At 40.6% G+C, this 57,245-nt stretch carries 65 protein-coding genes and 2 riboswitches (1 of these 67 running past the window's edge); of the genes, 48 read left to right on the top strand and 17 right to left on the bottom strand.

The genetic code is table 11. The features are described from left to right. Positions 1 to 186 precede the first annotated feature (186 nt). From GN217_RS12685 to norA, 5 genes are all read right to left on the bottom strand, one after another. On the bottom strand, positions 187 to 966 hold the full coding sequence (locus GN217_RS12685) for an energy-coupling factor transporter transmembrane component T family protein (RefSeq protein WP_156857047.1): 780 nt from the start codon (positions 964 to 966) through the stop codon (positions 187 to 189). Further along, positions 950 to 2,542, bottom strand: a complete 1,593-nt coding sequence (locus tag GN217_RS12690; RefSeq protein ID WP_156857048.1) for an ABC transporter ATP-binding protein — start codon at positions 2,540 to 2,542, stop codon at positions 950 to 952. The genes GN217_RS12685 and GN217_RS12690 overlap by 17 nt, the downstream gene beginning before the upstream one ends. After that, on the bottom strand, positions 2,523 to 3,128 hold the full coding sequence (locus tag GN217_RS12695) for an ECF transporter S component (protein WP_156857049.1): 606 nt from the start codon (positions 3,126 to 3,128) through the stop codon (positions 2,523 to 2,525). The genes GN217_RS12690 and GN217_RS12695 overlap by 20 nt, the downstream gene beginning before the upstream one ends. A 17-nt stretch (positions 3,129 to 3,145) precedes the next feature. Then, a complete protein-coding gene (locus GN217_RS12700) occupies positions 3,146 to 3,730 on the bottom strand; it encodes a YkoF family thiamine/hydroxymethylpyrimidine-binding protein (protein WP_156857050.1) in 585 nt (194 codons plus the stop codon). Between the two features lie 79 nt (positions 3,731 to 3,809). Next, positions 3,810 to 3,911, bottom strand: a riboswitch (TPP riboswitch). Positions 3,912 to 3,972: 61 nt separating this feature from the next. Then, positions 3,973 to 5,145: a multidrug efflux MFS transporter NorA gene (gene norA, locus GN217_RS12705; protein WP_156857051.1), complete on the bottom strand. Its 1,173-nt coding sequence runs from the start codon at positions 5,143 to 5,145 to the stop codon at positions 3,973 to 3,975. A 430-nt stretch (positions 5,146 to 5,575) separates the two neighbouring features. Between norA and crcB (GN217_RS12710) the strand changes: the two genes are divergently transcribed. The 3 genes from crcB (GN217_RS12710) to GN217_RS12720 are packed head-to-tail and all read left to right on the top strand — an operon-like array spanning position 5,576 to position 7,398. After that, a complete protein-coding gene (gene crcB / locus GN217_RS12710) occupies positions 5,576 to 5,950 on the top strand; it encodes a fluoride efflux transporter CrcB (RefSeq protein ID WP_156857052.1) in 375 nt (124 codons plus the stop codon). Beyond that, positions 5,947 to 6,330: a fluoride efflux transporter CrcB gene (gene crcB / locus GN217_RS12715; protein WP_156857053.1), complete on the top strand. Its 384-nt coding sequence runs from the start codon at positions 5,947 to 5,949 to the stop codon at positions 6,328 to 6,330. Before crcB (GN217_RS12710) ends, crcB (GN217_RS12715) begins: the two co-directional genes overlap by 4 nt. A 48-nt stretch (positions 6,331 to 6,378) precedes the next feature. After that, positions 6,379 to 7,398, top strand: coding sequence for a S66 family peptidase (locus tag GN217_RS12720; RefSeq protein ID WP_156857054.1), 1,020 nt, complete (start codon positions 6,379 to 6,381; stop codon positions 7,396 to 7,398). 52 nt (positions 7,399 to 7,450) lie between these two features. On the opposite strand, the gene GN217_RS12725 is transcribed toward GN217_RS12720, so the two are convergent. The 4 genes from GN217_RS12725 to GN217_RS12740 all read right to left on the bottom strand — a co-directional run bounded on the left by GN217_RS12725 (position 7,451) and on the right by GN217_RS12740 (position 11,067). Further along, positions 7,451 to 8,401, bottom strand: a complete 951-nt coding sequence (locus GN217_RS12725; protein ID WP_156857055.1) for an ABC transporter permease — start codon at positions 8,399 to 8,401, stop codon at positions 7,451 to 7,453. Continuing rightward, a complete protein-coding gene (locus GN217_RS12730) occupies positions 8,394 to 9,314 on the bottom strand; it encodes an ABC transporter ATP-binding protein (RefSeq protein WP_156857056.1) in 921 nt (306 codons plus the stop codon). Before GN217_RS12730 ends, GN217_RS12725 begins: the two co-directional genes overlap by 8 nt. A gap of 283 nt (positions 9,315 to 9,597) precedes the next feature. Then, complete coding sequence (locus GN217_RS12735; RefSeq protein ID WP_232334436.1) at positions 9,598 to 10,350, bottom strand: cyclase family protein; 753 nt, start codon at positions 10,348 to 10,350, stop codon at positions 9,598 to 9,600. A gap of 75 nt (positions 10,351 to 10,425) precedes the next feature. Further along, positions 10,426 to 10,529: riboswitch (SAM riboswitch) on the bottom strand. Between the two features lie 97 nt (positions 10,530 to 10,626). Further along, entirely contained in the window at positions 10,627 to 11,067 is a 441-nt protein-coding gene (locus GN217_RS12740) for a hypothetical protein (RefSeq protein WP_156857110.1), read from the bottom strand. A gap of 298 nt (positions 11,068 to 11,365) precedes the next feature. Between GN217_RS12740 and GN217_RS12745 the strand changes: the two genes are divergently transcribed. Continuing rightward, a complete protein-coding gene (locus GN217_RS12745) occupies positions 11,366 to 12,283 on the top strand; it encodes a LysR family transcriptional regulator (protein ID WP_156857058.1) in 918 nt (305 codons plus the stop codon). A 173-nt stretch (positions 12,284 to 12,456) separates the two neighbouring features. On the opposite strand, the gene GN217_RS12750 is transcribed toward GN217_RS12745, so the two are convergent. Continuing rightward, complete coding sequence (locus tag GN217_RS12750) at positions 12,457 to 12,696, bottom strand: thioredoxin family protein (protein WP_156857059.1); 240 nt, start codon at positions 12,694 to 12,696, stop codon at positions 12,457 to 12,459. A 156-nt stretch (positions 12,697 to 12,852) separates the two neighbouring features. Between GN217_RS12750 and GN217_RS12755 the strand changes: the two genes are divergently transcribed. The 25 genes from GN217_RS12755 (at position 12,853) to GN217_RS12870 (ending at position 31,791) form a co-directional block, all read left to right on the top strand. Beyond that, a complete protein-coding gene (locus GN217_RS12755; RefSeq protein WP_156857060.1) occupies positions 12,853 to 13,521 on the top strand; it encodes a response regulator transcription factor in 669 nt (222 codons plus the stop codon). Between the two features lie 20 nt (positions 13,522 to 13,541). Further along, a complete protein-coding gene (locus tag GN217_RS12760; RefSeq protein WP_336253054.1) occupies positions 13,542 to 14,882 on the top strand; it encodes a sensor histidine kinase in 1,341 nt (446 codons plus the stop codon). Between the two features lie 123 nt (positions 14,883 to 15,005). Continuing rightward, on the top strand, positions 15,006 to 15,917 hold the full coding sequence (locus GN217_RS12765; protein ID WP_156857062.1) for an ABC transporter ATP-binding protein: 912 nt from the start codon (positions 15,006 to 15,008) through the stop codon (positions 15,915 to 15,917). Beyond that, positions 15,914 to 16,621, top strand: a complete 708-nt coding sequence (locus GN217_RS12770; protein WP_156857063.1) for an ABC transporter permease — start codon at positions 15,914 to 15,916, stop codon at positions 16,619 to 16,621. The genes GN217_RS12765 and GN217_RS12770 overlap by 4 nt, the downstream gene beginning before the upstream one ends. Next, positions 16,622 to 17,353: an ABC transporter permease gene (locus tag GN217_RS12775; RefSeq protein WP_156857064.1), complete on the top strand. Its 732-nt coding sequence runs from the start codon at positions 16,622 to 16,624 to the stop codon at positions 17,351 to 17,353. It abuts the gene before it with no gap. A 231-nt stretch (positions 17,354 to 17,584) separates the two neighbouring features. Continuing rightward, positions 17,585 to 18,007 carry a FosM family fosfomycin resistance protein gene (gene fosM / locus GN217_RS12780; protein WP_156857065.1) on the top strand — a complete coding sequence of 141 codons (423 nt, stop codon included), beginning with the start codon at positions 17,585 to 17,587 and terminating at the stop codon, positions 18,005 to 18,007. A 21-nt stretch (positions 18,008 to 18,028) separates the two neighbouring features. Then, positions 18,029 to 18,481, top strand: coding sequence for a signal peptidase II (lspA, locus tag GN217_RS12785; RefSeq protein ID WP_156857066.1), 453 nt, complete (start codon positions 18,029 to 18,031; stop codon positions 18,479 to 18,481). A 96-nt stretch (positions 18,482 to 18,577) separates the two neighbouring features. After that, positions 18,578 to 18,706: an SRPBCC family protein gene (locus GN217_RS19230; protein ID WP_255454396.1), complete on the top strand. Its 129-nt coding sequence runs from the start codon at positions 18,578 to 18,580 to the stop codon at positions 18,704 to 18,706. A 7-nt stretch (positions 18,707 to 18,713) separates the two neighbouring features. Beyond that, positions 18,714 to 19,052, top strand: a complete 339-nt coding sequence (locus GN217_RS12790; protein WP_156857067.1) for an SRPBCC domain-containing protein — start codon at positions 18,714 to 18,716, stop codon at positions 19,050 to 19,052. A gap of 356 nt (positions 19,053 to 19,408) precedes the next feature. Then, positions 19,409 to 19,612: a hypothetical protein gene (locus GN217_RS12795; RefSeq protein ID WP_156857068.1), complete on the top strand. Its 204-nt coding sequence runs from the start codon at positions 19,409 to 19,411 to the stop codon at positions 19,610 to 19,612. Between the two features lie 292 nt (positions 19,613 to 19,904). Then, positions 19,905 to 21,200 carry a DUF5068 domain-containing protein gene (locus tag GN217_RS12800; RefSeq protein WP_229782787.1) on the top strand — a complete coding sequence of 432 codons (1,296 nt, stop codon included), beginning with the start codon at positions 19,905 to 19,907 and terminating at the stop codon, positions 21,198 to 21,200. Positions 21,201 to 21,316: 116 nt separating this feature from the next. Beyond that, positions 21,317 to 21,664, top strand: coding sequence for a putative RNA methyltransferase (locus GN217_RS12805; protein WP_156857069.1), 348 nt, complete (start codon positions 21,317 to 21,319; stop codon positions 21,662 to 21,664). Positions 21,665 to 21,679: 15 nt separating this feature from the next. Continuing rightward, on the top strand, positions 21,680 to 22,123 hold the full coding sequence (locus tag GN217_RS12810) for a hypothetical protein (RefSeq protein ID WP_156857070.1): 444 nt from the start codon (positions 21,680 to 21,682) through the stop codon (positions 22,121 to 22,123). A 24-nt stretch (positions 22,124 to 22,147) separates the two neighbouring features. Next, positions 22,148 to 22,756 (top strand): hypothetical protein, encoded by a 609-nt coding sequence (locus GN217_RS12815; RefSeq protein WP_156857071.1) that lies wholly within the window; start codon positions 22,148 to 22,150, stop codon positions 22,754 to 22,756. 100 nt (positions 22,757 to 22,856) lie between these two features. After that, on the top strand, positions 22,857 to 23,336 hold the full coding sequence (locus GN217_RS12820) for a hypothetical protein (protein ID WP_156857072.1): 480 nt from the start codon (positions 22,857 to 22,859) through the stop codon (positions 23,334 to 23,336). Positions 23,337 to 23,424: 88 nt separating this feature from the next. Continuing rightward, positions 23,425 to 23,823, top strand: a complete 399-nt coding sequence (locus GN217_RS12825) for a hypothetical protein (protein ID WP_156857073.1) — start codon at positions 23,425 to 23,427, stop codon at positions 23,821 to 23,823. 301 nt (positions 23,824 to 24,124) lie between these two features. Beyond that, positions 24,125 to 24,670, top strand: a complete 546-nt coding sequence (locus GN217_RS12830) for a hypothetical protein (RefSeq protein ID WP_198042653.1) — start codon at positions 24,125 to 24,127, stop codon at positions 24,668 to 24,670. Between the two features lie 328 nt (positions 24,671 to 24,998). Beyond that, positions 24,999 to 25,157: a hypothetical protein gene (locus GN217_RS12835; protein WP_156857075.1), complete on the top strand. Its 159-nt coding sequence runs from the start codon at positions 24,999 to 25,001 to the stop codon at positions 25,155 to 25,157. Continuing rightward, a complete protein-coding gene (locus GN217_RS12840; RefSeq protein WP_156857076.1) occupies positions 25,157 to 25,801 on the top strand; it encodes a DsbA family oxidoreductase in 645 nt (214 codons plus the stop codon). The genes GN217_RS12835 and GN217_RS12840 overlap by 1 nt, the downstream gene beginning before the upstream one ends. Before the next feature lie 155 nt (positions 25,802 to 25,956). Beyond that, positions 25,957 to 26,820, top strand: coding sequence for an MBL fold metallo-hydrolase (locus GN217_RS12845; RefSeq protein ID WP_156857112.1), 864 nt, complete (start codon positions 25,957 to 25,959; stop codon positions 26,818 to 26,820). Positions 26,821 to 26,973: 153 nt separating this feature from the next. After that, complete coding sequence (locus GN217_RS12850; protein ID WP_156857077.1) at positions 26,974 to 27,837, top strand: putative RNA methyltransferase; 864 nt, start codon at positions 26,974 to 26,976, stop codon at positions 27,835 to 27,837. 20 nt (positions 27,838 to 27,857) lie between these two features. Beyond that, complete coding sequence (locus GN217_RS12855; RefSeq protein WP_156857113.1) at positions 27,858 to 28,289, top strand: VOC family protein; 432 nt, start codon at positions 27,858 to 27,860, stop codon at positions 28,287 to 28,289. Between the two features lie 171 nt (positions 28,290 to 28,460). Further along, positions 28,461 to 29,111: a B3/B4 domain-containing protein gene (locus tag GN217_RS12860; protein WP_156857078.1), complete on the top strand. Its 651-nt coding sequence runs from the start codon at positions 28,461 to 28,463 to the stop codon at positions 29,109 to 29,111. 360 nt (positions 29,112 to 29,471) lie between these two features. Then, positions 29,472 to 30,428, top strand: a complete 957-nt coding sequence (arcC, locus tag GN217_RS12865) for a carbamate kinase (protein ID WP_156857079.1) — start codon at positions 29,472 to 29,474, stop codon at positions 30,426 to 30,428. A gap of 343 nt (positions 30,429 to 30,771) precedes the next feature. Next, on the top strand, positions 30,772 to 31,791 hold the full coding sequence (locus GN217_RS12870) for a DUF1646 family protein (protein WP_156857080.1): 1,020 nt from the start codon (positions 30,772 to 30,774) through the stop codon (positions 31,789 to 31,791). 226 nt (positions 31,792 to 32,017) lie between these two features. Here GN217_RS12870 and GN217_RS12875 read toward each other — a convergent pair whose 3' ends face one another. Further along, on the bottom strand, positions 32,018 to 34,195 hold the full coding sequence (locus tag GN217_RS12875) for a DNA topoisomerase III (protein WP_156857081.1): 2,178 nt from the start codon (positions 34,193 to 34,195) through the stop codon (positions 32,018 to 32,020). A gap of 157 nt (positions 34,196 to 34,352) precedes the next feature. Here GN217_RS12875 and GN217_RS12880 point away from each other — a divergent pair, with 157 nt between their 5' ends. The 9 genes from GN217_RS12880 (at position 34,353) to GN217_RS12920 (ending at position 42,424) form a co-directional block, all read left to right on the top strand. Beyond that, complete coding sequence (locus GN217_RS12880) at positions 34,353 to 34,916, top strand: hypothetical protein (protein ID WP_156857082.1); 564 nt, start codon at positions 34,353 to 34,355, stop codon at positions 34,914 to 34,916. Between the two features lie 93 nt (positions 34,917 to 35,009). Beyond that, positions 35,010 to 36,290 (top strand): molybdopterin molybdotransferase MoeA, encoded by a 1,281-nt coding sequence (locus GN217_RS12885; protein ID WP_156857083.1) that lies wholly within the window; start codon positions 35,010 to 35,012, stop codon positions 36,288 to 36,290. A gap of 124 nt (positions 36,291 to 36,414) precedes the next feature. Then, the gene (locus GN217_RS12890; RefSeq protein ID WP_156857084.1) at positions 36,415 to 36,963 is read left to right on the top strand and encodes a DUF1648 domain-containing protein; all 549 of its coding nucleotides are present in this window, start codon (positions 36,415 to 36,417) and stop codon (positions 36,961 to 36,963) included. A 179-nt stretch (positions 36,964 to 37,142) separates the two neighbouring features. Beyond that, positions 37,143 to 38,021 carry a protease HtpX gene (gene htpX, locus GN217_RS12895; protein WP_156857085.1) on the top strand — a complete coding sequence of 293 codons (879 nt, stop codon included), beginning with the start codon at positions 37,143 to 37,145 and terminating at the stop codon, positions 38,019 to 38,021. Between the two features lie 307 nt (positions 38,022 to 38,328). Beyond that, a complete protein-coding gene (locus GN217_RS12900) occupies positions 38,329 to 38,646 on the top strand; it encodes a PadR family transcriptional regulator (protein WP_156857086.1) in 318 nt (105 codons plus the stop codon). Between the two features lie 3 nt (positions 38,647 to 38,649). Then, complete coding sequence (locus GN217_RS12905) at positions 38,650 to 39,210, top strand: HAAS signaling domain-containing protein (RefSeq protein WP_156857114.1); 561 nt, start codon at positions 38,650 to 38,652, stop codon at positions 39,208 to 39,210. Continuing rightward, entirely contained in the window at positions 39,203 to 40,003 is an 801-nt protein-coding gene (locus GN217_RS12910) for a DUF4097 family beta strand repeat-containing protein (protein ID WP_156857087.1), read from the top strand. The genes GN217_RS12905 and GN217_RS12910 overlap by 8 nt, the downstream gene beginning before the upstream one ends. Before the next feature lie 41 nt (positions 40,004 to 40,044). Beyond that, a complete protein-coding gene (locus GN217_RS12915; protein ID WP_156857088.1) occupies positions 40,045 to 41,781 on the top strand; it encodes an ABC transporter ATP-binding protein in 1,737 nt (578 codons plus the stop codon). A 157-nt stretch (positions 41,782 to 41,938) separates the two neighbouring features. Next, positions 41,939 to 42,424 carry a competence protein ComK gene (locus GN217_RS12920; protein WP_198042655.1) on the top strand — a complete coding sequence of 162 codons (486 nt, stop codon included), beginning with the start codon at positions 41,939 to 41,941 and terminating at the stop codon, positions 42,422 to 42,424. Positions 42,425 to 42,464: 40 nt separating this feature from the next. Here the strand turns inward: GN217_RS12920 and GN217_RS12925 are convergent, their stop codons facing one another. Beyond that, positions 42,465 to 43,541 (bottom strand): NAD(P)H-dependent flavin oxidoreductase, encoded by a 1,077-nt coding sequence (locus GN217_RS12925; protein ID WP_156857090.1) that lies wholly within the window; start codon positions 43,539 to 43,541, stop codon positions 42,465 to 42,467. A 191-nt stretch (positions 43,542 to 43,732) separates the two neighbouring features. On the opposite strand from GN217_RS12925, the gene GN217_RS12930 reads away from it, so the two are divergent. Both GN217_RS12930 and GN217_RS12935 read left to right on the top strand, forming a co-directional pair. Further along, entirely contained in the window at positions 43,733 to 43,879 is a 147-nt protein-coding gene (locus tag GN217_RS12930) for a hypothetical protein (RefSeq protein WP_156857091.1), read from the top strand. Positions 43,880 to 43,924: 45 nt separating this feature from the next. Next, complete coding sequence (locus tag GN217_RS12935) at positions 43,925 to 45,418, top strand: peptide MFS transporter (protein ID WP_156857092.1); 1,494 nt, start codon at positions 43,925 to 43,927, stop codon at positions 45,416 to 45,418. A 47-nt stretch (positions 45,419 to 45,465) separates the two neighbouring features. Here the strand turns inward: GN217_RS12935 and GN217_RS12940 are convergent, their stop codons facing one another. Then, positions 45,466 to 45,822 carry a DMT family transporter gene (locus tag GN217_RS12940; RefSeq protein ID WP_156857115.1) on the bottom strand — a complete coding sequence of 119 codons (357 nt, stop codon included), beginning with the start codon at positions 45,820 to 45,822 and terminating at the stop codon, positions 45,466 to 45,468. A 267-nt stretch (positions 45,823 to 46,089) separates the two neighbouring features. Beyond that, positions 46,090 to 46,401 (bottom strand): DMT family transporter, encoded by a 312-nt coding sequence (locus tag GN217_RS12945; RefSeq protein WP_156857093.1) that lies wholly within the window; start codon positions 46,399 to 46,401, stop codon positions 46,090 to 46,092. A 114-nt stretch (positions 46,402 to 46,515) separates the two neighbouring features. On the opposite strand from GN217_RS12945, the gene GN217_RS12950 reads away from it, so the two are divergent. From GN217_RS12950 to GN217_RS12975, 6 genes are all read left to right on the top strand, one after another. After that, entirely contained in the window at positions 46,516 to 47,217 is a 702-nt protein-coding gene (locus GN217_RS12950; protein ID WP_156857094.1) for an ABC transporter ATP-binding protein, read from the top strand. Beyond that, the gene (locus GN217_RS12955) at positions 47,207 to 48,349 is read left to right on the top strand and encodes an ABC transporter permease (RefSeq protein ID WP_156857095.1); all 1,143 of its coding nucleotides are present in this window, start codon (positions 47,207 to 47,209) and stop codon (positions 48,347 to 48,349) included. Before GN217_RS12950 ends, GN217_RS12955 begins: the two co-directional genes overlap by 11 nt. Before the next feature lie 88 nt (positions 48,350 to 48,437). Beyond that, a complete protein-coding gene (locus GN217_RS12960; protein ID WP_156857096.1) occupies positions 48,438 to 48,584 on the top strand; it encodes a hypothetical protein in 147 nt (48 codons plus the stop codon). Between the two features lie 14 nt (positions 48,585 to 48,598). Further along, positions 48,599 to 49,267, top strand: a complete 669-nt coding sequence (locus GN217_RS12965) for a uracil-DNA glycosylase (RefSeq protein WP_156857097.1) — start codon at positions 48,599 to 48,601, stop codon at positions 49,265 to 49,267. A gap of 138 nt (positions 49,268 to 49,405) precedes the next feature. Beyond that, a complete protein-coding gene (gene serC / locus GN217_RS12970; RefSeq protein ID WP_156857098.1) occupies positions 49,406 to 50,515 on the top strand; it encodes a 3-phosphoserine/phosphohydroxythreonine transaminase in 1,110 nt (369 codons plus the stop codon). Next, positions 50,515 to 51,123, top strand: coding sequence for a class I SAM-dependent methyltransferase (locus tag GN217_RS12975; protein WP_229782619.1), 609 nt, complete (start codon positions 50,515 to 50,517; stop codon positions 51,121 to 51,123). The genes serC and GN217_RS12975 overlap by 1 nt, the downstream gene beginning before the upstream one ends. 199 nt (positions 51,124 to 51,322) lie before the next feature. Here GN217_RS12975 and GN217_RS12980 read toward each other — a convergent pair whose 3' ends face one another. From GN217_RS12980 to pulA, 3 genes are all read right to left on the bottom strand, one after another. Next, on the bottom strand, positions 51,323 to 52,309 hold the full coding sequence (locus GN217_RS12980) for a diaminopimelate dehydrogenase (RefSeq protein WP_156857099.1): 987 nt from the start codon (positions 52,307 to 52,309) through the stop codon (positions 51,323 to 51,325). A gap of 101 nt (positions 52,310 to 52,410) precedes the next feature. Continuing rightward, a complete protein-coding gene (locus GN217_RS19235; RefSeq protein WP_255454397.1) occupies positions 52,411 to 52,545 on the bottom strand; it encodes a hypothetical protein in 135 nt (44 codons plus the stop codon). 70 nt (positions 52,546 to 52,615) lie between these two features. Continuing rightward, positions 52,616 to 54,712: a type I pullulanase gene (gene pulA / locus GN217_RS12985; RefSeq protein WP_156857100.1), complete on the bottom strand. Its 2,097-nt coding sequence runs from the start codon at positions 54,710 to 54,712 to the stop codon at positions 52,616 to 52,618. 523 nt (positions 54,713 to 55,235) lie between these two features. Here pulA and glgB point away from each other — a divergent pair. Beyond that, positions 55,236 to 57,128, top strand: coding sequence for a 1,4-alpha-glucan branching protein GlgB (gene glgB / locus GN217_RS12990; protein WP_232334437.1), 1,893 nt, complete (start codon positions 55,236 to 55,238; stop codon positions 57,126 to 57,128). Next, on the top strand, positions 57,125 to 57,245 hold the 5' portion of the coding sequence (locus tag GN217_RS12995) for a glucose-1-phosphate adenylyltransferase (protein WP_232334438.1). The gene runs 1,046 nt beyond the window's last position; only the first 121 of its 1,167 coding nucleotides appear in the window; it begins with the start codon at positions 57,125 to 57,127; the stop codon falls past the right edge of the window. Before glgB ends, GN217_RS12995 begins: the two co-directional genes overlap by 4 nt.

A 57,245-nucleotide genomic window follows, 5' to 3' on the forward strand; every position in this document is an offset into this window, starting at 1 on the left:
GATGCTTTGAATAAAACGAACAAGAAATTCAAAAAGTTAATCAAAAGTCAACTACAGTATTGGTTTGCGGGATTACCTAACTATATCAAGGTATACCTGCCTAGTTTGGGCTGCGAAAGTTGAGTAACTAATATGATTAGTCAAGTAGAAATAATCAAGTGATGGTATTTATAGAGCTTCTTAGAACTAGAACTGCTTGCCAAATATATTTAAGTACCCAAGGTAATACGAAAAAGCAAGGATGATAAAAAATGCGCCTACTATAAGAAAGAAAAACATCCAGTCTTTAGGAGAGACGTTCATTTCATGATAGTAGGTGCGGTCTGTATCACCTGTAAAACCTTTTGATTCCATCGCGATGGCAACTCGTTCAGCTTTTCGGATTCCATTTGCCAGCAGTGGAATAGAATATCTCCTGAATTGCTGCCATTTACCTTTTATCCCTTTCGTTCTGCCAAAGCCACGAATCCGGTGAGCTTGCCTTAAAATCTGCAGTTCGTCCCGAAACATAGGTAAGAAGCGATAGCCAGCCAGAATACCGTATGTGATTTTAGGGGAAACCTTGCATTGCTGCATTAAACTTAGCATGAATTTGGTCGAGTTTGTCGTTAAAGCAAATAGGATCGACAAGCATACAAAACAAAGAGATCGTAAGGCGAGACTAATCCCTGTTATAATACTTCCCCTTGTAATTTCGCTTCCGAAAAGGGTAAATAAAACTTCGCCATAGGAAAAGGTTTGATTTGTATACAGAATGGTCATCCAGGCAAAGCTGAGCGCCACAAGCAGAAATGGGCTAAAAATCTTGAGCCATTTAATGAAGGGGATATCGCTCATCGTGAATGTCACAATAAGGATAAATAAAAAATAAACGAGTGGAGTAAACACATCAAACGTAAAACTGAGCAAAATGCCAGGAATGAAGATGGCAAGTGCTTTGATTGTTGGATTAATGAACGAGATCAAGGCTTTCACCTTCTTTATGAAGTACTCGAGTCCGGTAAGGCGGACGTAATCGCGCTTTTTCCAATAGATCAGCTTGCCTCCAAAGACTTTCCGGCTCGCCATTGTAATGAATATGCTGCTGATATAATACAATCGTCCGATCAACTGTATCCACGATATCCATATCATGCGTGACGAAGACGATTGCCGTTCCATTTTGTCTCAAGCTATCAATCATGTACATCAGTTCTCTCGTAGTCTCTGCATCTTGACCAAATGTCGGTTCATCAAAAAATAAAATATCTGGTGTTTCATCCAGCATCGTTGCTACACTTAAGCGGCGCTTTTCTCCACCACTTAAGGAAAAAGGATTACTGTATTTATTTTTTTCTAAATGGAACTGCTTTAAAAGTGTGGTTGCAGCGGTATTTAATTCAGCTGTTGACCATCCATTCAATTTCATTCCAAATGTTAATTCATCGTATACGGTGTCCGTGATGAATTGATGCTCCGGGTTTTGAAAGACATATCCCATTCTTTTTCGCAGCTCTTTTTCCTCCCATTGCTCCACCGGTTTATCGTAAAAGTTTATAGTTCCTTTTTGAGGGGTTAATAACCCAGTCATTAATTGCAGTAAGGTAGATTTTCCAGCTCCATTCTCCCCAACAATGGCGACGAATTCTCCCCGATGAATTTTTAAGTTTATTTCTTGTAAAATGGGTTGTTTCTTATGATGGAAGCTCATCTGCTCTATCGTTATTAGGACATCTCTCTTGATAGAGGGAGGGGATTTCACAGGAATCGGGTAAGGATCGGCAGCGTTAGAAAACTGCTTTGGTAAAAATATTCCTTCTTTTTTTAATAAAGAATGATGATTTGCAAAGATGGATGCTGCATTGCCGTCTGCGATGATTGTACCCTGTTTTCCTAAAACAAGCATACGATCGGTAATATCCAGCCAGTCCTCGATTTGATGTTCAATGATAAACACAGCTAGCTTTTGTTTTTCTTGAATTTGTTTAATTAATTGGATAAATTCTATTCGAGAAACCGGGTCTAAATTTGCTGTAGGTTCATCTAAGATCAATAGTTCCGGTTCCAATAAAAGAACAGCTGCTAGAGCAAGTTTCTGCTTTTGTCCTCCAGATAACTCGTAGATTTTTCGATTTTGAAAACCATTCATTCCAACGGCAGACAACACCTCCGAAATGCGCTCAGGCATTTCGGAAGGGGCAATTTTTCTGTTTTCCAATGTAAAAGCAAGTTCATCCTCTACGGTAATCATGCAAAATTGACTTTCCGGATCTTGAAAGACAATCCCGATCTTCTGATTGAGCTCTCCTTTTTGATAGTCTTGTATATTTTTCCCCCGGTGAAAGATGTCGCCGGAAGAAATGCCTTCTACTGTATCGGGATATAACCCATTTAGGCATAGAGCTAGACTGCTTTTCCCTGAACCGCTTGCTCCAATAAGGAGGGTCGTCTCATGATCTCTTAAGGAAAAGTGCAGTTCATTGAGTAATGGTTTATCCGAATTTTCATAGCCGAATGAGAAATTGTCCACATAAAGTAATGGATTAGGCTGCGTCTTTTTCACGTTTTTTCTGTATCTCCTTTCCTAAGGCATAGCCGCGAAGGACCCCAGTTTTTGCTAATTTGTCACTCAACCATTTCCCTAGGACACCCGCGAGAAGGGCACCACTGATGATGCGAACAGCTAACATCGCTATAAGTAATGCAGGGGCTAACGCGATATTTCCGGATGAAAATAAATTCCAAGTGAAACTGAAAACGGCTGCAAAGACACCGGAAAGAATTAAAATGCGTAAACGATAATCCTTCCATTTTGTTATTGCGAAGGCAAACTCTGCTCCTAAGCCTTGAATTGCAGCTGCTAGAATAAGTCCGGGTCCCGCGGCAGTTCCCAATAATACTTCGGTAACTCCTGCGATAAGTTCAGCTGTAAAGGCAACCCCCGGCTTCCGAATGATATAAGCTGCAACGATGGAAACAATGAACCAAATGCCAAAAATAATTTCATACCCAAACGGTGCGAGACCAAATGGAGCAAGAATATTACGAATACCTTGACCAACAAGAAAGAATGCTAAGTAAATGATCCCGAAGACGACACCTAATATCGACATGAGAACAATTTCTTTTAATTTCCAATGCTTTGTCATTTCACTTCTCCCTAGGTTTATTTTGTAGGACTGTTGGCGGAAAGGCTAAATGTCATGGTGACATGAGAGACTTTTTCTTGGACGAGTTCAAAGGATTCATGTAATGCATTGAAGATATCATGAACGTCTCCGTCTAATCTTGTTGCATAATGTGTAGAAGTAACCGTGACATTACGATGCTTTGATAGATTGATTTGTTCATAGATTTTATCCATGTAATCTTCATGCCCCATTGGATAAAGGGAAAATTTACAACCGGCGATTTGGAGGATCGCTTTCGCTTTTTCTTCGTTCAATGGTATGTCTGTTTCATCCATATACGCGTCAGCTTCCGTGTCACCAGGACAGCCGATGGAGAACGTACCATTCATAGCAACATGCTCCCCAGTATTCGCTGCATGTAGGAAGATTGCTTTTGCAACATCGAAAACATGGATCATTTTTCCGCGGATACACGTACTGACATCATCCGTTTCCTTCCAAACCTTGGAGGTATCAACCTCACTTAATGTTGATAGAATAATATCAACAAAATTATCACTCATCGGGTGCAGACTAAATTGACAACCTACAATACGACTAGTTCCACAATTGTTACGCATTCCAATCTCCTCCTATTGATAATAAAAAAACTGCATTCCTAAGGGGAATGCAGTTTACACATTAATTTTAACAACATAATATTCGTAAACTGCACTTCCCCACGCTAGTATTATCTAGATCGGGTAGTAAGGGTCGGATTAATCCTCTCAGCCACATGACGCAGCTCCCCTAGTGCTTATGTTTTGATATGCAGTTATTCTAATTCCAGATTGTATACATGTTTCGGTATTTTGTAAAGTATTTAATCAATTTTAATATCCGGTTTCTTCCAAAATATAGTGATAAGGAGACAGACGACAATAACGATCGAGCTGAAAACAAACGGATAATTGATATCTATATCAAATAAAACCCCACCAACTACTGGACCAAATACATTAGCAAGGGACGTGAAGAATGAGTTCATGCCGCCAACAAAACCTTGCTCATTCCCGGCGATTTTTGATAAATAGTTGGTAACAGCTGGACGAATCAGGTCAAACCCAATAAATACCGTGAAGGTTACCGCCATTACTTGCCAATAAGAATTAGCGAGTGTCATGGCAAAGACCAGCATAGCAGAAATGGCGAGCGACCAGCGAATAATATTGATTTCTCCGATCAACTTTGTTAACCAATCGAACAATACAACCTGGAAAATCGCTCCGATAATCGCACCACCTGTAATGGCAATCGCAATGTCAGAAGGAGTGAATCCGTGCTTATGATCAGTATAAAGGCTGAAGAAAGAATCAAACGCGGCAAGACCGAATGTTGAAATTAAAATAACAATAAAAGCGATGAAAAACATCGGCATAAACACTTTCCTCAAGCCACTTTTGCCGAGTTCTTCGGTCATATCAGCCATATCGTCTGTTTTCGACTTCGGCTCTTTTAAGGATAAAATCGAAACGAAAGCAACAATTAAACCACACGCCGCAGCAGAGAAGAACGGTACACGCGTACCAATCTCTGCTAAGAAGCCACCAATTCCTGGTCCGATAATAAATCCGGTACTAATCATCGCTGACATATAGCCGAGTGCTTTAGGCCGCGTTTTCAGCGTCGTAATATCCGCGATAAATGCGGTAACAGCAGGCATGATGAATGCGGCACTTATTCCTCCGAGAATTCGTGAGGCGAACAATACTTCAATTGTTTTACCAAGACCAAATAAAAACTCGGAAAAACTGAAGATAAAAAGACCAATGACAATCATGCGTTTACGCCCATATTTATCAACTGCTTTTCCAGCCAAGGGCGAGAAAATCAATTGAGCTAAAGCGAATGCAGCCGTTAAATAACCGACAACAGTACCACTGATGCCGAGTTCATTCATAATAGTTGGCAGAACCGGTATAACAAGTCCAATTCCTAAAAATACAAAGAATATATTTGTAAGCAGAAGCGTCAATGTCCAATCTTTCTTTTTCATAGCTTTTTCTCCTAGGTGATATGATATTCTGTACTAAACATAGAAATTTTACTCTGATTCGATGAGAGATGCAAGCATATATTACTATTTATTATAACTTAATTTTCGCAACCTGAAACAATTTAAGCAAGCTAGCAATTGTAGTAATCATCTCTCGTTTTATTCTCCCATTTTGCGCATTATGTATGCTCGATAGGATGGCTGAACTGCTTTGACTTTTACAAATGCGACAGTTGCTTGCGTTAATATCTTAATAAAGTGAAACTTCATTCAGCGGGGGGGGGGTCCTTCTCCTCCACTGAATGTTAGTTGAACAGAATCAGGGATTTACGGACTGTATATCGCCCGCCTGAACATTTTGGTTTTCCCTCATGTTTAGAGATGGGGGTATTACAGACTGTTAATACGTGATAAAAAGGATGTTGGATGAATGATTTATATCTATATTGGACTTGCCGGAGCATTCGGAGCGATGCTGCGGTATAGTATAGGAATTCTAATTATGACAGAACATGTTTTTCCCTATGCGACGTTATTGGTTAATTTGATAGGGAGCTTTTTACTTGCGTGGCTGACTTACGGACTGTTTAAAAGGATTCATCTGGATGAAAAGCTGAAAACAGCGATAACAACGGGTTTTGTCGGCTCGTTCACTACATTCTCCGCTGTCAGTGTGGAAACGGTTGAGTTGTTCCAAAATCAGTCGATGTTACTTGGGTGCGTCTATGTTTTTGTGAGTTTGGTTGGAGGGCTTGGTATGTGTGAAGTTGGTTTTCGGGTTAGTAGGGGAGTTGGAGAGAAATGAACTGGCTGCAATTATTGCTCGTTGGCATTGGCGGGTTCTTCGGTGCGATTGCACGTTATATGATTTCAAGAAAATTGAACAATCCGGAAAAAGCTATACCGGTGGGTACACTCCTCGTCAATCTGACAGGGGCATTCATGCTCGGGTTTCTTATGGGGACTGGGGTGGACGCGCTATTACTTCTCCTATTAGGAACAGGTTTCTTAGGTGCCTTTACGACATTTTCAACGTTGAAACTCGAGATGAGTTCGTTGTGGAGAAGGGGGGATAGACGGGAGTTTTTCTTTTACGCGGTTGTAACGTATGTTTTTGGAATAGCATTGGCATTTCTAGGGGGTATTATTGGCGTTATTTTTAGAAGTATTGTAATTATGAATTAAAAGTGCTATTCTATCCTAAATATTTATTTGAAAAAGGGGGCGTATGGAATGCAAGCGATTCAGTTTCCAATACTTGAAAAAGAAGCGACAATCGGCGTTACAGCTCCGTCGTCAGGTGTGTCACTGGAATTACATGAATTAATCCACAAAGCTAGGAAGCGGTTAGAAGGAAAAGGGTATCGCATGCAAATTGGAAAGACGGTTTGGAATCAAGATAAAGCGAAGGCGGCACCAGCATTGGAGAGAGCGGCTGAATTTAATAGATTAATGGATGATGAAGCTGTTCAATTGATATTCCCTCCTTGGGGCGGGGAACTTCTGATTGAAATGCTCGAACACGTGAATTTTGAAAAAATCCAATCAAAGTGGATACTAGGTTATTCGGACACGAGCTTGTTATTACTCGCCATTACGTTGAAAACCGGAATTGCAACTGCACATGGCACGAATCTTATAGATGTAAGAGGAGAATCCTCTGATCCGACTACGGCTATGTGGGAGCAGGTATTATCAACGAAGCAGGGGAACTCTGTTGTTCAATATTCTTCTCGGAAATATCAAAAAGAATGGCAATTTGATAATCCGACGCCCCATATCTTTAATTTAACGGAACCAACAAGGTGGAAGAGTGTTACAGAGGAAAGCGTAAAAATGGAAGGGCGTCTTCTAGGTGGTTGTATTGATGTAATCAGACATCTGATTGGGACAGAATATGGGGATATTGCTCGTTTTCGTAAACAGTTTACAAAGGGAGAGCCGATTATTTGGGTTATGGAAAACTGTGAATTAGCAACTACGGACTTACGGAGAACGCTTGTGCAGATGAAGCTTGCAGGTTGGTTTAAAGAATGTGCAGGAATTATGTTTGGCAGAAGTCCAGCGAACGATCCAGTAGATAACTATACAGTTGAAGATGTTTATAATGATTTATATGAAGAACTTCAAGTTCCAATTATCTATGATGTGGACTGTGGGCATGTTCCACCCCAGATCACATTTATAAATGGAGCGTATGCGGAAGTTGAAGTAGCTGATGGAAAAGGAAAGATTGTACAGCATTTTAAATGAAACTGGGATATACAATAAAAGGTTCCGCTCATTGGCGGAACCTTTTAATTCGTTAGTGACCTGCAACATCCCGCTTCGCAAAGAAGATCCAGGTAATCGCAGCGAAAATAATATAATAGACAACTAGTACGGTAACGGAAAAACCGAGTGTCATTTCTTCTATCACTGGTGTGTTCCCGTTAAAGTACTGGGATAGGTCTGTATTTGCAAATAGAATGTATTTCGCCCAGTCCCGTTCTATGAAGAAGAATACAATCTGGTTTCCAGCTAGCATGAGGAAAATTGCGAGTCCAATTGCTAGCGCGCTGTTTCTGAAAATGGAAGAGATCATAAAGGCGAATGTCGCCATCATAAGCAAGTTCACGAGACTGAAGCCGTAATCGGTTATAATCTCCCCAATAACCGGAACATATTCCACTCCATCGCCTTTTTCAAGAACGATATGAGGATTCATCCCGTCAAAGCCGATGAAAATTCCTCCGATAATCCATGAGAAGAGGAGCACGAATAAAAACGTTATAAATGAAAATATTAATACGGCGCTATATTTTGATATTAAGATTTTCGTCCGTGAAATTGGTCGGATGAGAAGCAGCTTAATCGTTCCCCAGCGGAATTCGTTAGCAAGAATACCGGCAGCAACGATGATGGTAAAGAGACTGACAAGGGAAAGCAGCATCTCATTTTCCATTACAAATTGCCACGCACCGTAACTTTCAGGCATAATATCATGTTCTAAATAATAATTATTGATTTCAATGAACGTTGAATTAAAGGACTCCATATCGGGAAATTCTTCCGTATCTTTCATGTATTCGGCATTCTCTGTTTCCAGCGTCTCTCTCCACGTATCTTCTTCATATGTCATAAAGTCCCCATAAGTTTTTGCCAACAGGCCGACCCCAATAATGATTAATGCCAGTATGACATACATTGCCCAAGTCGATTTCAAACGGTAGATTTTAATCACTTCATTTTGTATGAGATTTAGAAAATTAGTCAATGATATTCTCTCCAATCAGATCAAAGAATTTATCTTCGAGAGTTGATTTGGTGACTTGCACTTCATAAATGAGAATATTTTCTTTCACCAAATCGGAAATGAGTAGCGGGATATTCTCCTTCTCGGTTTGGAACGTGATTTTACCGTTTGTTTGGGCAGCAGGTGTTTTACGATTGACGACTTCAAGGGCTTTTTCAAGTGGTGTTGCTTCCATTTCCACTTGCAGCAGTTGTTGTTCGCCTGCTGGTGTATTTTCTTTCACAGCTTGAATCGCCACAAGTTCGCCATTTTTAATAATGCCGATCCGGTCGCACATTAACTCGATTTCGGACAATAGGTGGCTGGAAATGATAACTGCAACATTATGTTCGGTTGCAAGTTTCCGGATATATTGTCTGATTTCTCGAATGCCGGCAGGGTCTAGTCCATTCGTCGGTTCGTCGAGTATGAGAACGGATGGCTTATGTAATAAAGCTTGGGCGATTCCTATTCGTTGTCGCATCCCAAGTGAGTATCGGCCAACTTTTTCATTCATTACTTTTTCCAGACCGACAAGTTTAACCGTCTCATCAATTCTTTCCTGCGTAATCCCTGGAATCATCCTTGCATATTGTTTTAAGTTTTGTGCGCCTGTTAAAAAGGGGTAGAGCTCTGGATTTTCAACGATTCCGCCAACTTCACGGATTGCTTCTTTAAATTCTGTTTTAATACTTTTGCCGAGAATATGTACGTCGCCTTCTGTGAGTTTCATTAACCCTACCATCATACGGATTGTCGTTGTTTTCCCGGCACCATTTGGTCCAATGAAGCCGAATACTTCCCCTCTATTAATGGTAAAGGAAAGGCCTTTAATGATTTCTTTATTGCCGATACGTTTTCGGACATTCGTCAATTGCATTGCAATTTCGGTCATTCTATTCCCTCCTCTATCGTGTTCTCTAGGTGGTACGGAAAAAGGGGTGGGAAAGTTTCATTTTTACTGATTTTGGTAATAATATATTCAAAAAGATGATCGGCAGAAATGTTTTTCTAGCCGATCATCTTTTACTGTAAGGGCACTTCCGCCTTTGATTTAAGGGGAGCTATGCTTTTATATTACCCCATACTTTTTTTGCTTCTGTGCTACCTCACTGAATGAAGTTTCACTTTACGAATAAACCAAGAATACTCGTGACTTCAGTTGTGAGAGATTTAATTTAGGGTAGTATTGCGAACGATCGTACAGGAAATCCACTTGCTTTTTCAGGCTTTGGAACGATATTGAAAATGATGGCACCTTTTGTTGGAACTTTATCCAGATTGGTTAGCAGTTCGATCTGATAGGTGTCTTGCTCTAGTACGTAATATTCTCCGATGAGTCTGCCGTTTTTTGCAGCGTCGATAGCGGAGTCGGTGTCAAAGGTTTCGTGGCCGACTGCTTTGATTTTTCTTTCTTCAAATAGGAATTCGAGAGCGTCAATTCCCCAGCCGGGAAGATGTGGATTACCGTCTTCATCCTTATTCTCAAAACGCTCTTTATCTGGCCAACGCTTGCTCCAATCGGTACGTAAGGCGACAAATGTGCCTGCTTCAATTTCACCGTGGACTGCTTCGAACTTGAGGATATCTCCTTTCGTCAAGGTGAAGTCATGGTTATGTGCTGCTTCCCTTGATTTATCAATGACTATGAGCGGTAAGACAAGTTCTTTTAATTTAAGTTCATCAAGGTAGCGCTGATGTCTTACGAAATGAACTGGAGCATCGATATGAGTACCGTATTGTCCGGCAAAAGAGAACTGTTGGGCAAAGAACCCATCGTCATGGTTGTAAAGTGTCTTGAATGCGGCGTCATCAAATGCTGCAAAATGCGGTGAATCAGGGCCGAAAGTGTGAGTCAAATCAACCCATTCTTTTTCTTTCAGTAGTGAGATTGCTTTTTGTAATTCTATTGCTGCTTGTATTGTCGTCAATTTCATCCCCCCTAAAATTATAAAAAACCCTCTTCTTGAAATAAGAAGAGGGTTAGGTAGCATATCTGCCGGCTCTTCTTATCTTCGAGCAAATGCATGCTCCTGGAATTGGCACAGTACTCCAAAAGCCTGTTGCCGAGGTCTCAAAGGGCCAGTCCCTCCACCTCTCTGGATAAGAAAAAATATTAAGAAATTAGTTAAATAATAGAATATACCGAAACCAGAAGAAAGTCAACACTTAATTCGGGGACAGGGGGTCAGAGCATCTGTCCCAGTTTACCGGCAAAAAATAATTATTTCATAAGGGGTTGTTTGGGCTGGAATACTCTTTGTTGCTGCACCATAAACAACAATTAAATTTCTCCTAGCAGGGTTTTGTTTGAAGTCTTGCCCGTTTGTTAATTGCATCTGTGTATCAGGACCGATATTTAGCTGCAAAGAGCCGTCACTGCTGATTAATTGCTCATTAAAATAACTTACCTTTACTTGGCTATATGGATTTTCCTTCACGATAACTAATGCCCGGTATTGCGGTGGATAAATTAAAATTGTGGCTGCATCCCCATCATAATAACCGGTGATCTGATCTCCGACTTTGATTTTTTCCTGATATAGAAAGAACGTATCTGGTCCTGCAACGAAGTTTACGACAGCACCGGCATCATTCTGAACAGATATAAACTTGTAACAACCGAAATTATCATTAGGCGGATACATCGGAAAGTCATCTACACTTGTGACGCGGCCGGTAAATGATTTGAAATTGATTCTACTCACTGGAACCACTCCTTTTTATAAAATTAGCCCACAATAGTTTATGAGAACTTAGGTTAAAAGTGCTGGAGTGGGACAAGTGCTCTGACCCCATGTCCCAGTGGGACACGGGGGTCAGAGCACTTGTCCCGATTTCTATACAGGGTGTGTTGGTTATGATTTAATGGAAATAATGGAAAAGTTATTGAGGTTGTTCGGTATATGGATGTTTAGACCATAATAAAGATGGAGGAGGGATTTAATGGAATTAAGACAGCTGGAATATTTCATGACTGTATGTGAAGAACTGCATTTTACGAGGGCTGCTGAGAAATTGAACATTGCCCAGCCGACATTAAGCCAGCAAATCAAAGTTTTAGAAGGCGAGGTAGGAATTCCGCTCTTTGACCGGATAGGGAAAAAGACTGCATTAACGGAGGCCGGAGAGATTTTATATAAGCATTGTAAGCAGATTTTCTATGAATTGGAACAAGCACAAGCGGCAATTGGAGAACTGAATGGATTGGAAAGAGGAAGGCTTACAATCGGATCCTTGCTTACTTGTATGAATTACCTACTTCCTCCTGCACTAGTTCGCTTCAAAGCTCTTTATCCGAATATCAAACTGTCTGTCCATGGATTGCGGACAGAAGAGATTGAAAGAAGCATACTGGAAAATAAACTGGATCTTGGTCTTACGTTCCTGCCGAATGGAAATGATGAGTTGGAGGAAATTTCATTATATACAGAGGAACTGGCACTTGCTGTTCCCAAAGGTCATCCACTTGCGATAAAGTCGGCAGTAAACTTTGATCAAATTACCAATATCCCATTAATACTTATGCCGGAAAATTATCAACTTCGGCAGTTAATTAAGGGCTACGCTCGAACTGTCGGGATCACGATTAATCCGGCACTTGAGCTGACAACATTGGAATCAATTATCCAACTGACGGAAAAAGGTATGGGAGCCCCCATTTTACCACTGCCGTACTTGGAACATTTAAATAATCAAGATATAAAAGTTGTGAAAATACTAAATCCAACCCCACAAAGGGAAATTGGTATTATCTATCGAAAAGATAAATTCATGTGTACAGCAACCAGAGCCTTTATCGGAGAAGTGACGAAAGCAGTAGCAGGTGGGGTAGAGGAGCAGGCTATTAACATCAATCCATGAAAAAAGCAGTTCAGGCACTAAGTTGTCTGAACTGTTTTATCAATTATATTTCTATAAATTATGAAAATACAGTGGGACAAGTGCTCTGACCCCCTGTCCCAACCCCCTGTCCCACTGACAAGAACGCCCGAACCGTCGCCCTAGGGAGATTGGTTCGGGTGTTGTTTTGGTTTTTAGTCTTTTTTAACATCTTCCATACTTGCGCCGTAATTAATATGATAGGTCTGTCCGTTCAGCACTAATGCTGGAACAGATTTTACTCCAGCCTCTTCTGCTTCATTGATTCTAGAAGGATTTTCCTCGAAATGGACAATTTCTAAATCTACTTTCGAATCATCTAGATAATCTAATACCATTTTTTCCGCATTGACGCATACTGGACAACCCGCATGATAAAATATTGCTTTCTGCATGTGAATACCTCCTTTTTCTCTTATATTTAGCTTAGAACAAGTAGGTAGCTATAACAATTAGAAATTTTCTATCGTAATGATAGGTTTTAACTATGCTAAGATAAAAGAATAGAGTAAATGATAATAAAAAAACATGAATAATAAATGGAGGGGCATATGGTTCATATATTATATATTGAAGATGATAAAGAAATAGGTCATTGGGTCTCAACAGATTTAACGGAAAGAGGTTATAAAATAACATGGCTGCAGTCTGGGGAAAATATGGAGAGCTATTTGACTTCGATAGATTTAGCGATTTTAGATGTAATGCTGCCTGGATTAGATGGATTTTCTCTTGGCAAGCGTCTGAAAAAAAGTGCACCAGATATACCAATTATTATGCTTTCGGCTCGAACTGCCGTGGAGGATAGACTGGAAGGTCTCCGTTTTGCAGACGATTATGTGACAAAACCCTTTCATCCCGATGAACTCGCTGCCCGGATTGAAGTATTGCTGCGAAGGTTCCAGCGACATGACGAAGTATTAGAAATTAAGCATTTGCAGATTTACCCGAAAGGCATGCGGATTATCAACAAAAATAATGAGGAGGAAATATTATTAACAGGTAAACAATATCATTTATTCCAGTACTTTATCCGACACTTAAATCAAATATTAACAAAAGAGCAATTATATGAAGGTATCTGGGGAGAGAGCTATATCGAAGGTGATAAAACATTAATGGTGCATATCCGATATTTACGAGAAAAAATTGAAGAAAATCCATCTGTACCAACAGTCATTGAAACGATTCGCGGTATTGGATATCGGGTGAAACAATGAGGAATTTCTTCAGGTCTCTGTTGGCAAAATACATGCTCCTAATCGTGATCGCAATTTCTTTAGTACAAATTGCTTCCATAACGATTGGACTATTTGTATACGGATTCGCCGAAAATGTTGAAAACCGTTATCTTAAAGAGGGAATAGACACGGAAACGATTGAAGAAAGATGGCATGAAGATGCGAGCCATCTAGAACAGATTTCAGAAGAGGTTATCCAGCAACACTTTGCTAAATGGAAAGAAGACTTTCCTGAGGCTACAATGTTTTGGGTAGATGGGTCCGGGATATTACGAGAAAAAATTGGTAGCAATCATGATATTCCAACGGAGTGGAGTGCAAGAGAAACTGCATCCTTTATTAAAAGCCGGTATGATGGTGATCCTTTTACTGTCATTACATTAATGGAAGAATCGGATGGTTTTATTGTTTTTGAAATACCTCGCGAGGCCCTGCAACTCCCAATGCAGTCTGTTTACGATCATTATGGGGATATTTTGATAATCGGACTATTGTCGATTGTTTTATTGTTCATTATCGTATCCTTTCTATTTTTCCACCGGATTAGAAAACGGCTTTTACACCTTCAAGAAGCAATGGAAATAAGGGATGTCGACGGTTTGCCACTAGCCATTCCAGTTAAGAAAAAAGATGAAATTGGCCAATTAGAACAAACGTTTAATCAAATGGTTGACGAACTAAGAAAAAGCAAACAGCGGGAGCAGGAAGAAGAGCGACTGCGAAAAGAATTAATTGCGAATCTTTCTCATGACTTAAGAACACCACTGACTAAGTTACGGGCACAATCCTATTCCATCTCGAAAATGGATCAAGGTGCGGAGTGGAATAAGGCTATTCAACAATTAGAAGTCTCGATTAAAGATATGGACCGGTTAATTGAGAATCTGATGTCGTACACCCTGCTTACGGCGAGTAAGTACCAAATCAAGCGAAAAGAGATTGACATTGTACGTTACGTTCGGGAGCATTTAGCCACTTGGTATCCCGTGTTTGAAAAGGAAGGCTTCGAAATTAACATTGATTTGCAACCATTGGATAGCAGTTATTGGGAGGTTGATCCTGTTTGGATAAGCCGAATCATAGATAACGTGCTGCAAAATATTTTAAGGCATACAAAGGAAGGAAAGTATGTAGAAGTAAAAACGAAAACGACTGAGACCTATGATGCACTTCTGTTTATCGATAAAGGAGATGGAATCGAGAAGGGGTCGGAGTATAGTGGTGCAGGCATTGGACTATCTATTATAGATATGATGGTGCAGGGATTAAATTTAGATTGGGAGATTCATTCCAGTAACAATGGAACAACCGTTAAAATAATCAAATATCATAAGAAATAAATATATCAAAGAGTGTATGTGCTGATAACCTTCTGTCCGCGTACACTTTTTTTAAACAAAATTTAAACAAGTTCCAACCTTGTTTTTAAACCTCATTCTTTAAGATAAAAGTGAGGTGAGAAAATGGAATACATTGTAGAAACATCAAACTTATCAAAGCGTTTTGGAAAAGACTTAGCGGTAGAAGGATTGAATATGAAAATCTCAAAAGGAGAGATTTATGGATTTTTAGGACCGAATGGAGCGGGAAAGACGACAACGATCCGGATGCTCTTGGGCTTAATGAAACCAACTTCAGGAAGGATTCGTATCTTCGGACAAGATATAAAACAACAACGAAAAAATATATTAGCAAAAGTTGGTTCGTTAGTTGAGAACCCATCCTATTACCCGCATTTAACAGCCTATGAAAACTTAGAAGCATTACGAAAAATAATAGGGGTTCCGAAGCAAAGAATTTATGAAGTGTTGGAGATTGTTCGGCTAACAGAAGTAGCTGACAAAAAGGTGAAAGGTTTCTCTCTCGGGATGAAGCAACGGCTTGGCATTGCTATGTCCTTATTAAATCAACCACAGTTGCTTATTTTAGATGAGCCAACGAATGGGTTGGATCCTTCAGGCATTATTGAAATACGCGAGTTAATTAAACGGCTGCCAGAAGAGTTTGGAATGACGGTGCTTATTTCCAGCCATTTATTGACTGAAATCGACCAAATGGCAACAACAGTAGGTATTGTTACAAAGGGAAAGATGATTTTCCAAGATTCTATTGAGACAATGCGAACGTTAGCAGGCCATGCCATTTCATTAAAAGTTAGTCAAGCGGAACAAGCATGGCGTTTATTGCTGGCAAATGGAATGAAGGTGGAGCATGAAAATGGTTTAATTATGTTGCATGAAAGTTCCAATGAAATGGTTGCAGAGGCAGTCAGACTACTCGTGCAGGCGAATCTATCCATCTATCGGGTGGAAGAAGAGAAAAGATCGCTGGAAGATATTTTTCTTTCCATGACGAGGGAGGATTCAGCGGTATGATCAGCATGATGCAAACTGACTTTTTGAAAATAAAGCGGAAAGGATTCTGGTTTTTAACGTTTCTCGGACCTATTGGGGTCGTTGCGTTGCAGATGGTAAATTATGGTGTAAGAAAAGAATATTTATTGCAGCAAAGTGAGAATGATTGGTTGTATTACTTACAAAATATAAGTGTGTTTACCCCGCTTGCCCTTGTATTAGGTATTGCGATATTTACCTCCTTCATAGCAAGTATAGAAAATGAGACCAATGCTTGGAAACAGCTCATTTCTCTCCCGGTTTCCAAGATGATGGTTTATTTATCAAAGTTTACAATTCTTGCCTGTCTGTTGTTCATCTCATCCATTTTATTAATGCTATTTACACTTGGATTTGGCATTTTCCTTTCATTTGATGAAGCAATTCCGTGGTGGGAATTGGTGAAGTATAGTTTCTATCCATATTTTGCTGCGTTGCCTGTGTTAGCATTACAGCTATGGATTGCGACGGTCAGTAAGAACCAGGGGGTGCCGATCACAACTGGTATATTTGGTGTGATTTTTGCTTATTCCGCTTATATGTTGCCAGATTGGATGATTTGGAAATGGCCGTCCTTAATGAATCAATGGGATGAGCCGTTGATAAATGTATTGTTAGGTCTTGGTGTTGGATGCCTATTGTATGTCATGGGCATGCTCGACTTCACAAGAAGGGATGTGAAATAGATGGGAGCTGTTCTACGGTCTGAATGGTACAAATTGCGAAAGTCAAAAATTTTACCGATTATATTTGCTGGTCCATTCATTGCGATTATCATCGGTGCCCTGTTTAACTATGATTCTATGGAAGGTGGATTTAATAAATGGTACTTGGCTGTTCTATCAATGAATCTAACTTATGCTCTATTATTTTTACCATTGATTACAGGTGTATTAGCTAGCAGCATTTGCAGGTATGAACATCAGGCAGGTGGATGGAAACAATTATTAGCATTACCGGTAACACGGGGGAATGTATTTATTTCCAAATATGTGCTCCTGTTATTGCTTGTTTTTCTAATCCAATTACTTTACCTTGGAGCTATTTATATCGTTGGAATAATAAATGGATTTACAGACCCATTTCCATTGGAAATCATTTGGAAGAGTATTATTGGCGGTTGGCTTGCTACATTTCCACTTGTCGCCCTGCAATTATGGATGTCAATCGTCTTTAAAAGCTTTGCCGCTCCATTTGCTGTAAATGTCATTTTCACTTTACCAACGATATTAGCAGTGAACTCGGAACGGTTCGGTCCCTTCTACCCTTGGGCACAACCTTTTTCCATGATGTACATTGGGGGAAGCGCAGATGACGTATTCTTCGTTCCCTGGGAACAAGTGCTAACAGTAGTTGGAGGAAGCTTCATCATATTTTTCCTAGGCGGATATATTTACTTTCAAAGAAAAATGATTTAGTGAATTGGGACAAGGGGTCAGAGCACTTGTCCCAGTTGTGTTTTCATTTTACAAGAAGTGATACAAAATGATTCTACTAACTGCTTGTTTTAGTTATAATACGAATAGGTTGATGAGATTAAATAGATATTAAACGTTAAGGTCTGTTATTGTGTCATACTCTGATACAAGGGCAGACCTTCGTTTTAAGCTTTATATATACATAGAAGATATGAGAAGGGGAGTGCTACAATGTCCATTAAAGGACTTAATCATTTACTTTTTTCCGTTTCCAACTTGGAGACCTCAATCGTTTTCTACGAGAAAGTATTTGACGCGAGATTACTTGTTAAAGGCCGAACGACTGCTTATTTTGATTTGAACGGAATGTGGCTAGCGCTGAATGAAGAAAAGGACATCCCGCGTAACGAAATTCACCAATCCTATACACATCTTGCATTCTCTATAGCTGAAGCGGATTTTGAAAAAATGTATAACAAACTAGAGCAGTTAAATGTGCATATTTTGGAAGGGCGTCCCCGTGATAAGAAAGACAAGAAATCCATTTATTTCACAGATCCAGACGGGCATAAATTTGAATTCCATACAGGTACACTGGAAGAGCGATTAGATTATTATCGAGCAGACAAACCTTATATGGAATTCTTTGATTGAGTACCGAGAAAGTAGGTTCTTATGTTATTTTACCTTATTACTATTATTGTCGTTTTAATTGATCAAGCAACGAAGGTCTTTGTCAGAATGAACTTGGCTTTGTATGAAAAAGTGACTTGGGCGGGAATCGAGTTCACTTACATTGAAAATAGTGGCATGGCAGGTGGCTTTTTCCCTGGATATGCAAGAGCTTTCGGGATTATCTCCGTATTATTTGTGATTTTCATCTTTTATTTGAGAAGGAGTGAAGCGTGGAGAGGGCCACTCATCGATATCAGTCTAGGTTTCCTTGTTGGGGGAGCGGTGGGGAATGGAATGGACCGGTTATTACATGGGCAAGTGACAGATTTCATTGTTCGTTCTGGCGGAATTCTTAATGTAGCAGATCATGCACTGGAAATTGGTATCGTTCTCTTTATTATCCATGAGCTCGTTCAATGGCTAAAGCGGAGGAAGCGCGTTAAAAGTGAGTGAGCAATAAGCTATATTGATTTGGGATGAAATGATTATCTACGGTTAAAATAAAAACATAAGAATACAGGAACTAATTAATACAAAGGAGCTAATCCAGTGATCGCAAGAATTGAAAAGTTAGACCAAGTCAAGACAGCTGTATATGTACGAAGGTTAAACCATTCAGCAGCGGAAGTTTGGGCATACTTAACAGAAAATGAAAAACTAAAGCAATGGTTTTGCTGAATTAGAAATACAGTCATTAGAACCTGGAGGAGCCATTCACTTTAATTTTGGCGATGGAAACTATGAACAAATTGAGATACTTGATGTAGAAACGAATAAACGATTCTCCTTTACATGGCCACCTAAGAATACGGTTCGTTTTGAATTAAAGGAAACAGCAGGTGGCTGTGAGCTTACGTTTAGGGAATTTTTGTACGAAATCGACGACCATACAGCTAAAGATTTAACCGGCTGGCATGTTTGTTTAGACGTGATTGAAGCTCTACTCGACGGTAAATCGATTGAGAACCGAAAAGAATATTGGGAAAAATATTATCCGATTTATCACGCATTAATGGGTCTGTAATACCCCCACATCTAAACATGAGGGAAGCCCACCCAACATGTGAAGGTGGGGGATATACAGTCCGTAAATCCCTGATTCTGTTCAACTAACATTCAGTGGGGAGGGAAGGAAGCCCCTACTGAATGAAGTTTCACTTTATCAAGAGCTTTTAAAAAGGGCTGAATAATAAAGCGGAGACGTGAAAAGTACATGAAAAGTGGGACAAATGCTCTGACCCCCTGTACCGCAATTGTTACAACTTTTTGGATGGAGAAATGACTCTTTTGTGAAGGATGTAATGTAGATGCGTTTTAGGAAGTTACATCATATATAATAAGATGTGAAAACAAATAAATCTTCCAGGAAGGTGCAAATAAATGAAAGGTACAGCATTACTAATCAATGACGATCAGATCGTAACGGTATTGGAGAATATTGGTCATGAGGTATATGAGGAGATAAAGCATCAGAAGCCCAAGGAGCATGTCCATTGTGAAATCAATAAGAAAAAAGTAGAATTCGGACCCATTACAAAGATTGTCTGGTTAGAAGATAATGTTGACTGGCAATATGGATATTAAAATATAAATGGAGATAAGCCAAAGCTTGCACTAAGAATTACTTTAGAGCGAGCTTTTTCTTCTTTAACATACTAAAAAAGAAAATATTGCAAATAAAAAACATTGTCAGCGCTAACCACGTCTGGTACTACTACATCTGTTACATAAGCTATAAGTCATGAGTTCTTTGGTATAATAGAAGCGGATGCATTGGAAACTTCTGGTTCTTATTGATTAATTTCATAAAAATGAATAGACAATTCTTTCAGTTGTAGTAAGATAGCTTTTGTATCAATACAATGGAGGGGTTTTCATGAAGAAACGACTACTATTACTTGTTGTTATGTTTCTAACAGCGATAATTATTGCAGCTTGCGGAAATAAAGATGAAGGAGAGCCGGAAGAAACTGTTGATGCTGCCGAAGAAGATGAAACAGGCACAGAAGAGGAAGAAGTAGAAGAAGAGCCTGAAGAGGAAGAAGAGGAAGCAGAAGAGGAAGAAGCGGAAGAAGCGGAAGAAACATCTGCAGATGGAAATGATGGTGATTTCGCTGACCTCATTACATTTATGGAAGAAGAAACAGAAGGAACAGCAACTGTATTATATGAAAATAACGAAGCACAGACACATGAAATGGAAGGAGTTACGGTATCTTTAGATGGTTATTCATTGGTAGAGTTGCTCGACTTCCATCGTGATTACAGCATCCCGTTTGACGACCAGAATAATGGAGCGGTACTTATTGCACAATATACTATTGAAAACACGACAGATGAAGATTTACATTATATGACGACGTACGATTTAATAAATACAGATCGATATATCAATAACAATCGTGACCTCTTGCCGGAAGAGAGCCAGTTGCCGAACATTCTGTCTCCATCGAATGATTATCTACTGGAAGCTGGACAAAAAATTGTTGGGTATTATGCGTATCCGATCGGTGAAGATCGTTTAGAAGAAATTCTTGATGTGGGCAGTGTTGATATAGCAATTTCGACACCACAAACGGATCCAGAAGATTTCTCGTCGATGATTGGTTCGGAAGGTCGCTTTACTCTTCCACTAGATGCAGAAAGTGCGGATAAGGAAGCGGATAAAGCTAGTCAAGGATTTTATGAAGATAAAGCAACTGCAGACAATATGGGTGACAAGGAAATGCTGGAAGAAGAGCAAGATATCGGTGAAAGTCAAGAGCTTGGTGATGTAAAAATTACGCTTGAAGGATACCAATTTACGAATTTCGTGCCGAATGCTGAAGAAGCTCCACGTTTCGAGGAAGATGAGGTTGTTCTTTTAACGGTTAAATTCGATATCGAAAATGGATATGATGAAGACCTTGCGAAGAATTCAATTTCTTCCACATTACACTTAAATGATGGAAAACAATGGACTTTAAACGAAGGAATGTTACTGCCGTATACAAATAGTGATGTAATTCCATCTGGAGACAGTGGTGAATTACTACAAATTTTCCTGCTCGACCAAGAACAGTATGAAGCGATCTGGAAAGATAAATCCTTTGAGATGGAACTTGGCCCAATGCGTAATGAAGAAGGAGAAGACATTTCCAAAGGGGAGAAAGCAGAATTTAAGTTAAAATAAGTTTGATTTTGTGTAGACCCTGTCAGGGAGTTTTCGCTCCTTGACAAGGTCTTTTTGAGCGCATTACTATATTCCCTGCAACCATAATCTATGCTAAAAATAGAACATTAAAACTCATGCTTGAAGAAAATACTGCGTTATTATTAAATGAGCATGCGAATATATTTATTTGCCCAGTATGTGGCAGAAAGGTAGAAGTTGTAGATCATAAAAGTATGATTTGTTCGAATCGGGATATGTTTGACTTTGCCAAGCAAAGGTATATCAATATGCTGACCCGTTTGATGAAGGTTAATTATGACAAGGAATTATTTACTGCTAGACAGCGTATCATCATGAAGCATAATTTATACCGGCAGAAAGAATGCCAGAAGAGAAACGGTTGTATCAGGCAACAGAACTCGCCGGCAGGATTGATGATATTCAGGTCATTCAGTAATGGGGGACACGAGAAACAAGCGTAAGAAGGAGCCGGTAAGATGACAGATGAAAGCAAACTATGGACTCTATTAATCACATCGTCCAGGAAGGCTGCCCGTCTAGGCATCATTATTCCGATTATATTTGCACTAACGGTGGTTATTACTGCTTTAACAGGAGTTTTCCTGCCGGATACATATGAGGGTTCCATCCAGGTGTTGAAGATTGGCTTAAGTATCGGCTTTTCGATTATTCTAGTATTCTACCTGATCACTTGGTTCTCCTGTCTGGCTTTTTTGAGAGAAACGAAGCAACATGAAATTGCAGACGAAAAATTGCGGAGGCTGATTGTCATGAATCGTGTCAGCTGTATTATATTTATGATTCCCATCATCTTTTTCGTCGGCCTGTTTGGATTCTTTAAAGTGAAGACATTCGCTGAAGGAAAGGTGCAAAAGGGAACGTTAGACCAAATTTTATATCATTATTTCATTGATAAATAATGAAGCTTAGGAGAGATAGGAAGTATGAAGAAGATAATTGGTATCCTAGTAGTCGGAGTATTATTCTTATCCGCTTGTACCGATGGAGATACGGAAGAAGTTGAATCCGACAGCGGACAGACGGAAAAGACCACGGAGCAGGTAGAAGAAAGTAACGGACAATCAGAAGGGAATCAGGGAGAAGTAGAAGATTTGACATTACAAGTGACGAAAGTGGATGAAGAGGCAGGAGTCACGATTGAAAATAGTGAGATCTATCAGGAGCTGAATGAATTCGTTAAAGAAAATTCCAAGTTTGGTACACCGAATGACTTTTCCTTGCTATCGGTCTCCATGGTGGAGGATGCGGAGGGGAATCAGCAAATGCTGTTCCTGGGAGTGAATCGGCTCGGTTCACCAGTGAAAAATATAACGTTTGATATCACGTTAGGCAGCACAGAAGGTGATATGGTCTGGGAGGACTTCCCAGTCACATTGGATGAGGAAAATGCAGGAGTGTTAGAAACTAATGCAGCATTACCAATTTTCCTGCCAGTCACTTCACAAGAGCAAATCGATGTGATGAACACCATCAGTCAGGAAAACCTTGTGATGGAGTTTAACAACTTCAACTTTGAAACGGTAGATCAGTAGACATTGATAGAGCCTCACAGCAAGTGAGGCTCTTTTCAACAAAGCGATATGGCGTACATCGAAACAAGGTATGCCGTGTAGACAGAAATGGAGGTGCGGGATGAAAGCAAGATATGTGCTACTCACAGCCTTTTTAAGTCTCTTCATCAATGGAATCAGTCTATATAACCTTCCGATTGGATATATATCCATCTTTATCATGTTGCTTGTGTTCATTCCCAATCTATTCCTGAAGATCATTTCATTCGGAAAGAACAGGAAAGCGCAGGGGGCTAATCATATACTGGTGAAAGCTGCGGTTGATTTTGAGAAAAATACTCACTCGAAAATCCCTTATATTTTGTTGATGGTGATGATGTATATCGGTGGCGGTGCGTTAATTTTTTTCCAAATCTATCAATATGATTATATCGATGCCCTTGTCACGGGCAATATTCACTGGTCTGTTTTTTATACCGCTGCCCCATACTTGATTGGGACGGGATATGTTCTCTTTGCCGCAAGCCTGGTGATGATGACGATTCATTTCCGGAAAATTTTCCGTGAAGCAGGTATGTTCAAGAAAAATGAAGAATCCTAGTATGTGGAGGGTTAATCGTAGGACATTGGAAAGATGATGCAGAGCAATCGGCAAATAGGAGATATTCATAAATAAAGGTGGAGATGTAATGAGGAATAAGAATTTAAGGACAGGAAGATTGTTATCAAAAATCGGCGGAATGATTTGTCTAATTATCGCAGGCGTCATGCTTTTCATCAGTATGGTGAAACCAGTATCTATCACTCTCAATGGGGAGCAATATATTGTGACTATATGGGAAATGGCCAGTTATCCGTCAGCTTTTCAATTCTGGATGGGAATTTTATTTTACCTGATTGTTTTAGGCATTGCAGGTCTCTTGATCAGCAAACGGGTTTCTGTCATGCCGGTAAAGGGACTTGGTATAACGTTAATCCTCTTGGGGATCCCTGCTTTACCAGTTGTGGGGGTGGGCGTATTGTATATGATTGCAGGAGCACACATTGTGTTTGCAGCTGGAATGAAGAATATGCAAAACTCGATCTGATTTGATTTGGTCATGACTTTAAAGGTTTCAGCGAGACATGCAGCTTACTTGAAAAGGGATGGGTGTCTGCGCTAAACCAATTGCATCAACGTATTGGTGGAAGTATGCTCTTTAATGTGATTTATAATAACAAAGAGTCTAGATAAAGCACTAGAGCTTGGGAGTAGTGTAGTGAATTTAGGAAAAGAATTCACCTCTAATATAGGGGAGACGGCTAAAGAAATAGGAGAAGCCGTTTCTGGATTCTTTGGTAATCTAGGTTCTGTATTTAGTTGATAAGAGAGTCTTGAGGAGTGAAATGGTGAATTATAAATTAATTCCTTTTTATAGAGAGAAAGAGCTGTATACTCTTTTTTATGACCATGAAAATAGCCATATGTATAAATTACAACATGGAAAAAAGTCATTTGCAATGTTTTATCTAGTAATTCTGGCGGTGTTACTTGGGTCACAGTATCTTGATCGTATTTACCAAGTTTATAAAGGACCGTTCGTAAATACTATATTATTCATAGCAGCTTTCATAATAGGCTACATCATTGCAAAAATGGTTTACGATAATTATTATATTCAGGATACAAAACGGAAAGTTATATTTGATGGTCTTACTTTGCAGGAATTTGCAATGAAAGCAAAAAAACAATTTCGTATTGAAATCTATGTTTGTTTATTTGGAGTAATCGTGGCTATTCTATGTTTTGCTTTGTTTTTTTCAATTAACAGGATACAACCGTTACTAATTGGTTTTTTCAGTATTTCGGCTCTATTTATAATACTTTTTATGAAACCTTTCAGGAGATTAAAGATGCTAAATGGGTTTATTGAAAACGAAATAAGTATAAAATAAAAACGCCATAAGTCTTAACATATATATAAATGGAAGATAAAAAAGGAGTAATTTATAAATAGATATTTTACCGATTGGAAGTATCGTCAGACGGAAAATGTAGAATCAAAGTTAATGATTTTAAACAAAGCACCACTTTATAACCAAGATGGTATGGAAATTAGAAAAAATCACATTCAATAAAAGCTTGCATCAGTTAACCCATGGCAAGCTTTTTTGAGCGCATTACTGTATTTACCTGGCGAACATAATCTATACTAAAAGTAGAACATTAAAACTCATGCTTGAACAATTATTAAATGTCTAATAAATCAATGGAGGGGAAGCATTGGATAAAAAAGTAACGGAAACGCCAAAATTAAAGCCAATTGAGTTGAAGCCGCTTGAAGAATTAGAAGGGTTTGAGCTTGGTGCCTCGGGTGGATTCGTCTGTGATATGGAAACTGGAATATGCGGTCCGGTGAATAAAGAGAAGGAGAAGAAATAATGAAGATTACGATTTGGTCTGATTTCATGTGTCCATTTTGTTATATCGGTGAGGCACATTTAGAAAAAGCATTGGAAGAATTTGAACACAAGGGTGAAGTTGAAATCGAATATAAGAGCTTCCTTCTCTCGCCAGACGCAGCTCACAATCCTGATAAGAATTATCATGAGACTTTTGCTGATTTAAAGGGGACGTCTGTTGAGCAGGCGAAAGGAATGTTTGAAAACGTTGTAAACATGGCAAATAATGCTGGGATTGTCATTGATTATGATACTGCGAAATTTTCAAGTACTATTCCAGCTCACCATGCTTTCCAATATGCGAAAGAACAAGGGAAAGGGAATGAATTTTTCAAACGCTTCTATAAAGCGCATTTTGCTGAAGCGGAACTGCTTAGTGATGAAGATACGATTGGGCGCTTAGCTGCTGAAGTCGGTGTTGACGCAAAAGCGGCACGCGAGAGCATTCAGGATCAAAGCTATACGCAAAAAATAAATCAGGATATCCAAGAAGCCGGTCAAGTTGGTGTTCAAGGTGTTCCATTTTATGTGTTCAACAATAAATATGGGGTATCGGGTGCACAGCCTGTTGCTCAGTTTAAACAAGTGCTGGAACAAGTCTGGCTGGAAGAGAATGGACAATAAATAAGGAGAAAAGAAACGAAAAGCTACGAGTTTTTCGTTTCTTTTAGCTTATAAAGATATCGTCACTATACATAATTTTTTTTGTCTGCACAAATAATAATCATGGTGGTTTCGAGTAGCGAGAAACCGGAACATTTCAGGAGAGTGGTGGTTTGATGAGCGGATATCGCGAAAATGATATGTACGATGCGATGGAGAATAAATTTCTTCCCATGTATTCCATAGCAAGCGGAGTAGGAGTTAAAGTTCTACCTGATTTATATTGTTATACAAACCAGATCGTAAATATTTGTTTGGTTGGTGACAGTGCGGATGATTTTGTATTGATTGATACCGGGATGCCTGAATCATCAGGCCGTATAATCGAGGCAATAGAAGAGCGTTTCGGTGCGGACAGTAAGCCCAAAGCAATTATTTTGACACATGGCCATTTTGACCATGTTGGGGCTGTTGTTGATTTAGTGGAGAAATGGGATGTGAAAGTATATGCTCACGAGAAGGAGTTGCCATTTTTAACAGGTAAGCAAAGCTATCCGGATCCGGACGGGACGGTGGAGGGTGGGCTTGTTGCAAAAATGTCACCTATGTTCCCAACGGACCCTGTAGATTTAGGCAGTCATGTAGAAGCCTTACCTTCAGACGGTACAGTTCCACATATGCCGGAATGGAGATGGGTGCATACTCCAGGTCACGCACCGGGACAAATTGCACTGTTCCGGGAAGAAGATCGCGCACTTATTGCAGCAGATACCTTTGTCACGGTGAAACAAGAATCCTTATATAAGGTAATGACGCAAGAATTGGAAATCAATGGCCCTCCAAGATATTTAACGACGGATTGGAATGCAGCGTGGGAATCTGTGAAAAAACTTCAAGAATTAAATCCTTCTGTCGCAGTGACAGGTCATGGAGTCCCTGTTGAGGGACAGGAACTAACAGAAGGACTGGCGCGTTTAGTGAGTGACTTTGATAAAATTGCGATACCTGATTACGGAAGATATGTGGATGGTGAACATTAGAAGTTGTTTGACAGTAAAAAGTGTTTATCATTATAATAACCTTGAAACCCCCGCGTTTAAACCCGCGGGTTTTCAAGTTCAAAAAATATGTTAGGACAGGTTAAACGTGAACTAAATTTAGAAAATGATTGCCTTTCTATAGGAGGAGTATGATTGTCCCGTAAAGAAAATGCTGCGTTATTATTAAATGAGCATGCGAATATATTTATTTGTCCAGTATGTGGCGGAAAGGTAGAAGTTGTAGATCATAAAAGTATGATTTGTTCGAATCGGCATACGTTTGACTTTGCCAAGCAAGGGTATATCAATATGCTGACCCGTTCAATGAAGGTTAATTATGACAAGGAATTATTTGCTGCTAGGCAGCGCATCATCATGAAGCATAATTTATACGATCCCTTACATAGACGGTTGTTAGAGGTAATCCAGGCAGAAACTGAACGTCATTCTCGTGCCCTTCTGCTTGACGCGGGAGCTGGAGAGGGGTCCCATTTAACGAAAACTTTAGATCAAAAGGAGGGCTCAGTGACTGGAATTGGTATCGATATTTCCAAAGAAGGGATTCGGCTCGCTGCAAGTAAATGTGATACGGTGATGTGGCTTGTTGGTGATTTGGCAAACATACCGATCAAGAATGATGCCCTTCATGTCATTATAAATATATTGTCTCCAGCGAATTATCAGGAATTTAAACGGGTATTAGCAGAGAATGGATTAATGATCAAAGTGGTCCCAGGTAAGAACTATTTAATTGAACTGCGTGAGGCGATTTTAGATGAGCGAAAGCATTCCTTTACGAATGAAGAGACGATTTCACTTTTCAAGCAGCATTTTTCTGATGTGAAGACGGAGGAACTGACATATACGAAGTCGCTAAACCAAGTGGAACTCAATGATCTAATTAAAATGTCACCTCTTTCTTGGAATGCAGACAAAGAATCGATTAATAATTTACGAAAACGGGAACAATTTGAAATAACGATTGATTTATCTATTTTAATTGGTAAGAACAGATAAGAAGGAGTGGGTGCAGTATGATTGGCGGCGTAGAAATTGATATGGTCGTGACAGATAGTCTGAAGGCATTGGAGTTGTATGAAAAGGTTTTTGATGTGGAACCGATTGAAATATCTGATTTTCCTAAAGGAGAGAATGAGGTTGTCTTCAGTCTCTATGACGTCCACTTTCATATGTTGGATGAAAATCCGACCTTCGAGTTGAAAGCCCCGACACCGGATGATCCGCGGACAATCTGGTTTAATGTATTAGTTGAAGATATTCAAGCAACATATAAGAAAGCATTGGAAGCGGGCTGTACTGAAATACAGCCAGTGACTGAACTCCCGGATTACGGTATCACCAATGCCATATTTATTGATCCATACGGGTACCAATGGATGATTCATCAGATGAAACAGGAAGTTACTCATGATGAAAGCCTGGATTTCTGGGAAGAAGAACAATTTTAAGAATACACATCGGGACATTGGGGTCAGAGCACTTGTCCCACTTTTGGTGGGACAGTTGCTCTGACCCTTGTCCCGGTCCTGAAACTTATGGCAATATAAGAACTAGAGGTAAAAATGGGACAAAGGCTCTGACCCTCTGTCCCAACCCTCTGTCCCAATAGGGGGGGTGAGATGGTGAGGGTTTTGATTCCTGGGGCGATGCTTGGGGTTGTTCGTTATGTTGTTGATGTGAAGAAGAGTTATGAGAGGTTAGTTGGCTATTTTGATAAGACAGTAAAGGAGATTGGTTCGCGCTATGAGATGAGCGAGATTGCAGAGATTCCTCATATTCGGGAGACGCGGGAAGCTTACAAAGCTTTAGGAAAATCTCCTTCTCAGTACCGTAATGCGGCTGAAGCGATGCTGCGCCGGATTGTGAAAGGAAATGGCTTATATAAAATCAATAATGTAGTGGAAATCAATAATTTAATTTCCATTCGCTCTGGATATTCTGTTGGTTCTTATGATAAACATGCTCTTAAAGGAGAGATTGAATTGCGTCCGGCTCCAGCAGGTGAACGCTATGAAGGGATTGGGAAATCTAATCTTAATATTGAAAACCTGCCCGTGTTATTTGATGAAGAGGGAGCCTTTGGCAATCCTACGAGCGATAGTAAACGGGCAATGATTCAGGAGGGAAAGCGGGAGGTTATGAGTGTAATCTATGCTTTCCACCTGGAACAAGAAGAATTGGAAAAGTGGTTAGCGGAATATCGAAAGTTACTTGAGCAGTTTACAGATGCAACAGCAATCCAGACGGAAATTATTATGACAAGTAAATAAAAAATTAAAAAGAGAGGTTCTAAAGATTAACCTCTCTTTCTTTGTCCACTTATGGGATATCATTTTCCACACATCTTATGACTTAGATTGTATTGATTCAAGAGCTTGTGGATTTTTTGTTCGAAACATTTCCACCTTCGCACTTCCATTCCAACCAACTATTCCTTTTTCCATAAAAAATCCAAAAAAATATTAAGCATGAAGGGAATTTATGATATTCTATATCTTAAAGGAAAAATCCTCTGACAAAATTCGGGGTATAAACTAAAATCAATTAGCATGGTCAATGGGTCACAGTTCGGATTTTGATACATAAGTTTTTTATCCTGCTTGGTCTCTTGGCGTTAAGGAGGAAACACAATGGGAGAAAGAATCGTTATTGCGTTAGGTGGAAATGCAATTTTACAACCAGGGCAAGAAGCAACCTTTGAAACACAATTTGAAAATGTCCGTAAAAGTGCAGAGGTCATTGCACGGATTATTAATAAAGGACATACGGTCGTCGTTACGCACGGGAATGGTCCCCAGGTAGGTAACATTTTGAGGCAGAATGAGGAAGCAAAGCATGTTGTTCCATCCATGCCACTCGTTATCTGCAGTGCGGAATCCCAAGGATTTATAGGTTATATGCTTGAACAGGCATTAAGAAACGAACTGCTAAAATTAAATAATGAAACTCCGGTTACAGTCATGTTAACCCAGACGGAAGTTTCAATTGATGATCCAGACTTCGACGATCCATCTAAACCAATTGGTGTCTTCTATTCGGAAGAGAAAGCTAAACAGTTAAGCGCGGACAAAGGCTGGACGGTAAAAGAAGATGCGGGAAGAGGTTGGAGAAGAGTGGTAGCCTCACCAGAACCGAAGTCGATTATCGGATCTAATACGATCCAGCAATTATCGGAAATGGGAACAATCGTCGTTGCGAGTGGTGGCGGTGGTGTTCCTGTTGTAAAAAAAGACGATGGAACGTATGAAGGGATCGATGCTGTTATCGATAAAGATCGCAGCGCCTTTAAGTTAGCAGAAGAAATCAATGCAGATTTGTTCATGATTTTAACGGATGTAGAAAATGTATATATCAATTACGGGAAACCTAATCAAGAAATACTTACCGAAGTTACGTTGGAAGAAGCGAATAAATATGTAAGTGAAGGGCACTTCTCAGCAGGCAGCATGGGGCCTAAAATGGAAGCAGCAATCAAATTCGCGCAAACCGGAAAACGCGCCATCATCTGCTCCCTTGATCAAGCCGACCAAGCCATGCAAGGAAAAATAGGGACACATATAAAACCAAAAGCGCAAGCATGCGTTTAGGAGCGCGCGGTAGCTCCGAATGATTATAGGGCAAGAATTAGGGCCCTTCGTGTCATAAAGATACGTTTTTCGAATAAATTTATAGTTTGCCCTTTATTTTTTGGACGAAGTAAGTTAAACTATTAGTAGCCAAAAAGTTGATAAGAGCACCACCAAGGAGGAGTCTGTCACCAAGGGCGTAGTATGCCCATTTCAGACTCCTATTTGTGTTATTAAAATAAGTGATGAGGGGGGAGCTGGGCTAGGTTTGTATGATGTGAGTTCGTCATTTAGCAGTTTACATATAAGATATGCAAGAAGTAGATAGAAAACTATTGGAATTATGTGAAAAGGGGAGTTCTTCATGATTGTAGGATTAATCATTATTTTACTTTTAGTTCTATTTCTGCCATTTACAAAATTGGTGGAAAAAAATCTGGAAATATTCCTGTTTATTATGGGGGTAGCTTCTGTACTCGTTAGTCAAGTCTTGGATTGGCCACTCATTAAAGAAGCATTGGTGCACCCGATTAACATTACGATAGCTGTTTTAATTGCAGGTCTTTTGTTCCGCTGGTTTAAAGGTCCAATTGAGAAAGGGACACTTTCAATCAGTAAAGCGATGCCATATCGTGTTTTCATTGCATTGTTTGTTATTATTTTAGGTCTTATTTCCAGTATTATTACAGCGATTGTTGCCGCAATTATTCTTGCTTCGATTGTCGCTATTTTACGACTGGATCGTAAATCGGAAATTCGACTTGTTATTTTAGCTTGTTTTGCGATTGGTCTTGGTGCTGCACTGACACCAATTGGTGAACCGTTATCAACTATTACAGTTGGCAAACTTAATGAAGATTTCTTTTATCTTCTAAGACTGGTCGGTTCTTCTGTTATTCCATTTGTTGTACTTTTTGGTATTGCAGCAGCCTTTGCCGTCAAAGTTCCTGGTGAGTACGACGGATCAGGCTCAGCAGATGACTCAGAGGCTGAATCTTACTCGGAAATTGTTATCCGAAGTGCGAAGATTTACTTATTTGTTATGGCTTTAACATTTTTAGGTGCTGGATTTGAGCCGTTTATTGAAAAATATTTACTTGGTTTAAGTCCGTTGATCTTGTACTGGATTAACATCTTATCAGCGATTTTGGATAACGCTACATTAGCGGCTGCAGAAATTAGCCCTGCAATGGATGGATCGACAATCCGAGCTATTTTAATGGGGCTGATGATTAGTGGTGGAATGCTCATCCCTGGTAATATCCCGAACATCATTGCTGCGGGTAAATTGAAGATTACAAGTCTTGAGTATGCCAAATTTGCTGTACCAGTAGGCTTGGTAGCAATGGTTGGTTACTTCATCATTATGTTATTTACATTTTAATGAATGGAAAAAGATAACGTATATTTACGGACTGTATATCCCCCAACCTTGACATTTTGGTTTACCCTTTTGTTTAGAGATGGGGGTATTATAGACCGTTAATACGTGATAAAACCCCGTTTTGGAAAAAATCCAATACGGGGTTTTGTAGTGCAGTGGGACAAATGCACTGACCCCTTGTCCCGATTGTAGTGTGACTGGGGAAGGCGCTGTTGTGCCAGTTGTGCTATTTTTTATTTTTAAGTTTTGCGAGTTGTTCAGCGAGGGCGTTATTTTTAAAGCCGTCGTCCTGGTTTTTAAGATATTTGTTGACATCTCGTTTCGATACATTATGTTTTTTCTCTTGTTGCTTTCTTTTGTTGAAGGTGGAAAGTTTTTCCCGGTGACCACAAGAACAGGTGAAGATTTGACCTTCGCCTTCCCCGCGCAGTTCCAAGCGTTTATGGCAATTCGGGCAGCGGGCATTGGTGCGTTTTGCGATGTTCTTCTTATGTCCGCAGGAACGATCTTGACAGACGAGCATGCGACCATGTCTGTTCCTCACTTCAAGCATTAATTTACCGCAATCCGGACATTTCGTTCCGGTAATATTATCATGTTTGAATGTTGCATCCTTCGCTTTAATTTCCTGAATAATTTCTTTTGTATAATCTTTGATCTCTGCGATGAATTTATTTTTATTCAGCTTCCCGTCAGCAATAAGACTCAGCTTCTGTTCCCATTCAGCGGTTAGAGCAGGGGAGCGTAAATCTTCCGGTGCGAGATCAAGCAATTGTTTTCCTTTCGGCGTAATGAAAATATGCTTACCTCTTAATTCCATATATTCACTGTTAAAGAGTTTATCGATAATATCCGCACGTGTTGCGACAGTACCGATCCCACCTGATTTCTGTAACGTGCCGGCAAGATGTTTTTCATTTGCGTCTATATAACGAACGGGATTTTCCATCGCTTGTAACAAGGCGCCTTCAGTAAATCGTTCCGGTGGCTTTGTTTCACCGTTCGTTAGATTGAGGGTGAAATTTGTGAATGTGTCTCCTTGTTTTACATTTGGAAGGGATTGATTATCAAAATCTTCCTCATCAAAGTTCCGATCGTAAAGTGTTCTCCAGCCTTGGTTTTTAATGATTCTCCCGTTTGCTGTAAAAGCTTCTCCGGAAATCCTTGCATGAATTGTTGTTTGTTCATATTCATAAGGGTCCATTAAGACAGCTAAAAAACGTTTGACGACTAAATCATAAATGCGGCGTTCTTTTGCATCGAGATTAGACAAATAGACCGGCTCTTCAGTAGGGATTATGGCGTGGTGGTCACTTACTTTCGAGTTATCCACGACAGACTTCGGGAGCTTTTTAATCCCTTTTCTAAGAATCATCTGAGCCTCTCGGGCATATTGGTCAATTCCACATGCTTCGAGCCGCTCGCTCAATGTTGGAACAATATCCGTTGAGATTACTCTTGAATCGGTTCTTGGGTAGGTTAACACTTTATGATGCTCGTAAAGGCTTTGCATAATTGACAAGGTTTGTTTACCAGAAAATCCGAATAGTCGGTTTGCGTCTCGCTGCAACTCGGTTAAATCATAAAGTTGCGGAGCATATTTTTTCTTGGCAGCCTTATCGATTCGTTCAATCGTCAGTGTTTCACCTTTTAAGGATTGGAACAGTTTGTCTGCTTTTTCTTTTTGGAAAATACGGGAATTATTTTTGTCATCCCGCCACGTATACGTGACTCCACCGGTAGCTTTCGCCTGCAGACCGTAGTAGGTTTTCGGTTTAAATTCATTGATTTCTTTTTCCCTTGCCGCAACCATGCCAAGTGTTGGTGTCTGTACCCGCCCTGTGGATAGCTGAGCATTGAATTTCGTTGTAAGAGCACGGGTTGCGTTCAGGCCAACATACCAATCTGCTTCAGAGCGAGCAACAGCGGAGGCGTAAAGATTTTTATATTTATCACCTGGCTGCAGTTTCTTGAATCCGTCACGAATCGCTTTATCTGTGACAGAGGAAATCCATAATCTTTTAATTGGTTTATTGACTCTTGCTTTATCGATGATCCAGCGGGCAACAAGTTCACCCTCGCGCCCAGCATCCGTTGCAATAACGATGTCCTTCACATCTTTCCGGTTCAACTGGCTTTTAACGGATTGGAACTGTTTTCCAGTTTTCTTAATTACAACTAATTTCAAATGGGGTGGAAGCATTGGAAGATCATCTAGCTTCCATGTTTTATATTTATCATCATACACTTCCGGATCGGCGAGCGTAATTAAATGACCGAGGGCCCAAGTTACAATATAATTGGGTCCTTCAAGGTACCCATTCCCTTTTTTATTACATTGCAGAACACGAGCGATATCGCGTCCGACAGAAGGTTTTTCAGCTAGTACTACTGTTTTACTCATTTGTACAATCCTTTCTTCTCGTAAAAGATGTCTCTTTCTACTTTAACATATATACGCGTGGTTGGTTACTTATGATGTTAGCTAAGAATGAAACCTATTTCGGCTTATAACCGTCTTACTATGTAATGTATTTTAATTTTACAGGGGAGGGGCTTGCTTGATGAAAATGAGAGTTGTGTTATTATGCTTCCTTTTTATACTCGCAGGCTGCAGGGCAGCTAATGAAGTGACAAATGAAGGGTTAGAGGGCTATGAAGTTAAACAAACGTTTGATGAAACGATAGAAGACCATTTTGTGTTCCGGCTTGTAAGTGGCAAGGAGGAATATGAAGCGGGCGAAGAAGTGGAATTATATGGAGAAATTATATATATCGGTGAAGGTGAAGTCGAGATTGCCCATGCTTCTTCAGCGGTATTATTTGAGATCAAGGAACAGGTACGGGACTATGAACTTCCGTTTGCTGTGCAGGATATTCATATAGAGACGAAGCTTGCAGCTGGGGAGCCGTACCGGGAGAAGTATGTAAAGCAAGGAGTCTTTTCTTTTGAAGATGATGGTGAGCAGTATGCGGGATTTATTGAAGATTTTAAAAAACGGCGGGATTTCCCACCTGGATATTATACGGTGACCGCTACTACAGCGTTCTCTGATGGGACCATTCAAAGGGAACTTGAGGCAAAGGTTGATTTTAAAGTATGGGCGGAAGAGGAAGAAGAGTGAACGAAAAATGGGACAGATGCTCTGACCCCCTGTCCCACGCTTGGAGGTAGTTTCATTGCGTATGCTATAATTATAGGAAACGGGGGTGTCGGAATGTTTGAAAGAAAGTCGATTCAATTACAGGAAGCGGTTACAAGATTGATGAAGTTTGCAAATCCGGGTGAAATGGAATACCTCTCTCCACTTGAGGCAACCGGTTTTTATCTGGCGGAAGACTTAGTTGCCGATCACCCGGTTCCACCGTTCGACCGCTCGCCCTATGATGGATTTGCTATACGTTCAAGCGATACTGCTCGAGCAACAACCCATAATCCGAGTGTGCTCAAGGTTGTGGGAGAAATTGGTGCGGGGCAAGTATTTTCTGGAACGGTTGGGGAAAAAGAAGCTGTCCGCATTATGACCGGTGCGGCAATTCCTGATGGCTGTGACGCAGTTATTATGATTGAAGCTGTGAGAGAAATCAAAATAGACGATAATCCTCATATACAAGTTCGGAGACCAATGAAGGCGAACAAAAATATATCTTTTACTGGGGAAGATGTGCAGCAAGGGACGGTTGTTGCTGAAGCTGGAAAGTATATAAATCCGGGTGTTATTGCGTTGCTTGCGACATTCGGTTACACGCAAGTTCCCGTTAGAAAGAGGCCGGCGACAGGTATTCTCGTTACGGGAAGTGAATTGTTGGATTTGGATGACCCACTAGAGCCAGGGAAAATAAGAAATAGTAACGGCTACATGATTCATTCTCAAGCACTCCGGGCTGGGGCAGAACCAATTTATCTTGGGAAACTAAGCGATGACTTGGAAACGAACTTTGAAAGTATCACAACAAACTTGAAGAAGGTGGATATCCTGATTACCACAGGTGGAGTTTCTGTAGGTGATTATGATTTTATGCCGGAGATTTTCAATCGACTCGGTGCCAATGTGCTCTTTAATAAGATCGGAATGCGTCCGGGAAGTGTGACGACAGTGGCGGAAAAGAACGGGAAGCTTATCTTTGCCTTGTCAGGGAATCCATCTGCCTGTTACGTCGGCTTTGAACTCCTCGCGCGTCCATTCATCCGTGCGGTTTTAGGTGCTAGGCACCCTTTCTCACCGCGAACAACGGCTATTCTTGGGGCGGACTTTCTAAAAAAGAATCCGTTTGACCGTTTCGTACGTGGCAAGCTCGAGCTGAAGCATGGAACGCTCTTTGCTACTCCGAGCGGGTTGGATAAATCAGGTGTTGTCTCTTCTCTTGCTGAAGCGGACTGCTTGATTGTTTTCTTAAAGGGAAGGAAAGAATCAAAGAAGGGAGAGCAGGTAGAAGTAATCTTACTGGATTCTAAAGAAAGTATTTCAATGGAAGATTTTTTCGCGGATAAAGGATGAGAGACAGATGAAAGTTTCACTTATGCTAAATGAAAGGGATCAGCAGTTCCTTTGCATCCATGAATCTCGATCGGGCTCTATTTCGTATTATAATTGGATATATACATGAGGGAAGGTTGATTTCATGTGGAGAAATATTCGGCAGTATTATTCGCCTGTACTTGATCTACTGACATTCATCGTGATGTTCAGCATGATAACTTATGTTTCTATTTCTTATAGCAAGCTGCCGACGGAGATTCCCATTCATTTTAATATGGCTGGAGAAGCGGATGGCTGGGGACATAAGGGTACTTTATTCGGCTTGATATTGCTTAACTTCCATACCGTTCTGCTTTGCTTTGTGTTGAATTATTATTTAATCATTCGTTCGGATAAAGCGGACAGTCTGCAATTCATGAATATTCCCTTTTTGAAAAAGGAAGAGCTAACGGAAGGTGAGATCCATACCGTTAAACGAAATACTGCAAGAATGCTAGCAGTTTCTAACTTGGCAATCAGTCTGACGTTTGCGAGTGTTTACTACGATATTATTCAAAATGGGCTAGGGAAAGAAAATGGGCTTGGTTTCGGTGTAGAAGTGATGATTATTCTCGTATTCTTTCCCTTTATCTACTATACTTTGAAAATTTATCGCAACCTAAAAATTGGTCCATTCAGGAACCGCACTTGAATGGCCCGTTCAATTTGATAAGGCGTCACGTATGCTGTATTTCCCCTTCTCTAGCTTTGCCAATCTATTATTACTTGTATGGCAGGAAAAAGCTGCTTAAATCTGTACTTCCTGCTTGTAGCATCACGTGATACCCTATATAATTGAGAAAAGAAAATCAAAGATAAAGGGTGTGGAAGATGGGGAAGCGGATTTTTTACTTCTTACTTACGAACGTTTTAGTCCTACTTACAATTAGTATAATCGTTAACTTAATACCAGGTGGATTGAATTATTTAAATACAACAAATGGAATTGATTTCGGTACACTACTTATCTTAAGTGCGATTATCGGGTTTACCGGTTCCATTATTTCTCTGTTAATCTCGCGCTGGATGGCAAAGAGAATGATGGGTGTTCGGATTATCAATCCTGATCAACCGGCTACTCAATATGAACAGGAACTTGTTGAAAGAGTTCATCGTTTATCGCGAGCTGCAGGCTTAACCTATATGCCTGAGGTTGGGATTTATGATTCACCAGAAGTGAATGCTTTTGCGACCGGACCATCAAAGAAACGTTCACTTGTCGCTGTTTCAACCGGTTTATTGGAAGAAATGGATGATGTTGCGATCGAGGGTGTGCTTGCTCATGAGGTCGCTCATATAGCAAACGGAGATATGGTGACAATGACCCTGCTTCAAGGTGTCGTTAACACATTCGTCGTTTTTCTTGCTAGGATTGTGGCTTTTATCGCATCGCGCTTTGCAAGAGAAGAAATTGCTCCGATCGTCCATTTTATCGCGATTATTGTTTTTCAGCTAGTGTTTTCTATTTTAGGAAGTCTTGTTGTCTTCGCTTACTCTCGCCACAGAGAATTTCATGCGGACCGGGGCGGGGCTGATCTTGCAGGGAAAGATAAAATGAGACATGCGCTAGAGTCATTGCGCGCTTACAGTGACCGCATTAAAACAGAAGAAGATACTTCGATTGCCACGCTCAAAATTAATGGCAAGAAAAAATCGAACATCTTCTCTACTCATCCGGATTTGGAAGAAAGAATAAGACGTTTGCAATAATTAGAGTGGCACGTTCAGAAAAACTGAATGTGCCATTTTTTATATCTTTATTTCTTTACCATATTGGCTAAAGTAAAGCCATGACATCAAGTTCAGTTATATGAGCAGTTTTCCTGGTCTTGTCTTGGCTTTTTCTTCGTTCTGTTTTGCTAAGTCTCAAGTTGTATGCGGAAATCATGCTTCAGGTCTAGTGACAGGTGAAAAGGGAAATGCTATACTTTAATTGCTATTATTTGTTGAACAGTAACATATACAATATAGTATTATATAATATATAATACCTAAATACATCAAGGGAGTGAGCGGGTTGAATGTACAGTTTAAAAAGGGTGTGCTGGAACTATGTGTGCTCGTTCTTTTAGATAAGAAAGATCAATATGGCTATGAACTTGTACAACATATTTCTCGTCATATAGAACTATCGGAAGGTGCGGTATATCCTTTGTTAAGGCGCTTTACAAAGGAAGGTTACACAACAACATATTTACAAGAGTCATCAGAAGGGCCACCTCGGAAGTATTATAAGTTAACGAAAGAAGGTAATGAGTATCTTCAGGAATTACTTGAGGAATGGTGGATGTTTACGGAAGGTGTTAATTACCTAATAGAAGGAAAGGGGATATAAATGATGGATAAGAGACAATTTTTAAGCAAGTTGGAGAAAGCAATTTTAACACTTCCACGAAATGAACGGGATGATATTTTGTATGATTACGAGGAATATTTTTCAAATGGACTTGCGGATGGTAAAACAGAAGAAGAAATCAGTTCTTCACTCGGTTCACCAGAACAGCTCGGGAAAGAACTTTCTGCGGTATATTATGTGGACGCTGTTCAGGAAAGTGGTACGACAAGAAATTTCTTCCGCGCATTTTGGGCAGTTATCTCGTTAAGTTTCTTTAATCTGTTGATTGTTGCAGGTCCACTCATCGCACTTGCGTCTCTGTTATTTGCGGGCTGGGTTGTTGCGGTATCCTTCTCACTTACTCTAGTTGGTGTTCTGATTAACACACTTATTTATCCCGAGATATTCGAGCCATTCAATATATTCATTTCCATCGGACTAACAGGGGCAGGATTATTAATTGGAATCTGTATGTACGCCGTTACGGGATGGATGAAGCATTGGTTTGTGAAATATTTTCAATTTAACGTCAGAATGGTGAAGGGTGGAATGAAGTATGCTTAATCGCAGAAGAATCGCACTCATTGCGGTAGTACTGTTGGTAATTGGCTTTGGCGGGGCATTGTTCACGTATCCATCTCTTAGTGCTGGCGAAACGGTTGAAGAGGAAAGGACCTTCACAGATACCATTTCAGATGTCGTAATTGAGACGGATAATTCGACTATTGAAATCGTACCGACAACTGACAACGTGACAAAGGTTGAATTTATAAAGGATACGAAAAATAATTCTCGTTATCGTTACAAGGCGGAAGTGGAAGACGGGATACTTCAAGTGACTATAAAGGAGAAAGTTCTTCAGTTCTTTAGTTTCGACTTTTCGCTGAAATCAGCGGTGACAAGAGTTTACTTGCCGGAAAAGGATTATGATTCCTTGAAAGCAAAAACTGCGAACGGGAAAGTAAGGATTGAAAATCTTAACAGTGATATCATTTCTGCCGAATCGACAAATGGTAAGATGTCTTTAGAGAATCTTAATACACAAACCGCGACAATTCAGTCTGAAAATGGGAAAATAAGTGCAGTGAATATATCGGGAGAACTAAAGGCTGAAGTTACGAATGGTACGATTAATGTAGAGGCAAAAAGCTTAGATCATCCAGTTGACCTCGAATCAGTGAATGGTAAGATCAATGTTCAGGTAGAGGAAGAACCTGATAATGCAGAGATTATTGTTGAAGTGGTCAACGGAAAAGCGATTATCTTTGGGAGTAGTAGCCAGCATCGTACGTTTGGAGATGGGGAAAATCTTATTAAGATCCAGACGGTAAATGGAAAAGTAGTCGTGGATCATTAAAAATTTCCTCCGTGATTTTCTAACAATTAAGGAGAATGCAGATGAAAGAGAAACAATCAGGAATCAAACCATTTATAGAACTAATCCTATCAACAAAGATTTCAAAGTGGGCACTTGTGGCAGGATTAATCGGAAGTATGCTGACGATGCTTGTGAACCTTGCCATTCCGCTCCTAACAAGGAAGCTGGTTGATGGATTTACATTGGAGGCACTTAGTACGACGCTAATTATTACAATCATAGTCGTTTTTATTCTCCAGGCGGTTATAGATGGATTATCGACTTATATTTTAGCCGCAGTCGGTCAGCGGATTGTCGCTCGATTACGGGAAAAGATGTGGTTTAAGCTGCTTCGTTTGCCAGTCCGTTATTTTGATAAAACACCGAGCGGCGAATCGGTAAGCCGGGTCGTAAATGATACGGGAATAGTAAAAGATTTAATCTCCAACCATTTTCCGCAGTTTATCACGGGTATCATTACGATTATTGGAGCGATTGTTATTCTGCTTATTATGGATTGGAAGATGACCTTGCTGATGCTGCTTGCAGTTCCGATAACATTCTTGATTATGATGCCGCTCGGTTCAAGGATGGCGAAGATTTCAAAAAAGATGCAGGATGAGACGGCGACATTCACCGGAAATATCCAGCAGACGTTAGGTGAAGTCCGCTTAATGAAATCATCCACCGCGGAAGAAGTGGAGGAAAACCAAGGTAAATCAGGGATTCGTAAATTGTACCGCTTAGGGTTAAGAGAAGCGAAAGTATTTGCTTTGATAGGCCCGCTAATTTATACGATTATGATGTTTGTCATTGTCGTGATTATCGGGTATGGCGGTATCCGTGTCTCGGAAGGTACGATGTCAACAGGTTCGCTCGTTGCTTTTCTACTTTATCTTTTTCAAATCATCTTTCCGATTACATCGTTTGCGATGTTTTTCACAGAACTTCAAAAGGCAAAAGGTGCGACGGAGCGGATTATTGCAATTCTGGACTTGGAAGAAGAGGAAGGACAGGTTGGCATCACGAGGGATATTAGTACGCAATCAATTTACGTTGATGACGTTTCCTTTGGATATGACGAAGGAGAAGTGGTGCTAGCGGATGTCACGTTTGAAGCACATCCAGGAGAGATGATCGCTTTTGCTGGTCCGAGTGGCGGTGGGAAAACGACGTTATTCGGCTTGCTTGAGCGTTTCTATGAACCAGTCCGCGGTGAGATTCGAATTGGGAATACCCCGATTCGTGAGCTTTCTCTAGCATCTTGGCGGGGCCAGATCGGTTATGTATCCCAGGAAAGTGCAATGATGGCTGGAACAATTCGTGATAATCTCACCTATGGCTTGGATGATGCGGAGAAAATTCCGGATAATCGTTTATGGCGGGTCGCAGAGATGGCTTATGCAGCGACGTTTATCCGTAGCTTTCCAGATGGTCTTGCTACGGAAGTCGGGGAGCGCGGAGTAAAGCTCTCTGGAGGGCAAAGGCAACGGATTAATATTGCGCGTGCTTTCCTGCGCGATCCAAAAATATTGATGCTTGACGAAGCAACAGCAAGCTTGGATAGTCAGTCGGAACACGCTGTTCAGCGAGCTCTTTCCCGTCTGATGGAAGGGCGCACAACCTTTGTGATTGCCCACAGGTTATCTACCATTGTTAACGCCGATAAAATTATTTTTATTGAAAAAGGAAAAATAACCGGTTTAGGCACACATGAAGAGTTGATTGCAACTCATGATTTATATCGGAAATTTGCTGAGCAGCAATTGAATGAATAAGCGTAGACCAGCTAAGAAAAGCATCTTGGCTGGTTATTTTTTTGCACACACAAATTGGCTTGCAAATAATTCCCAATACTCATATAATCGGTGTCAAATATGCAATAAGAACTAGCCTAAAGTACTTAATGAATTAGGCGGGAAGGGAGTTATTCAATTGGAAAAAAATTTATTAAACTACACCATTACGCAAAATGACAATGCACTTCTTCCGGGGCGAAGCACACATTATGACACCATTGTTTTAACCTCTGAAGGGAAACACTACGTAAAAAAGCCCCCGTTTGACATTATTAAAGAAAGCGCCTCTAAAACATTCTTAACTTATGAAGGAAGTACTCAATTAATTCGAGAGAAATTAGGTTTTAAATATAAAGTACCTCTCCCGATCAATACAGCCCTCGGTATCTATGCGATTCCTACCATGTCACCTTCACACCCAGACTGCATATGGCTATTTTATCATCGCATCGAGAGTATCGAGGATATCAGTGAGAAGTCTGTGTTGAATAAATCCAAAGTACATTTTGTCGACGGGACGTCTTTATCACTTACGACATCTTGCTATTCCCTAGATAAGCAGATGAAGCGTACACAGCAATGTATCGACAAATTTGATGCAGGACAGGCATTGAGCTATTAAAGAGAGGGCAGCTTCGTAAAGCCGCCCTCTTTTTCCTTACTTAGAGACCTAAGTTACCCATAAGGTCTTCAATTTGTGAAAGGATGGATTGAATCAGGTCCTCTGCTTGTTTGTCCGTGCTGGAACGTGGGTGTTGACCCGACCATAGAGCTAAATATTCCGGACGGTTTCGCTTTGCTGCTTCTTTCCGAATCTCTTGTGTCAACATGTTCTGAATCGGATAATTCGGCAGATGATGTTCCCTATTTTCAAGGCTCTGAATGAATGTATTTCGTATCCCTCTTGCAGGTTTTCCACTGAAGGCTTTTGTCACGGTTGTTGCCTCTTCAGTGCTTTCACGAATCGCTAGTTTATAGAGGGGATGGGCGCCGCTCTCTTTGGTTGTGACAAATGCCGTTCCCATCTGTACAGCCTCTGCACCAAGAATGAGAGCGGCCAGTACCCCCCGTCCGTCCATAATCCCACCTGCGGCAATTATCGGGATGTTCACCAGGTCCTTTGCTTGTGGAACAAGTGCCATCGTCCCAATCATCGCGGATTGAAAATTACCAAGAAATGTCCCCCGATGTCCGCCAGCCTCACTCCCTTGCATAACGACCATATCAAGACCTTGTTCTTCATTGGCAAGTGCTTCGTTTACCGTTGTTGCTGTACCGATTAATGTTATTCCTTCACTTTTTAAGCGACGGACAATTTTCTTAGGGGGCAGTCCAAAGGTAAAGCTACAAACTGGGACCTTTTCTTCGATTAATACTTCAATTTGTTGTTCAAAAAGATCCTTGTTCATTTCAGGTAGTTGTATTTGCTCTTCCATGTTTAAATCCCTACGAATAGGAGCAAGTAACTGATTGGCCTGTTTAATTTTTTTATCGGAAAAAGTCGGGTGTTCTGGAATAAATAAATTCACCGCAAACGGTTTGTGGGTGAGCTGCTTGATCTTCTGGATGGCTTCTTTCGTTTTTTCCGGTGTTAAGTAACCTGCTCCAAGCGTACCAAGCGCACCGGTTTCTGCGACACTGGCAACGAGCTCGGGTGTCGTTATCCCTCCCGCCATGCCTGCTTGAATAATGGGATAGGTTATGCCAAGTTTTTTTGTAATTGAATTATCATAAATCATGTTTCCTTCTCCCTTCCATTATTTTTAATCTATATGTAGTATAAGCCAGTTTAGAGTAAATTGAAAAATTAGGCAGGTAGGAAAGTCCAGTACATTTACAAAAATTACTCAATTGTAAGTAAAAATAAAAAATGATAAAATAGGAATGTTATTTTACTAAGACAGCCTTGAAGTGAAAGGTAGGGAAAAGGATGAATTCAGAACGGAAAAATATGTATCGCGGCATTGCCTTCGTTGGGCTTGCGATTGCATTGTTATTGGATTTAAAATATAAAGGATTGGTGTATCGGATGATATTTCAGAAAGAAACCAATCATAACGTACCGATAGAAAACTGAAGGGGTCTTAGAAATATTTACAACTTAGAGGAGGATTAACAGCAAATGGACTCTAAAGAACGGGATGCGATATTGAAGACCGTGCCTCAAAAAGGTTTCTTCGGGCATCCAAAAGGTTTATCAACATTGTTTTTCACCGAGTTTTGGGAGCGGTTCTCATACTACGGGATGCGCGCTATTCTACTTTACTATATGTACTATGAAATAACCGAGGGTGGCCTAGGGCTGGACCGCACAACAGCTAACTCGATTATGGCTATCTACGGTTCTTTAGTATATATGTCTGGAATAATTGGTGGTTGGATTGCCGACCGCTTGCTAGGAATGAACCGGACCGTATTTTACGGTGGAGTTCTGATTATGATTGGTCATATTATTTTATCATTGCCTGGTGGATTTACCGCATTGCTATTATCCATGCTCTTTATCATTATTGGGACAGGCTTATTGAAACCGAACGTCGGTGGAATGGTTGGGGAACTTTACAGCAAGACAGACTCACGCCGTGATTCCGGTTTTAGTATCTATTATATGGGAATTAACATGGGTGGATTCATTTCACCATTAATTGTCGGAACAATTGGACAGGAATATAGTTTCCACCTTGGATTTAGTTTAGCCGCCGTAGGTATGTTCGCGGGCTTAGTTGTCTATTTATTCACGCGGAAGAAGAATATGGGTCTTGCGGGAATGCAAGTACCGAACCCTTTATCTGCTACTGAAAAAGGCAGCATTGCACGCAGATTTTTATTTGGTGGAGTTGCCATCGCGGCGTTTCTTTGGTTAGGGTTTTCCGGTGGCTGGTTAACAATTGAACGTGTCATATTCTTTATTAGTATTTCAGGTGTTATTATTCCTGCTATTTACATTTTTGTAATGTACCGCAGTAAGAAGACAACCGATGATGAGCGTTCCCGGTTATTGGCATATATTCCGCTATTTATTGCTGCAATGATGTTCTGGGCGATTCAGGAACAAGGCTCGAATATTCTTGCAACATATGCAAACGAACGGACACAGTTAAGTTTCTTAGGTTTTGAACTGAAATCTTCGTGGTTCCAATCACTCAACCCATTATTTATTGTGGCACTTGCTCCAGTATTTGCTTGGCTCTGGGTGAAACTTGGTGATCGTCAACCGAGTACACCACAGAAGTTCTCGCTTGGGTTAATTTTTGCTGGTTTGTCCTTTATTATTATGGTTTTCCCAGCTATATTTAACGGAACGGAATCTCTCGTTAGCCCGCTATGGCTTGTGGCGAGTTTCTTCCTCGTCGTAATCGGTGAATTGTTATTATCTCCGGTTGGACTGTCTGCATCCACGAAACTTGCGCCGGCTGCGTTTGCGGCCCAGATGATGAGTCTTTGGAATCTATCAAACGCTTCCGCACAGGCAATCAACGCGCAAGTAGTACGTTTTTATTCAGTGGAGACGGAGGCGATTTATTTCGGAGCCATTGGTGGTTTTGCCATTCTGTTAGGAATTTGTTTATTATTCCTGGCACCTAAATTGAAGAAATATATGCGTGGAATTAATTAAAAATTGGAATGGGGCGATCAAGTTCAGTACATTGATTGCCCCATTTTTTAAATGGTTTTTTCTTTTGTTTTATTTTTATTGTGTGCTGTGTCACTTGTGTTCAGGACGAGGATACCTCCAATAATGAGAATAATGCCGAGTAGCTTGGCGAGGTGGAATGCTTCATTCCAGAAAAGAAAGCCGATCAATGCAGTTAAAGCAGTTCCAGCTCCAGACCAAATCGCATAAGCGAGACTTAGCGGGACGGAACGCAGGCAAAGAGCGAGAAAATAAAAAGATAGCCCATACCCGAAAATGACTGCAAGCGATGGATACAACAACGTAAAACCATTGGAGAGCTTCAGCATCAGCGTACCAAAGATCTCAGCAACAATCGAAACAACAAGGAAACTATAACCCTTCACATTCATATCTAACACCAACTTTCTTTTTGGGGTCAGAGCAATTGTCCCAGTTAGACCGCTCTGTTTTTGTAGCTTGTAATCTTTAATTCCCCGGAACACAGAGAATCTCCCTTATTCAGTCGATTAAAGGCCTTCTAATCGCTCGAACGACAGCAACTCTTCCTCGTTCCGTCAGTTAGAAGTTCCCTAATCCCTTGAACGACAACGATCCTCATTCATTCGGTCAATGAAAAGCCAATCCCTCGCTCAAAATCCTAATACCTGCTTTCAAATATTCAATAGGACAACTCCGGCAATGATGAGCAGGATCCCTGTTAACTTTTTCATATTAAATACTTCTTTATAAACGACTATTCCAACTATGGCGGTTAGCGCAGTTCCCATCCCAGCCCAAATTGCGTAAACCAAGCTAAGTGGTAATTCGGTTAGCGTGAGAGAAAGAGTGTAAAAAGCGGTTCCGTATCCGATTATGACCCCGAGTGTTGGTAGTATCTTTTTAAAGCCATTCGTCAGCTTCAAAAAGGAGCTGCCGAACACTTCACTTATAATTGCAAAAACCAAAAGTACAAAAGCATTCATGTGAGCAACATCCTTTCTTTTACTGCAATATCCTCAATTATACGTGAAAAGCATGAAACTTTCAGCGATGAGTAGCCGTACTAGTTAATAGAAATGAAAGGAGCGGCTTCATTTATGTTACGATGCGAGATCCAAGAAGCGGGTTACAGTAAAAATGAACCAGTTTTAAAAAATATTACATTTAATGTTCATCCAGGCGAGCTCGTCGGATTAATCGGACCGAACGGAGCTGGGAAAAGTACAACAATTAAATCCTTGCTCGGCGTCATTGATTACGTGCAAGGGGAGATCGAAGTTGAAAATTATGCTTACATACCGGAACGCCCCTTTTTTTATCCTGGCTTGACGCTAATGGAACATTTTCATTTTCTTCTAGCTACGATTGAAGCGGACGAAGCGGATTTCACTCGGAAAATGCAAGGATTGCTAAAAGAATTTGAACTGGAAAATGTGGTGCATCATTATCCTGAAAGCTACTCCAAAGGCATGCAGCAGAAGGCAATGATTATGCTCGCATTTTTAAAGGAAGCGAATATGCATATTATTGATGAACCGTTTATGGGGCTAGATCCGAAAGTGGTCCGGAAGCTCCTTGATATGATTGCAAAAGAAAAAGAGAGCGGTGCCGGCATTTTAATGTCGACGCATGTACTTGATACAGCGGAGAAGATTTGTGACCGCTTCTTGCTTATCTCACACGGAAAGCTGATTGCGGACGGTACATTGGAATACATCCAGCGTAAGAGCGGACTGCAGGGAGGGTCTTTATTCGATTGTTTTCATATATTGACGGAGCGTGAGGCAGATGACCGGTAGGAAACTATTTAAATTACGATTAATTGATGATATAAAATATCAGCGGAAGATACTTGGAATGTTCATCGATTGGATAGTTTGGTTCTATGCTTTTATTCCATTCCTTATATTCGGGGTGCTTTTTTATATTGATATCTGGAAGGATACCGCATCCTATTGGCCGGAAATATTGCCGGGAACGGTGATTATCTGGTTGATGTTACTTCTCTTGACGATTGTCCAATTCCGTATGTTTATGAAAGAAGCAGATCAATTGTTTTTACTTGACCGGCCCAAGTTATATCGTGGTTTACGGACCACGGCTTTTTCATATTCTGTGTTGCAGAGGATAGGGCTGGCCGTGGTATTACTCGTTATTACCTTACCGTGGCTTATCCAGCTGATTGGGCTTGGTGTGCGTCAAATCTTTTTTCTGTTTGTTTTTCTCCTAGCTTATCAATTGCTTATATCTACCGTGAAAAAAATCATTCGCCACCCAGTGAAGCGTTGGATTTTGCTTGCTGTTCTCTTTATTTTCATCAGCAATCTTGTCATGTACCTATCGCTCGATATCCTTTTCATAGCAAGTGCTGCTAGCGTCATTTTTCTCACCGTCTGGAATTATTACGTTATGGTTCCGGCAAAACGCTACTTTTTTGAAGAGGTGAATAACGAGGTCAAGGTGCGGATGCGCTATGCGAAGTTAATGCTCGGAATGGCGAAAGAGGTGGAGAAGCCTCCAATTCGTTTCGGGAAACGGCCTCTACTCTTTAGAAATAGCAGAAGGATTTTTAAAGAAACAAATCCGGAAAATGGCCTTCTGGAAATGCTCTTAAAAGGATTCCTGCGACATACAGTCTATCTTAAAAGCTATTTCCAAATCATCGGCGTCACCTTATTTGCAATTACGTTACTTCCAATTATCTGGTTGAAATGGTTGATTTTCATTACGTTCTCATTGTTTTTGACGTATAATTCCTGGCTGAGAGGATTGTATGAAAAAATGCTCGATGAACATTTCTTCAGTGTCGTACCTATCGAGAAAACTGTTCGAGACGCGGCTTGGTTGCGCTTCAGACGCATATTTATAATCCCAGCGGTTATTCTAGTCGGTCTTACTGCTGTACTGATGACATTTGTTACGATAAAGTGAAACTCATTCACTGGGATTTTCCGTCCCCGTTCAAAAGTGGGGGTATTACAGACCGTTAATACGTGGTAAATTAGATGGAGGGTATGTAATGAGTGGGAAAGAATTGAAAAAGAAAAGTAGAAAAGCCGAGGAGCGTATCGAACAGCTTGATTGGTATATGTTCATAGTTGAGTTTTTTCTATATATCCCGCGTGTATTCTGGCGGATGCTCCGAAGGTTTTTTGATTGGAGTTGACAGGAGGTTAGCTGATGACAATTTTAAAAAATGATTGGGCCCCCTTGCTTGAAGGGGAATTTCAGAAAAAATACTACTTGGAATTACGGGAGTTTCTAAAAGAAGAATATAAGAATTACAAGATTCATCCTGATATGGACGATATTTTTAATGCCCTCCATTACACAAGTTACGAGAATACGAGGGTTGTTCTGATTGGACAAGATCCGTATCATGGACCGAATCAAGCCCATGGCTTAAGTTTCTCTGTGCAAAAGGGTGTAGCGATTCCCCCTTCTTTACGAAATATCTATAAAGAACTTCAAAGTGACTTAGGAATCGAACCCCCAGCCCATGGTTACTTGAAAAAATGGGCTGATGAAGGGGTGTTGTTGTTGAACACGGTACTTACGGTAAGGGAAAAACAGCCAGCTTCTCATCGCGGGAAAGGTTGGGAGCATTTTACGAACAAAGTAATCCAACTCGTCAATGAAAAGACAGATCCGGTCGTGTTTATTTTATGGGGAAAACATGCCCAGGAAAAGGAAATATTCCTTACGAATAAGCGCCACCATATTATTAAATCGCCGCATCCGAGTCCGTTTTCAGCAAATCGGGGATTTTTCGGCAGTAGACCATTTTCGGAAACGAATGAATTTTTGAGTGCAAATGGACGAGCTGCGGTGGATTGGGAAATTAGGTGAATGTTTACGTACGTTAAATCAGTTGTGCTATAAAACGTTCGTTTACCCGCTTGCAACATGCAAGGGCATTGATTATAATGAAGGTTAATATTGAAAAATCCGAATGTTGAACATGAAAATAGTTAGGGGCGAGAACGAATGAAGCGTGTTTATAACTTTTCAGCAGGGCCTTCCATCCTACCGTTAGAAGTCTTGGAAAAAGCACAAAAAGAATTATTAAGCTATGCGGATTCTGGAATGTCAGTTATGGAACTTAGTCACCGGTCTAAACTTTTTACAGAAGTGATTGAGAAAGCAGAACAAGATTTACGTGAATTAATGAATATACCGGATAATTACAAAGTGTTGTTCCTCCAAGGTGGGGCGACGCTACAGTTTTCCATGGTACCGCTGAATTTGATGCAAAATGGGAAAGCGGGCTTTGTCCATACTGGTTCCTGGTCGAAAAAGGCGATCCAAGAAGCGGAGAAATTCGGTGAAGTGGAAGTTATCGCTTCAAGTGCAGACCGCGGGTTCAACTATATCCCTAATCTTGACGAGGTGGAATTTGATCCGGAGTTAGATTATATACATATTACGACGAACAATACGATTGAAGGGACCGCTTTTACGGATATCCCGGACACAGGCAACATTCCGTTAGTTGCTGATATGTCTTCCAATATTTTATCTGAAGCAATTGACGTGAATAAGTTCGGTATCATCTATGCCGGTGCTCAGAAAAATATTGGTCCAGCTGGGCTTACAATTGTTATTATCCGTGAAGACCTAATCGGTAAAGCGAAGGCGGATTGCCCAATTATGCTTGATTATAAGACACATAGCGAAAGCAATTCATTATATAATACACCACCAACCTTTGGCATTTACATGGCATCCCTCGTATTTGAATGGTTAAAAGGTCTTGGCGGTATTGAAGCGATGGAGGCGAAGAACCGAAAGAAGGCGCAACTTCTCTATGATTTTCTGGACGAGTCTGATTTCTTCACGACTCCAGTAGACAAGGCAAGCCGCTCCTTTATGAATATTCCTTTTGTCACGCCATCCAAAGAGCTTGATGCTGCATTCATTGAAGAAGCAAAAGCGGCGGGACTTGAAACGTTGAAAGGTCATCGTTCCGTTGGCGGTATGCGGGCGAGCATTTATAACGCAATGCCGGTGGAAGGGGTAGAATTACTGGTCGATGTAATGCGAGAATTTGAAAAGAAGCATCATGATTCAGCGGCAGAAGTAGAAAAGGGAAGATAATGTTGAAACAATATAAGTATGATAAATTACTTGGGATCCGCACGGGAGCGAACAGGTTTGTAAAGCTCCCTGTTTCCTACCATAATAATCCATATGAAGCGACATCTTATGAAACATTGGAAACGTTGATTGAGCATTATCCAATAACGGAGAATGATTGTTTTGTTGATTTCGGTTGCGGGAAAGGGCGGATTAATTTCTATCTTCATCATTTTACCGGTGCTTCGGTGAAAGGTGTGGAAATGGAGGATGACTTATTGGCAGATGCAATTGAGAATTTAGCAGGCTATCAAATGCAGCACCCGGATCGTTTAAAAAGGATTGAATTTTTAAATTGTCCGGCACAAGAGTATCAAATTGCACCAGAGGATAATCGGTTCTATTTTTTCAATCCATTTTCGGTCAAGATTTTTCAAAAAGTCGTCCATAATATTTTAAAGTCGGTGGAGGAGTATCCGCGTTCGATCGATCTTCTGATTTACTATCCGCATGCGGAATATATTTATTATCTGGAAAAGAATACGAGCTTTGAATTAGTTCAGGAAATAACGATTGATATTTTCTACAAAAATGATTCCGACGATCGTATCTTAATTTATCGAATATAAAGTGAAACTTCATTCAGTGGGGGTTTCCTTATCCCCCACTGAAATGTTAGTTGAACAGAATCAGAGATTTACGGACTGTTTATCCCCATCTTCATATGTTGGGTTTCTTTTATGTTTAGAAGTGGGGATATTACAGACCGTTAATGCGTGACAAAAAATCCCAAGTCATAACAAAGACTTGGGATTTTGCCTCTCAATATTATAATAAATCTCTTCTTAAATCGCTTGCCGGGCGTGGAGAGAGGAGTCCTGGTGCGATATCGAATACGGTTTTGGCTCCGGTCGTGCCTGCTTGGTTCAAGCGGTATGCTGCGCGGGCATAGGCGACAAGCACACTTGAAGTGAATTCCGGGTTACTGTCCAGTTTGAGTGAGAACTCGATTAGCTGGTTATTGTCTTCTCCAGTCTGTCCGGAGCGGATCACGAAGCCGCCATGAGGTGCTTTCGCATGTTCTTTAGCCAGTTGCTCTTCGGTAATGAAGTGAACATCTGTATCAAAATCCGCGAAATAGTTCGGCATCGTTTTAATCGTATGCTCAATTTTTGCCTCATCATAGCCAGTTTCTGGCACGATATAGCAGACACGGCGGTGCTTTTCTGCTGTTTCCAATGTCGGGTTCTCTCCACTGCGAACGCGGTCCATTGCATCTTCCGACGGAATCGTGTACTGGACACCAGCCTTAACTCCTTCTACGCGGCGGACAGCGTCGGAGTGTCCCTGACTTAATCCTTTCCCCCAGAACGTATACGTTTCCCCATTTGGTATGATTGATTCGCTTACAAGCCGGTTGATAGAAAATAGACCCGGATCCCAGCCGACTGCGATAATGGAAGTATTGCCACCTTCCTTCGCTGCTGCGTCAACAGCTTCAAAGTAATCTGGAATCTTAGCATGGGTATCATAACTATCAACGGTCGTAAACAGTTGAGCGTATGCTGGTCCTTGATCTGGCAAGTCTGTCGCTGAACCACCGCAGAGGATCATCACATCAATCTTATCCTGATAATCGGTTATTTCATCAATATGTAATGCCGGAATGGAGGCATCCTCCAACTCTAGATCTGCTGGATCTCTTCTTGTGAATACCGCTACAATTTCCATGTCGGAGGATTGTTTAACAGCTTTTACTGTACCTCGTCCTAAATTACCGTATCCTAAAATGCCTATTCTAATTGGGTTATCCATGAACATCCTCCTCTTTTTGTCAAAATAGTATAGATTTAATCATACAGAAAAATAGTATATAGCTCAAATATTAATTTATCTTATTAATAGTCTTATCTCAATTATTTCTTCACTGGAAACACCGTTAGGAGGGAAAGAATAATCGTATCCGGACCGGTATGATGCTGCATTTCAGTATTCGCTCGCCCTAGTTCTACGTTTTTAACGGCCCCGATTGCTCCGAGGCCGATTACCATATGAAACCTTCTAATCTTTCATTTCTCTAATACTTTCAATTTCCAGTAGTATAATAAAAACCAGCTGACTCTAAAAACGGTCTTTCTCCAGTACAGCAACTTCATACTCATAAACGTGGAACAAGTCACCTTGAACAACTTTGTCCGGTCTCTCTTGGTGATTCGTAACCGTAACTTTCCAATTGCCTGGTGCTGGAAGCTGTATATGCCTTACTTCACGAGTAGGATTGATGAAGATGGTAATATCTTTTCCATCTTCTAGTAAGGTGAAGCCAAATAATGGATTATGTCCCTCTAACAGGTGCAGGCGCTGGGCGATTTCCTCTTGACTGCGCATACGAAATACGGAATGATTTTTCCGCAACTGAATCAGTTTTTTAACAAACTCAACTGTTTCATTCTCTGTTTCCCGACGGGTCCAATTCATTGCATTGATAGCATCTCCGGCCAGGTAACTATTCTCCACTCCATATTTCGTCCGGAAAAATTCTTGCCCGGCATGAAGGAAGGGAATACCTTGGCTAAGCAATGTGAGTGCTGTTCCCAGTTGATGCATTTTCTTCCGTGTGGAAAAGTCTTCTTTATTTGTAAGGGCAAGCCGATCCCAAAGGGTATGATTATCATGGCATTCTACGTAATTTACGCTTTGCTGAATTTCGTGGTTACTAATTCCTTCCGTTAACGTCACAGCTTTCACAAGGTCGCCGAGTCGTTCATGAAAACGCCCGGATCCATTGATGAAGCCTTTGTCCCCGGTGTCAAATAGCCTTCCTTTCAAAGTATCTCGAAAATAATCATTAAAGAAGCCAATCCCTTTTAATTGAGCTGCATGGGCAGTAATCGCTTTTTTCTCCCGATCTAGTGCGGTTGGTAAATCCCAGCCTTCTCCGAGTAAAAGAATCATTCGCTCTTCTTGCAGACAGCGTTCTTTAATTTGCCGAATTGTTTCGATATCGATATTCCCCATTAAATCAAAACGGAACCCATCAACTTTATATTCTGTTAGCCAATAATCAATCGTATCGACAATAAATTTCCTTGCCATTTTCCTTTCCGAGGCAAAGTCATTCCCGACACCGGTTCCATTACTCGGGTTTCCTTCGTTATCGTAACGGAAGTAATAGCCAGGAACTAATTTTTCGAAATCGGATTCTTCCCTAACGAAGACATGATTAAATACAACATCAAGAATGACTCCAATTGTTTCTTCATGGAATGCTTGAATCATCTTTTTCAGCTCATTAATTCGGGCAAGTGTCTGATCGGGAAGAACGGAATAACTGCCTTCAGGTACTTGAAAGTAAAGCGGGTCATATCCCCAGTTATATCCTAATTCTGGTTCCATTTCAGGAACGCGGGCATAGTCATTAACAGGGAGAAGCTGTACATGGGTCACACCCAATTCATTTAGATAGGATAACCCGGTTGAATATCCATTTTCCGTTGTCGTATATTTCTCCGTGAGTCCTAAAAATCGGCCTTTATTTTTCACACCACTGTTCGGGTGAATCGTTGCATCCCTCACATGAAGTTCATAAATGATTGCGTCTGTCGGATACTGAACAGGAAGTTTCGTGTTTTTCAATTGCATCGTACGGGAAAGGTCGATCAAAACAGAAGTTTCACTGTCTGGGGTCATGCCTTTTGCATACGGGTCATTTACACGTACCCTTTTGCCGTGGATGGATGCTTCGAAATGATAAGGTGAACCGTGCCAATCGCCGGCTAATGTAAGCGTCCATACGAAGTTCTCGGTCCGGTTCATGGGGTACAACTTACCGTCAACATTTACTTCCACGGTAGTTGCAACAGGAGTCCATAGTTGAAAAGTTGCTTCAGCCTCCGTACAAATCGGTCCCAATGTCGTGTCGGGTGCGCTATATCTTTCATCAAAAGCCTCTTTCCGGACAATGTCTCTAGGATAGACAGGGATTTCCGCTTCTCCCCATAATAAGGTCAATTCCTCGCCAATTGGAAGTGCTTCTTGATGGGAGAAATGTAGGGTATGTGGATTTGGTGCTTGATGGAACTCAGTATGAAAATAGGTTTGTTCTTTCTCCCAATAGATGATCGGTGGAGTATCAAGCCTCTTTCTTAATGGGTCCAGCTCATCAACTGAAATTGTAATGAGATGAACGTCATCCATCCATGCCGTATAATTGCTCATGAACCTGCCTCCTTTATCGCTCGCCTTAGCAGCATCGTAACCCTTTTAATAAAGTGAAACTTCATTCAGTGGGGAATCCTTCCCTTTCCACTGAATGTTAGTTGAACAGAATCAGGTATTTACGGACTGTTTACCCCCTTCACATATTGGTTTTCCCTCATGTTTAGAGGATGGGGTATTACAGACCGTTAATACGTGATAAACAGTTAAACAAATATATGCCTTTTAGTATAGACAGTTAACTGTGAAAATACTTGTTACAGCTTTGTTAAATTTATTTTGTCTTTCCAAAAATATTGATATTCGTCAATCATATAACCGTATTTATACTATAGTATTAGACATCATGCGAACGGTGAAGGGATGAGGTTTTATGAATTAACGAATATTATTTTATATTTTTTCATCGATTCGCTAGGTTTCGACAAAAATGTATAAAAAATATTCAAAATCTTCCTTGCCTTTATCTTGAATTAGTGATAATCTTCTGTTGTAATAAAGGAGGTGAATGTTGTTGTATGGCATGAATGAAGATGCAATTTATTTATTTCATCAAGGAACGAATTATCAAGTGTATCAATTGCTTGGCTGCCATTTCATTGAATGGGAAGGTGCGGAAGGCTTTCGATTTGCTGTCTGGGCTCCTCACGCAAAGCGTGTCGCTATTGCAGCGGATTTCAATGAATGGAAGGGACAGACTCATGAGTTGACGCGCTTGAATGACGAAGGGATTTGGGTAGGTTTCTTCAGCGATATACCTCCTAATACTGCTTATAAATACCATATAACTACAGCAGACAACGAAATGATTCTAAAAGCAGACCCCTATGCCGGGCAAGCGGAAATCCGTCCACGCACTGCCTCATTGACACCTTCTCTAGAAGTCTATGAGTGGAAGGATACTGCCTGGCAGAAAGAGATGCGGACCTATAATCCTTATACCTCTCCGATATCCATTTATGAAGTGCATCTTGGTTCATGGAAATTGAAGGAGAATGGTGATCATCTAACCTACACAGAACTAGCAGAAACACTTATTCCATATGTATTAAATCTCGGATTTACCCATATTGAGCTTTTGCCATTGGCAGAGCATCCATTTGATTTATCATGGGGCTATCAGATAACCGGCTATTATGCGGTCACGTCCCGTTACGGCACCCCGGAAGAATTCAAAGCGTTCGTTGATACCTGCCACAGGGCGGGGATCGGTGTCATTATGGACTGGGTGCCGGGACATTTTTGTAAAGATGATTTCGGTTTACGTCAGTTCGACGGGGAAGCCCTCTATGAATACCGTGATTTGAAAAAAGCGGAGAAACATAACTGGGGTACCCTAGCCTTTGATTTCGGACGTCCGGAAGTACAGAGCTTCCTTGTTTCGAATGCCATTTATTGGTTGGAAGAATTTCATATAGATGGAATCCGTGTCGATGCGGTTGCAAGTATGCTTTATCTTAACTTTGACCGGCCCGAGCACGAGGGGAAAATCTTTAATTCTTACGGGGGAGAAGAGAATCTCGAGGCAACTGCCTTTCTTCGTAAATTGAATAAAACAGTCTTCCAATACCGGCCGAATGCGCTCATGATGGCGGAAGACAGTACAGATTATCCGCTCATCACCGCGCCGACTTATCTTGGTGGTCTCGGCTTTAATTTCAAATGGAATATGGGCTGGATGAACGACATGCTTGAATATATAGAGATGGATCCAATCTACCGCAAGTGGCATCATAATCTCGTTACATTCTCCTTCATGTATACATTCACGGAAAACTTCTTGCTGCCATTATCGCATGATGAAGTCGTCCACGGAAAGAAATCTTTATTATCCAAAATGCCTGGTGACCAGTGGCAGCAATTCGCCGGATTACGATTGCTCATTGGTTATATGTTCAGCCACCCGGGGAAAAAGTTATTGTTCATGGGCGCAGAGCTTGCTCTCTATTCAGAATGGAAGGATAAAGAGGAGCTTGATTGGCATCTATTGGATTATCCATTACATAAAGGAATGTTCGATTATATCAAAGCTATACATTGCCTGTTTAAAGGTGAGCCGGCATTGTATGAGCTTGATCATGAACCGGAAGGCTTTGCTTGGATTGACCCGCATCAGATTGATCAAAGCGTAATTGCCTTTAGAAGACGGGCGAAATGTAAGAAGGAAGAGCTCGTTATCGTCTGTAATTTCACACCGAATGTCCATTATGATTATAAAATTGGAGTGCCGGAACCAGGCGTTTATGAAGAGATTTTTAATTCGGACGCAGAGATTTTCGGCGGTTCGGGTCAATATAATGATGAACATTTCAGTTTTCCCAAGAAATGGCATGGCTTAGAGCAGCATATCAAAATAAAAGTTGCACCACTTGCTGTCATGATTTTTAAGAGAAGAGACGAGGAGGATGCGAATTGAAAGAATGTGTTGGAATGTTATTAGCAGGAGGAGAGGGGAAACGCCTCGGTTTACTTACGAATGAGAACGCAAAGCCTGCTGTTCCATTCGGCGGGAAGTACCGGATTATTGATTTCA

Source organism: Oceanobacillus sp. AG (assembly GCF_009746545.1).
Lineage (GTDB): Bacteria > Bacillota > Bacilli > Bacillales > Amphibacillaceae > Oceanobacillus > Oceanobacillus indicireducens.

Excerpts from the sequence above, each read along its gene's own strand:
- GN217_RS12840 (WP_156857076.1), top strand. The coding sequence starts at position 25,157 with ATGAAGATTACGATTTGGTCTGATTTCATGTGTCCATTTTGTTATATC.
- GN217_RS12885 (WP_156857083.1), top strand. The coding sequence starts at position 35,010 with ATGTTTGAAAGAAAGTCGATTCAATTACAGGAAGCGGTTACAAGATTG.
- GN217_RS12975 (WP_229782619.1), top strand. The coding sequence starts at position 50,515 with ATGTTGAAACAATATAAGTATGATAAATTACTTGGGATCCGCACGGGA.
- GN217_RS12915 (WP_156857088.1), top strand. The coding sequence starts at position 40,045 with ATGAAAGAGAAACAATCAGGAATCAAACCATTTATAGAACTAATCCTA.
- crcB (WP_156857052.1), top strand. The coding sequence starts at position 5,576 with ATGATTTATATCTATATTGGACTTGCCGGAGCATTCGGAGCGATGCTG.
- GN217_RS12770 (WP_156857063.1), top strand. The coding sequence starts at position 15,914 with ATGATCAGCATGATGCAAACTGACTTTTTGAAAATAAAGCGGAAAGGA.
- GN217_RS12695 (WP_156857049.1), bottom strand. The coding sequence starts at position 3,128 with ATGACAAAGCATTGGAAATTAAAAGAAATTGTTCTCATGTCGATATTA.
- GN217_RS12700 (WP_156857050.1), bottom strand. The coding sequence starts at position 3,730 with ATGCGTAACAATTGTGGAACTAGTCGTATTGTAGGTTGTCAATTTAGT.
- GN217_RS12890 (WP_156857084.1), top strand. The coding sequence starts at position 36,415 with ATGTGGAGAAATATTCGGCAGTATTATTCGCCTGTACTTGATCTACTG.
- arcC (WP_156857079.1), top strand. The coding sequence starts at position 29,472 with ATGGGAGAAAGAATCGTTATTGCGTTAGGTGGAAATGCAATTTTACAA.
- GN217_RS12945 (WP_156857093.1), bottom strand. The coding sequence starts at position 46,401 with ATGAATGCTTTTGTACTTTTGGTTTTTGCAATTATAAGTGAAGTGTTC.
- GN217_RS19235 (WP_255454397.1), bottom strand. The coding sequence starts at position 52,545 with ATGGTAATCGGCCTCGGAGCAATCGGGGCCGTTAAAAACGTAGAACTA.
- GN217_RS12750 (WP_156857059.1), bottom strand. The coding sequence starts at position 12,696 with ATGCAGAAAGCAATATTTTATCATGCGGGTTGTCCAGTATGCGTCAAT.
- pulA (WP_156857100.1), bottom strand. The coding sequence starts at position 54,712 with ATGAGCAATTATACGGCATGGATGGATGACGTTCATCTCATTACAATT.
- GN217_RS12950 (WP_156857094.1), top strand. The coding sequence starts at position 46,516 with ATGTTACGATGCGAGATCCAAGAAGCGGGTTACAGTAAAAATGAACCA.
- GN217_RS12815 (WP_156857071.1), top strand. The coding sequence starts at position 22,148 with ATGAAGAAGATAATTGGTATCCTAGTAGTCGGAGTATTATTCTTATCC.
- GN217_RS12825 (WP_156857073.1), top strand. The coding sequence starts at position 23,425 with ATGAGGAATAAGAATTTAAGGACAGGAAGATTGTTATCAAAAATCGGC.
- lspA (WP_156857066.1), top strand. The coding sequence starts at position 18,029 with ATGTTATTTTACCTTATTACTATTATTGTCGTTTTAATTGATCAAGCA.
- GN217_RS12875 (WP_156857081.1), bottom strand. The coding sequence starts at position 34,195 with ATGAGTAAAACAGTAGTACTAGCTGAAAAACCTTCTGTCGGACGCGAT.
- glgB (WP_232334437.1), top strand. The coding sequence starts at position 55,236 with ATGAATGAAGATGCAATTTATTTATTTCATCAAGGAACGAATTATCAA.
- GN217_RS12960 (WP_156857096.1), top strand. The coding sequence starts at position 48,438 with ATGAGTGGGAAAGAATTGAAAAAGAAAAGTAGAAAAGCCGAGGAGCGT.
- GN217_RS12910 (WP_156857087.1), top strand. The coding sequence starts at position 39,203 with ATGCTTAATCGCAGAAGAATCGCACTCATTGCGGTAGTACTGTTGGTA.
- GN217_RS12980 (WP_156857099.1), bottom strand. The coding sequence starts at position 52,309 with ATGGATAACCCAATTAGAATAGGCATTTTAGGATACGGTAATTTAGGA.
- GN217_RS12955 (WP_156857095.1), top strand. The coding sequence starts at position 47,207 with ATGACCGGTAGGAAACTATTTAAATTACGATTAATTGATGATATAAAA.
- GN217_RS12965 (WP_156857097.1), top strand. The coding sequence starts at position 48,599 with ATGACAATTTTAAAAAATGATTGGGCCCCCTTGCTTGAAGGGGAATTT.
- GN217_RS12755 (WP_156857060.1), top strand. The coding sequence starts at position 12,853 with ATGGTTCATATATTATATATTGAAGATGATAAAGAAATAGGTCATTGG.
- GN217_RS12795 (WP_156857068.1), top strand. The coding sequence starts at position 19,409 with ATGAAAGGTACAGCATTACTAATCAATGACGATCAGATCGTAACGGTA.
- GN217_RS12820 (WP_156857072.1), top strand. The coding sequence starts at position 22,857 with ATGAAAGCAAGATATGTGCTACTCACAGCCTTTTTAAGTCTCTTCATC.
- norA (WP_156857051.1), bottom strand. The coding sequence starts at position 5,145 with ATGAAAAAGAAAGATTGGACATTGACGCTTCTGCTTACAAATATATTC.
- GN217_RS12775 (WP_156857064.1), top strand. The coding sequence starts at position 16,622 with ATGGGAGCTGTTCTACGGTCTGAATGGTACAAATTGCGAAAGTCAAAA.
- GN217_RS12935 (WP_156857092.1), top strand. The coding sequence starts at position 43,925 with ATGGACTCTAAAGAACGGGATGCGATATTGAAGACCGTGCCTCAAAAA.
- GN217_RS12810 (WP_156857070.1), top strand. The coding sequence starts at position 21,680 with ATGACAGATGAAAGCAAACTATGGACTCTATTAATCACATCGTCCAGG.
- crcB (WP_156857053.1), top strand. The coding sequence starts at position 5,947 with ATGAACTGGCTGCAATTATTGCTCGTTGGCATTGGCGGGTTCTTCGGT.
- fosM (WP_156857065.1), top strand. The coding sequence starts at position 17,585 with ATGTCCATTAAAGGACTTAATCATTTACTTTTTTCCGTTTCCAACTTG.
- GN217_RS12720 (WP_156857054.1), top strand. The coding sequence starts at position 6,379 with ATGCAAGCGATTCAGTTTCCAATACTTGAAAAAGAAGCGACAATCGGC.
- GN217_RS12740 (WP_156857110.1), bottom strand. The coding sequence starts at position 11,067 with ATGTATCCGCCTAATGATAATTTCGGTTGTTACAAGTTTATATCTGTT.
- GN217_RS12765 (WP_156857062.1), top strand. The coding sequence starts at position 15,006 with ATGGAATACATTGTAGAAACATCAAACTTATCAAAGCGTTTTGGAAAA.
- htpX (WP_156857085.1), top strand. The coding sequence starts at position 37,143 with ATGGGGAAGCGGATTTTTTACTTCTTACTTACGAACGTTTTAGTCCTA.
- GN217_RS12930 (WP_156857091.1), top strand. The coding sequence starts at position 43,733 with ATGAATTCAGAACGGAAAAATATGTATCGCGGCATTGCCTTCGTTGGG.
- GN217_RS12800 (WP_229782787.1), top strand. The coding sequence starts at position 19,905 with ATGAAGAAACGACTACTATTACTTGTTGTTATGTTTCTAACAGCGATA.
- GN217_RS12730 (WP_156857056.1), bottom strand. The coding sequence starts at position 9,314 with ATGACCGAAATTGCAATGCAATTGACGAATGTCCGAAAACGTATCGGC.
- GN217_RS12805 (WP_156857069.1), top strand. The coding sequence starts at position 21,317 with ATGCTTGAAGAAAATACTGCGTTATTATTAAATGAGCATGCGAATATA.
- GN217_RS12845 (WP_156857112.1), top strand. The coding sequence starts at position 25,957 with ATGAGCGGATATCGCGAAAATGATATGTACGATGCGATGGAGAATAAA.
- GN217_RS12925 (WP_156857090.1), bottom strand. The coding sequence starts at position 43,541 with ATGATTTATGATAATTCAATTACAAAAAAACTTGGCATAACCTATCCC.
- GN217_RS12905 (WP_156857114.1), top strand. The coding sequence starts at position 38,650 with ATGGATAAGAGACAATTTTTAAGCAAGTTGGAGAAAGCAATTTTAACA.
- GN217_RS12870 (WP_156857080.1), top strand. The coding sequence starts at position 30,772 with ATGATTGTAGGATTAATCATTATTTTACTTTTAGTTCTATTTCTGCCA.
- GN217_RS12745 (WP_156857058.1), top strand. The coding sequence starts at position 11,366 with ATGGAATTAAGACAGCTGGAATATTTCATGACTGTATGTGAAGAACTG.
- serC (WP_156857098.1), top strand. The coding sequence starts at position 49,406 with ATGAAGCGTGTTTATAACTTTTCAGCAGGGCCTTCCATCCTACCGTTA.
- GN217_RS12860 (WP_156857078.1), top strand. The coding sequence starts at position 28,461 with ATGGTGAGGGTTTTGATTCCTGGGGCGATGCTTGGGGTTGTTCGTTAT.